Source organism: Belnapia sp. F-4-1 (assembly GCF_000802185.1).
In the GTDB taxonomy this organism is placed as follows: domain Bacteria; phylum Pseudomonadota; class Alphaproteobacteria; order Acetobacterales; family Acetobacteraceae; genus Belnapia.
Genome location: NZ_KN676114.1, coordinates 113,725 through 163,095 on the forward strand (window position 1 = coordinate 113,725; position 49,371 = coordinate 163,095).

The window sequence follows — 49,371 nt, forward strand, 5'->3', positions numbered from 1 at the left end:
CACGAGCGCGATGACGTCGGAAGGATACTGGGCATGGTTCAGCAGGGATCCGGAGCGCTCGTTGAACCCCTTGCCGCACTCGCGGCAGCGGAACCGGCGATAGCCCCGGGCCGTGCGCTCCGGCCGCTCCGTCACCGCGGCGGAGCCGCAACCCACACAGTCCATCCCCAAGTCCCACCCCGCTGGGTCCGGAGCCTATCAGCCCTACCCCGGGCCGCCCAAACGCGCCGCTTGGGCGAGGCCTGACAAAACCGCCGATCGCCGAAGAGGGCCTGCGGCAGATCCAGGCGCTCTACGCCATCGAGGCCGAGCTCCATGGCCTGCCGCCGGAGCGCCGCCATGCAGAGCGCCAGGCCCGCAGCAAGCCGCTGCTCGTGGCGCTGCGGGACTGGATGGAGGCGCAGCGGCGCCGGCCCTCCGGCAAGTCCGACTTGGGCAAGGCGCTGCAATATGCCCTCGGCCGGTGGGACGCACTGATGCGCTACCTGGACGACGGCCAGCTATCGATCGACAACAACCTGGCGGAGCGCCTGCTGCGCGGCATTACCGTGACCAGGAAGAACTTTCTGTTCCTCGGCGGTGACACAGGCGGCGAACGTGCCGCCGTCATCTACACCATCGCCGAGACCGCCAAGCTCAACGGCCACAATCCCGAGGCCTACATCGCCACCGTGCTCGACCGGCTGGCGAAGGGTCACCTCGCCAGCAGGATCAATGACCTGCTGCCGTGGAACCTCAGCCCAGAAGCTCAAGCCGTGGCCGTAGGCTGACGCTTACCGCAGCTCGCGCTCCGCCGCGTTATTTGTGAGGCAGATCCTCCCGTTGTGCAGAAAGCGGCTGAAGGCGTCCCAGCGGGTCAGCATGTAGTCCATGGCCTTGCCGACTTCGGCGTGGTGGGACATGCGGGCGCGCTGCTCACGCATCCAGGTCTCGAGCTCGGCGACGAGCGGGGCGATCTGCTGCCCCCGCACGGCCAGGCGCTGCTCGGCAGGCAGGCCATTGATGGCGCGCGCGGCGGCAAAGATCGCATCGATCCGGCGCACTGCCTCGGCGGCGAGCGGGGCGCGGGCGACCTCGGCGAGCTTGAACAGCTTGCGTCGGCCATGCGTCCAGCATGTGGCCTCGGTGATCGAGCCGGGCTTGCGGTTGGCGGCATAGAGCTCGTTGAACCCGGCATAGGCGTCGGCCTGCAGGATGCCGACATAGCCGGCCAGGTGGCGCCGCGGATGCTCGCCGGTGCGGTCGCGGGAGTAGCGGAACATCGCCGCCGGTGGCGCGGGTCCGGCAAAGGGCCGGTCGTCGCGGACATAGGTCCAGACCCGGCCGGTGATCGTCGGACCCTTGGCCAGCACCGGCACCGTGGTGTCGTCGCCATGCAGCCGCCCGGCGGTCAGCACATGGTGTCGATCAGCGCCGTCAGCGGCGCCAGGGTAGCGGTGCAGGCGCCGACCCAGTCGGCGATGGTCGACACACCGAGCTCTATCCCCTCGCGGGCGTAGGTCTCGCTGAGGCGGTTCAAGGGCAAGTGCTGCCCGAACTTGGCCTCCAGGATCATAGCCAGCAGCTGAGGACCAGCCCTGCCGCGGGCAATCGGGTGAAACGGCGCCGGCGGCTGGGTAATGGTCTCGCACGAGCGACAAGCAAAGCGCTCGCGCACGGTCTGGATGACCTGCCATTGGCGGGGCACGACCTCCAAGGTCTCGGTGACGTCCTCGCCCAGCTTGGAGAGCTTGCCGCCGCAGCAGGGGCAGGCCGACGGCGCTGGCAGCACCACGCGCTCGCGCGGCAGGTGCTCCGGCAGGGGCGCCCGGACAGGTTGGCGACGCGGCGTGGCACTGCCGGACGCCTTATCCTTGCCCGCAGCGGTCTCGGCCCTGGTGGCATCCTCGCAGGCGGCGGCAACCAACTCGCCAAGCTCCAGCTCGAGCTGGTCGATCAGCTTGCGGCTGCGCTCGGAGGAGGCGCCGAACCTGTCATGCTTGAGCTTGGCGATGAGCAGCTTGAGGTGCGCCACCATCGCCTTGGCGCCGGTGGCCCGCGCCTCCGCCTCCTGCCGCGCCAGCTCCGCGGCGGCAAGAGCGGCGCGGAGGGCGACAATGTCGTTGGCAGTGCTGCTCGGCTCGGACATCGCGGTGGAGATCGAATCACACTCCACCCATGGCAGGAAGCCGAAAACTACCGCGGCGGAAGCCTAGCCGGCGACCTCGGGTCGCCATGTCCGTTGCGGGTTCCGCCAGTCGATTCCGTCCAACATATAGGCCAGCTGCGCGCCCGAGATCGCCACACTGCCATCCGCCGGCGACGGCCATATGAAGCAGCCCCGTTCCAACTTCTTGGCGTACAGCGACATGCCAAGCCCTTCGTGCCAGACAATCTTGACCAGGTCGCCGCGGCGGCCCCGGAACACGTAGAGATCACCAGCATAGGGATCGTGCCGGAGCGCCTACTGCACCTGCAGCGCCAGGCCATTCATGCCGCGCCGCATGTCGGTGTGGCCAACCGCCAACCACACCCGGACGCCGGTCGGAACCGGGATCATCCGCGCAGTGCCGACAGCAGGCGACACAAAGCGGGGGCGCCGATCGTCTCGGGAAACCGCTGTGCCGTCCCGTCGGGCAGCACGATCTCGATCTGCAATGCCTCGCGGACAGAGCCAGCCTCGCACAGTGCCGGTGAACGAGCTGAGGCCTCTGACGATGACCCTGACAGGCATTGTCAAGTCGTTGGGCTCTGGGCGGAATGAACTGACTGGGCCAAGCTGGCCGGATGTCGACCGAGCCCACCACCTACCCCGGCTACCGCTTTCCGGCCGAGGTCATCCACCATGCCATCTGGCTCTATCACCTGTTCAGCCTGAGCCTGCGCGACATCGAGCTGATCCTGGCTGAGCGCGGCTTGGTGGTCAGCTACGAGAGTATCCGCCGTTGGTGCCTCAGCTTCGGTACCGAGTTCGCGGCCAAACTGCGCAAGCGCCGGCCGAGGCCGGGTGACACCTGGCACATGGATGAGGTTTATCTGAAGATCAACGGCGAGCTCTTCTACCTCTGGCGCGCGGTCGACCAGCACGGTGTGGTGCTCGACATCCTCGTGCAGGAAAGGCGCAATGCCACAGCCGCCAAACGCTTCTTCAAACGCCTGCTGGCCGGCCTGAAGTACAAGCCCAGCAAGATCGTCACGGATGGGCTCCGCAGCTATGGCGTCGCCCAGCTCGAGGTCCTGCCCGGTGTGAAGCATCGGACCAGCCGCTACCTGAACAATCGTGCCGAGAATTCCCACCGCCCAACACGACGTCGAGAACGCCAGATGCAGCGCTTCAAGTCACCAGAACAAGCTCAGCGGTTCCTCTCGGCGCACGCGATGATCTATGGTCACTTCCATCCGCGGCGGCACCTGATGGCCGCCGAACAGTACCACCGTTCGCGCGACAAGGCATTCCAGATCTGGCGGCAGGAGACGTGTGCCCAGACGGCAGCGTGAGATCACGCAAGCTCCGTTTTGCGGTCAAACGCGCCCGGTCGTCAAACAATGTGACAATGCCTCTCTAGCCCTTCAAAGCTCATCGTCGCCTCCGTGCATGCGTGCAGCATCACCAACAGCCTCTCAAAGGAGGCCCGAGGACACAAGCTATTCGGTGGCTTCCTGCAGCTGAGCCCGGGACAGTCCGCGCTGATGTCACAGGATCAAGACGGCCAAGCTTTCTTACTGGTGCTTTTCTAACGAAGAGTTATCAGTTCCCTGGCCACATCGGACGGGAGGAAGTCCGCGAACCATTTGGCGCAGTGCGGCTCATGGTCGCCGAAGCCAGGAGATCGTCCTCCGTTCCTCAGCGATTCAATTGACAATCGGCTGCTGCGCTTGTCGGCGGCGGACGTCGTCGCGCCGCTCGGCTCGTTGAAGCCTTGGCAACGCACAAGGCAAGACTGCTTTCGGCAGCGGCCGGGCCGTCTCCTCGTGGAATCAAGTAGGTCCAGGCACTCGCCGAGGGTTCGCTGGTCGACGCAGTGCTCCCGCGGCCATCTCGACTGGGTGCTCCGCCGCAACACCCACCGATTCCGGCACCCAGGCGTACCGGCGCGCGGCGACCTCGACGAGCCCGCCGTGGGTCCAGGCCGGGAGCCGGGCTGGGACGCCCCAGCGGATGCGGCCGCGCCCTAGGCGATCCCGTCTTTCGGACCAATGCGCCCTACTCCCCTGGCGCCACCTCCCAGCGCTGGCGAGCGTGACACGGCGGGACCGTTCGGAGCCACGCCGTAACTGATCTTGGGTCGGCGACAGGCACTCAAGACGCGGGCCCATGGCATGCTTCCTCCGGCCGGGCGACCGCTCCTGTCGCAAATGAGAAAACCGACGCAAGTATCGGAATCGTAAGTAAATATCACAAAGCGCTAGGTCGCTTTTTCTTGCTTGCCTGAGGGTTGCTCACTAAACCGTGATCTACCATCAGTGAGGGCCACTTAGCGATGACCGCCATCTCCTAAGCTTACCAGCAGCGCCGCCCTCGCGCCTTTCGTCATATGGCCGCCAGCGCCCGCCTGTCGGACCGGCCGTCAAACATGGCTCGTCGCGTCCCTTAACGGGCCCCCATCCCGTCCCGGCCGTAGGCCAAGGACGAACGGAGACACCTGCATGCACGCCCGCAAAGCCGGGGCCGTGGCGCTCGTCGCCGCGCTCGTCCTCCTGCCATGCCCGGTCCTCGGTCAGTCGGCGGTCCAGCACTCGCTGATCCAGTCAGCGACCTTCTCCGCCGCGGCGCCAACCGTCCAGGCCATCGGTCTGCGCTTCGGCTACGGCGCCATCGATTTCGGCCACAAGCTCCGGGTGTCGGGCGACGAGTACGGCACCAGGGCCGACGTGAAGGCGTTCGGGGCGACGCTGGACTGGTATCCCGCCCGCTCCGCCCCGGCGCGGACCGGTTCGCGCCTCTCGGCCGGAACCCGCGTCGGCGGTGCGCTCGCCCCGCATGTCGGCCTCGGCTACGGCGGCGAGGTCCTCGGCGGGATGCTGCCGATCTCCTTTGACCTCGGCGCCGTCCTAAGGGGCAGGGAGGGCGGGCCCGCCATGGGGCTGGGACACTCGGGTGAACTGCGCGTCTACCCCGTCGTCCAGATCACGGTGGGCCTGCGCTTCTGAGCAAGTCGGCCAGTCCATTCGGGTGTCAAGGAATCGAGGGCCTCGCAGGGGGCGCTCCCCTACGAAGTCTGGCCTCGCCTCCTCCGGCCTCCGCTTGATCTGGCGGGCCCGAGGGTGCCTCATGCCGGACGCAGAGCATGGGGGAAGCGTGGCCGCTAAGACGCTCGACGTGCAGGCCAAGTTGGAGTTTGCCCGCGCTGGCGTAGCGGTGCTGCGCGCGCTGCGGATCACCGACCGGACTATGCAATACGGCGAGTTCGCCCGGGCCGTCGGACTCATCGCGTACGGGGAAGCCTGGCAGCCCTGGCACCGGCAGCAGGTCTCCGAGCTGCTCCGCATCATCGCCGCCGTGGAACGGCAGGCCAGGACGGCCACCGGAAGCGCCCCCCTGGAGTTCGAGCGCATCGTCAACTCCAAGGGGGAACCGGGCGCGGGCGTCGGGGGGACATCAAGGATCGTCACGGACTGAGGCGGCGGCGCTTGGCGGTAGCGGCTGGATCCATGCCGCGAAGCGGCGAGGGCAACCGGCCCGCCGCCCGCGCTTTGGACTTCCGCCATTCCGGCGACGAACTGGGACACCCCATGGCCACGCGGCGCGACCAACCGCCTCTCCCGGAGGTCGTGGTCCTCATCAACCCCTTCAGGGTGCCAGCGGACGAGCGGGAGCACTTCCTCGCCAACTGCGTGGCGACGATGGAGAGGCTGGAGCGGCAGGACGGTTTCCTCGGTGGCGGTCTGCACGAGTTGCTCCAGCCGGTGGGGCCGACGCCTTCGACTTCGTCAACGTCAGTTACTGGGCAAGCGCCGATACCTTCCGCGCAGGTATCGGCGCGACTAACCCCACCGGCATCTTCGGCGACCAGGTGGCGCGGCTAGAGACGCATACCGGCCGGTTGCGCGTCGGCAGTTCTCGAGCGCGGCGGCGTGCCCATGGGTGCACGGCGCAACCTCCTGGACGACATCCTTGAACCTGCCCGGTAAACCGTATTTGCCGAGGGGCTCCCCCTGAACATGATTTCCGTGAGTACCCCTTACAAAAAAGGGTAATACACGTCCCATGCGTATTGCTTATCTCGTCGACAGGTTTCCTTCGTTGTCGGAAACCTTCATCGCCCATGAAGTCATCGACATGATCGATGCGGGCGCGGACATCCGCGTGCTCTCCCTCGGAAGGCCGAAGGACAGCTTCGCTTTGCCAGAGCACGTGAAGGCGCTGGATATCGTGACCTACTTCCCATTTCCCCCGTCCAGTCGTCGCAAGAAACTTCGCGGCATGGCGATGGCAGGGTTGCGCATGATCCGTAGGGGGCAACTCAGGAGCCTGCGCCGATGCCTGTTCGACAGGGATAATGGTGGCTTTTCTCGTCACGAAATGCTGCTGCTCGCAGATGCGGTCAACGACCCTAGGTGGTGGCCCCAAATCATTCACTGCCACTTCGGAACCGTTGGCCGTCTGGCGGCGATGATGAAGCACAAGGGCCTAACGCGGGCAAAGATCACCACGACTCTGCATGGTTATGGCATCTCGAAGTACATGCGCCAGAACCCCGATGGCATCTACGACCTGCTAATCCGCGAGGCGGAGCACATCTTCACGGTCTGCGAGGTGTTCCTGAGCCGAATCCGGGCCCTCGGTGCCCCGAAGGAGAAGACGTCAGTCCTCCATATGGGGGTTGATTACGACGGCCTCATCGCCGGCGCCGCGCCGAGGCGGCGGCATGACTCTCTTCATTGGATCTCAGTCGGACGGATGACGGAGAAGAAGGGGCATGAATACGCGATTCGAGGCTTTGCCCAAGCACTGCGGGCCAACCCCAAGCTTCGGATGACCTTCAGCATTGTTGGAGATGGCCCGCTTTTGCCAAAGATGAAGGCCTTGGTTGAGCAGCTTGGCATGGAGCAGCACATCACGCTGCTGGGCGCGGTGCAACACGATGAAGTCCAGGCACTGCTGGCCCAGGCGGATGGGTTCATCCTGCACAGCGTCACGGCCGACGACGGCGACATGGAGGGCATTCCGGTCGCGCTGATGGAGGCTATGGCGCGGGGGCTTCCGGTGGTCACCACTCGCCACAGCGGCATCCCCGAGTTGGTGGAGCATGAGGTCACCGGCTTCCTAGTCGAGGAGCGGAACGAGGCTGCCTTGGCGAAGATCTTGGGCGATATCGGAACGCAGCGCCTGGATCTGTCGAAACTCGTCGAGGCTGCGTGGATGGCGGTCAAGCGCGACTTCAACCGCACGATACAGACGCAGCGACTCTATAGGTTTTTCGAGACAATTCTTGGGGCTCGTTTAGAAATCAACCAAACGCTTCGACCGAAAAATAGACTAGCTCCATCGAAAAGCGCAGCAGCACCGCTCCCTCAAGCAACGCCAAGGCAGCATTGAACTTTCCAAACCAGCCGTCCGAATAGCTCCAGAACGCGAGAAGGAGCCATGCAAACACGGCCTGATAGACGGAGGGCATTTGACCAAAGGGCGGGATGACGAATAGCCCGACGCCAGCCACTAGTGCAGTGACTCATTCGGATGATGCAGGCAGCCGGTCGAGCTTGGCGAGGATGGTACCGGCGGGCTTGGTCCAAACGAATGGGCTCGACGTGGCGTTGTGCTCGCGGATGTAGTGGGCGATGGCCTGCTCGAGATCGGCGACGGATTGGAACACTCCTCGTCGCAAGCGCCTTCGGCTCAGCGCTGAGAAGAAGCCCTAGACGGCATTGATCCAGGAGGCCGAGGTTGGCGTGAAATGGAACACCCAGCGCGGGTGCCGCTCCAGCCAGGCGCGCACCTTGGGATGCTTGTGGGTGGCGTAGTTGTCGGCGATGGCGTGGATCAGCTTGCCCGCGGGCACGGCGCGCTCCACGGCGTTAAGGAAGCGGACGAACTCCTGGTGCCGGTGCTGCGGCATGCAGCGGCCCAGCACGGTGCCATCCTGGACATTGAGCGCGGCGAACAGGGTGGTGACGCCGTTGCGCTTGTAGTCGTGGGTCATGGTGCCGCACTTGCCTGGCTTGAGCGGCAGGCCAGGCTGGGTGCGATCGAGCGCCTGGATCTGCGACTTCTCGTCGATGGACAGCACCACGGTGTGCATCGGCGGATCCATGTACAGGCCGACGATGTCCTCGACCTTCTCGGCGAAGGCCGGATCGTTGGAGCGCTTGAAGCTGCGCAGGCGGTGCGGCTGCAGCCGGTGGGTATCCCAGATGCGCTGCACTGAGCGCAGGCTGATGCCGCTGGCCTGCGCCATCGCCCGGCCGGTCCAGTGCGTGGCCTGACCCTGCGGCTCGGAGCAGGTGAGCGCCAGCACCTTCGCCACGGTTGCGGTCGGCACCGGCGCCCTGCCAGGTGGGCGGGTCTTGTCGCGCAGCAGGCCGTCCACACCGGCCAACGCGTAGCGCGCCTGCCAGCGCCATACCGCCGGTCGGCTTGCCGCAGCCTGACGGGCAATCTCAGCAACGGAGAGCCGGTCGGCGGACAGCAGGATGATCCGAGCACGTTGGACGTGCTTCTGCGGGCGGTTCCGGTCAGAGGTGATCGCCGCCAGTCGCGCACGATCACCAGCGTCGACAATGACGCATACTTCCTGGGCCATCTGCCCAGCTTGGCATGCCTCAGTAGGCGCGTGAATCGTCCGTCTGTGTCACTGCACTAGGCTGGTACCGTCAACTCGTCGCCTTCAGGCCGAGCGAGCTGGCAAGCTGAGGACGATGCGGGCAGGGACTTTAGGCTGCTACAGCAACCCTGCTGATCTCTGTCCACATCTCGAACGCCCGCACCCTTGCGGCTCGGTGTTCACTGGCGGAGACGTGGTCGCGGCGAAGATGGAAGAGGTTGGCGATCTGATCGTGGGCGGAGAGAAAGCGTTGTGCCTGCCGCGCTGACTTGAAGTGCTTCATCTGCCGCTCTCGTCGTCGCGTCGGCTGGTGTGAATTCTCGGCCCGGTTGTTCAGGCCTTTATGCTGGCGGTGCTCGACACCGGGCATCACCTCCCGCTTAGCCGCCCCATAACTCGGGAGCTTGTCGGTGATCATGACGCGGGGCGCCCGGCATTGCCGCTTCAACAACTTCCGCAGCAGGCGCTTCGCCGCCCTCTTGTCGCGCCGGCTCTGGACCAGCACGTCGAGCACCATCCCGGCCTGATCTACGGCACGCCACAGCCAGTGCTTTACCCCGGCGATCTTGATAGCCACCTCGTCGAGATGCCACTTGTCACCAGCACAGGGGAGTCTCCGCCGGATCTGGTTGGCGAACTCCTGGCTGAACTTGAGCGCCCACTGCCGCACCGTCTCGTGGCTGACCACGATGCCGCGTGCCGCCAGCATCTCCTCCACCATGCGCAGGCTGAGGGGGGGGGGAAGCGAAAATACAACCAAACCGCGTGGCTGATAACCTCAGCGGGAAACCGGAACCCGGCATAGAGGGGGCTGGCGGCTGACAATTTCATTCCGAGTATCTACCGGACCAAGGGCAAGCGGGTAACCCCTGCCAAGTTGACGGTGCCCGCTGATCGACTAGCGGTTCCACAAGCCTACAACGATACGCATTCTGGCGGCTGCGGTCCGCCCAGCGCATCAGCGATGGCGCAGTATCGCAATGGGCGCCGTGCCGTAACCGCATCGGCCAGCATAGTCGCGGCAGCACCGGCCAGGGCGCTGTCGAGACCCGCGATGCAGGGCAGCGCATCACGGCCAAAGGCGGCGCAGTATTGGTCTGTGGCCACCTCCAGCGTGCGATCCTGCATGGGCATGGTGGGGCAGCGCGGCATGGCATCCTCCTGTCTCGAGGCTTCCAGGTGACCGTGTAGCCGTCGCGCCGTTCATCCATTCCATGGATGCATGGCATCCAGGCTTCGTATTGGTGCTGAGCCGATGCGGGGATCATCTTCCGCCTCAAGCAAGGCCGGCTGGGCGTCACGCCCTGAACTGCTGGCCTCCGAGACGGAGAACCAAGCCATGTTCCGCACCACTGTATTTGCTTCGCTGATCGCCCTCGGTGCCGTGGGCGCTGCCCAGGCTCAGGATAGCGGCCCCCGCCTGGTGGGTGGCGGCGCCGATGGTGGCCCCCGCGTTGAGTACGTGACCCCGAGCCAGAATGTGGTCGGTGGCGGCTATGCCCGCATCACCGGCGAGAGCACCAACCGCAGCATCGCCTATTCGAGCCAGGCCACAGCGCAGCAGCAGAGCGGCAGTGTGGCCCAGCTGGTCGGTGGTGGCCGTGAGCAGACGCTGGTGTATGTCCCGGCGCAGGCTGCCAGCCCGACCCTCGCTAGCCAGTTTACCCGCCACGGCGGTTAGCCACACCACAAGCCAAGCTGGTGAGATTGCATGGGGCGCCTTTGGCGCCCTTTTGCATGTCCGGCAGCTTCATCATGTCCCATCTAGCATCGGCTGCGGCGGAGACCGACATCCACGGCATGAGCTTATCCCCTGACCAGATGCCGTCCCCAAAGCCGAAGATCTCGCCCGAAGAGCGCCGGCGCCGAACCGCCGACAGGCTGACCATGATCCGGCTGAAAATGGCTATCGGCCGTGAGCTGGAAGAGCGCGGCATCACCAGGCCCGCCGAGATCGGCGCCGCGCTCGGGATGCCGCCGGCCGAGGCGACCAAGCTGCTGACCCGGCATCAATGGCGCGAAGGCGCTGTCGAACAGCTGGAGGCCGCGGCGGCGCGGCTAGGGGTGCGAGTACCGGAACCAGCAAGTAGCGAGTGGCCAAGCTGACCAGCGCCGCCTAACGGCTCAGCATCGACCCGTGCACCCAGCCGAAGGGTTGGTCCTCACCCACCTGTAGCCAGCCCCCAGGTGCCTCGCCGAAGACCCGCAGCGTCGAGGCGCGCGGAACAATACGTACCACCGCCCCACCACCACCCGGTTGGTTGCGGATATTCACCGGATGGGTCGCAGTAGTAGTCACCATTGGCCCTGCAGCTACAGGGGGTGATGCAGGCCATGGTGACACTGGCACCGGTGAGCCGGCTATGACTGGAGCCGGCGTGTTAATCGGTGACGCTGCACGCTGTTGGGCAAGTGCCGCGTCAAGTGGCAACGGCGGCAAGGCGCGCGCCTGCAGGCGCTCTGTCGGCGGGCCGCCACCCTCAAAGCAGCGGTCAAGCATCTCGACAAAGACGCGACCTGCTTCTGAATTGGACATGCCGATCACCAGGTCCGTTCGCTCAGTCCTTCCCTCCTTTAGGGCGACGACTGCGACAAATGGGATAAAGGGATCGTTGGCCTCGCCGGTCGGATTGACCTGACCGCAAACAGCGATGGTGTTCGACACCTGCTGTTGCCAAACTTGCACCGCGCGCATTTGCATTTCACCCATCATGCGCAACCTGGCCCGTACCTGCGCTTCTGCAGCTTGGCGTGCGGCTGCAAGGACGGGTTCAGGACCAGACGTGTTCTTCGGCGGGTCATCGCAGGCCGTGAGCCCCGCCGCGATCAGTGCGAGGAAAGGCGCAATCAGCTTGCCCATTTGGAGTCCCTATCAGCGGACCAGCCTTCTAAGTCAGACGCGGCCTGGGACCAAAGCAAGCTCTCCTCAATGCGCCTGATCTGAAGCTCGGCCTTGCGGGGGTTAAGGGCCGCATCGGTCTGATCAACCTGATGGGCTGCGTTGTTGCCACTCCCTCGAGCGCTAGGGCCGGCTGCCTCAGACGATGGGCATGGTTATCAGAGAGTAGGCTGGAACCGTTTGAGGCTCCCACCGGTGGCGGGTTTGAGAGCCTTCTTGGGCGCTCCCCAGGTATGGCGTTGGGCGTGAGGTGCTACCCCAGCAACGGCATGTGGCTAACCTGCGGTAAGATACTCCACTGGTAGCTGCAACCAATAATATTGCATGAAACGCAATCTCATATTTATAGTTGTGTGGGGTGATTCTTATACAACCTCACTCCCTAAGGATCCCGCCTTGGCCCGCCCTCACCCGTGTCAGAGGGCGGGCTTCTTTTTAAGCCCACACCGGCCCGCTGGGGTTAGGGCGGGCCGGGGAAGAGGGTCATGCTGCAGCTATGCCATCCGGCTCCCGGTCGAGGCTGCCGCCATCATCTTCGCCAGCCGTGCCGTCGCAGCCTTCGTCTCCTCTTTCACTCTCGCCCCCGCCAACCGCGCCGTTGCGGCCTCGGCGATAGCGCCAAACTGCCCGGTGATCTCGGCCAACGACATGCGGGGATAGGCCTCCTGACAGATGCGCACGTAAGCCCGCATCACGCGCTCCAAGGTGGCTGCCTGCTGCTTCCTGGATAGGCCGGTCAGGGTATTGGTCAGCAAGGTAACGGGATCGACGGGATCAGTGAGCATCGGAGCCACGCCACTGCCGTAACGGTGCCGCCTTCTTGGTCCGCGTGCCGCACAAGACGCGGAGGCATTGCCAAGTTGTTGGGTTGATGGACACGTTTGACCGCGCAGCATGACACCCGTCGTGCTTACGCGGTCATCTGGAAGCACGTCTCCTGCTGCCAGATCCGGAAGGCCTTGGCGCGGACATCACGGTACTCAGCAGCGGTCATCAGATGCCGCCGCGGACGGAAGTGGCCATAGATTATCGCGTGGGATGACAGGAAGCGCTGGGCCTGCTCCGGCGGCTTGAACCGCTGCATCTGGCGCTCTCGACGTCGCGTCGGCCTATGAGAGTTCTCGGCACGGTTGTTCAGGTAGCGACTGGTTTGGTGCTTCACCTCGGGCAGGATATCGCGTTGTGCAACGCCGTAGCTGCGCAGGCCGTCGGTGACGATGCGCCGAGGCTTGTATTTGAGCCCAGCCAACAACCGCTTGAAGAACCGCTTTGCGGCACTGGCATTTCGCCGGTCCTGAACCAGGATGTCGAGCACGACGCCATGCTGATCCACCGCACGCCAAAGGTAGTGCAGTTCGCCATTGATCTTCAGGAACACCTCATCGAGATGCCATGTATCGCCCGGCTTGGGCCGACGGCGGCGGAGCTTGCGGGCGAAATCAGCGCCAAACTTGAGGCACCACTGCCGTATGCTCTCGTGGGTGACCGTGATGCCCCGCTCGGCCAAGAGCAGTTCAACGTCTCGGAAACTCAGGCCGAAGACGTGGTACAGCCAGATCGCGCGGCTGATGATCTCAATCGGGAAGCGGTATCCGGGATAGGTGGCGAACTCGGACGTCATACCGCCAGCATGCCCCAGCCACTTCATTCCGGCCACAGACCACGAAGTTGGCAATGCCCACACAGTTCATCCCCGGCCCCCGTTCCCTCGTCCCGGAAGCCTATCAGCCCTGCTCAAGCCGGCCAAACGGCTCTACTGACGCGAAATCTGACAAAACCGCCTCAGCCCACCCAAAGCCACCCAAGCCGGCGACCGGTGCAACAAGGTCTCCCAGCTACATAACGCTAGAGACGATAGGCGTCGTGAGCAATACTGCCTCTGTCAGCCTGTCCGCTGCCGCTGCTTGGTAGGGCGGCGTCACAATCGACCTTCTGCACGCGGCAAAGGGCTCAACATGGATAATGCCGGACAAGAGGCCGCCTACAGGTGGCATGCAGTTCGGAAATGGGCAGGATTATTGGGATTATCGCTCCTCACTCTCACCTTGAGCTTTTGGCTCACGTGGCGAGCAGCCGAGGAGTACAACGCTGCATTGCGAACCGCGCTTTATATGGCGCACGAGATAGAAGTCACGCAGCGGCAAGCGCTTGAGGCGACGCAGTGGCAAGCCGAAGCGTGGGAGGAGGTAGCGCAACGCGAGGCTATAGCGCAGAGGACTGCAGGATTCGCAGCAGAAATTCGGCGGTCCGCAGCGCGAGCGTTGGAGTTGACGGTGGCAGGACGAGGGAGGAGATCGGAACCAGGGAGGAAGCTGAGGGCGCGGGTAGGAGCAGAGCTGTCCAGAGCATCTAGCCAGGCGGCACATGCGGCCACTCAGCTGGAGACAGCGGCACAAGAAGAACTGAAAGCAGCACGGCGAAAAGCTGAGTTGCGAGAGGCCGTAGCGCGCCGAGAGATAGAGGTGTGGCGAGAGACTGCCTTGAAGCACGCTGAGACGCGGTCACTAGACCCACGCAACGACCGAGGTGAGACTCTTCCGAGCATACTTACTGTGATTGCGGTTTCCGGCGCCCTTGTAAGTTGTACATTTATCGTATTGAACGCCCTCGTCGGGTGGCGTGCAGAGAGGCGGCGAGCTCAGGAGGTCCAGTTTAAAACTCAGCAACTTAACATCAGGTGCAGAAGCTAGAGGGTGTTATGGACCATTGCTGTAGTATTCGTCAGCATGAGGGATGCAGTCTGCCCGCAAGCCATACCCGTCTGATGTCTCCGATGAAGAATGGGCGCTGATCGCGTCCTATTTGGTTCTCTTGCGTGAGGATGCAAGCCAGCGACTGTACTCGCTCCGTGAGCTGTTCAACGGCCTGCGCTACGTCATCCGGAACGGCATTCCTTGGCGCGCCATGCCCAATGACCTGCCGCCCTGGGCGGCGGTCTACCAGCAGGCCCAACGCTGGCTGGCCGCTGGCGTGTTCGAAGCCCTGGCCAGCGACCTCCGCGCCATCCTCCGCCTGGCCGCCGGCCGCAAGGCCGAGCCGAGTGCCGCCATCCTCGACAGCCGCACCCTGCGCTCGACGCCCGAGAGCGGCGAGCGCGCCGGGTATGACGGCGCCAAACGCGAGCGCGGCTCCAAGCTGCACCTCGCCGTCGATACGCTCGGGCATCTGCTGGCCCTGCACGTCACCCCAGCCAACGCCGAGGATCGCGGCCAGGTCGAGCAACTCGCGCAGGCCGTGCAGTCAGAGACCGGCGGCAGCGTCGACCTCGCCTATGTCGATGCGGGCTACACCGGCGAACGCGCCGCTAACGCCGCCCGCCAGCACGGCATCGAACTCGAGGTCGTCAAGCTGCCCGAAGCCAAACGCGGCTTCGTCCTCCTGCCTCGCAGATAGGTGGTCGAGCACTCCTTCGCCTGGACGACGCGCTTCCGCCGCCTCGTCAAAGACTACGAGCGCTACGCCAGCACGCTCGCCGATTTCCACCTCGTCGCCTTCGTCTGCCTCATGCTCAAGCAAGTCGCTCTACCGGCAGCAGGTACCTAACAAGCTCTAGGGGGCCAAACGGGCAGCGTGGCGCGAGGCCCGATAGCACCTCCAGCGGCTGCTTTCCCCCCCTGTACCTTGCGTCAGGGAGGAGGAGGGACGCACCATGGAGCGCAGTTCTTATCGACCCCAGGCCTTGCGCAGCGCCTCAGCGGGGGAAGGCTTGTTGGCCAAGCAAGCTTGGCCCATGGCCAGCGCTGCCTCCCGGGTTGTGGCGATGGCCAAGTGGCCACCGCGGTGGACGAACACCGCCCCCGGAATACCACACGCCTTCTCGAGGGCAGCATCCTGCAGGCCGCGCCAAGCTTCGGGCATGTCGAGGCGGTTCCTGAGACTGCCCTTCTCGGCCGGCATCGCTTGTAGCTTCCAGCGGCCGTCCGGCTCCGGGCTCATCACGTAAAGGATGGGCATGGCCAGTTCGAAGGCCGTTCGCTGCCATGGCATGCCGCGCGGTAACTCCAACAAATCGGGGTGGAGGCCGCTAATCCCTGATCGGCAATCCTCCCAGGCCTGCGCTACGGCCCGGTAGGCAAAGGCGGCGCCGCGTTCCTTCTCGACGTGCTGCTCCAATGCCACGGCGACCATCTGGCTGGCCCGCAGGAACCCGGCAAGTTGCCGCGCCTCGAACGCGGCGGGGTCGGATTGGCTCGGCTCATCCCAGGCGCTGTTGAAAGCATCTACCATCGCGGTGAGGTCGGTGGGAGCGGCGCGCTCGACGCCATTGTCCACAAGATCGACATGGCGCACGAACTTGTAACGGACATTTTCGGCTATGCGGGCCACCACTTCGTCTGCGACCTCCTGGAAACCCGACTTCGCCAGGGTATTGCGCACATAGAGCTGCCCCAGGCTCAGGCCATTGCCCAGGTTGTCGGTGCGCCACACCAAACCTGCCGAGCTCAACGGGTCGCCATTCGGCGCTTTGGGTGCGCCAGGTTGGTGATGGTCAAAGCGCCAGCGGGCCTCGTCGGCAGTGCCGCCGACATCCCAGACGATGTCGGCAGCCTCCAGGGCAGCGCGTTCGCGGGTGCGGACCAGCACGTGCGTGCCATCATCTGCACCGAGCCCCAGGGCGCCGGTCAGGACGACATAGGCGAGGCAGTCATCGGCGTGGAAAGTGCCACTGTGAGTGGCCAGTCGCAGAGGTCGATCAGTGGGAAGCATGGGCCTTATCTACACACATGGGCCCAATGGCAACTGCAGCGGCATGGGAGCTCCGCATAGGACCTGCCGAACCTCTTACCATAGCGCCTGCCGCTGCAATCACCGTCGTCTACCCTGGCTCAAGTACCGGGAGCCAAGGCAAATGCATCACCAGTGATAAGCGGGGAGATTATCGCAGGTGAAACAGCGCTGCCGCAATCGGCCTGCAAGCAAAAAAGGCTGTTCCTGGGAGGGGACGGCGGCCCTAAGTTCAAACTGTATGGAGCATTCAACCTGTAACTCACCCCTTGTGGTTGAGTTTTTGATTATTCCTCAAGAGAAGCGGCCGCTTTATCAACTCGAAGTGGTATACGTTGCGAGGCAAGAGAACGCCCGCCCCTCGATAGCAAGGAGTGGGCGCAAGTTATGGGACTAATCACAGGGTGAGGCCGTCCAGAGCCTCACATCCTACAACTCACGATAACTCATTGCGTTTCATGCACCCGTTTAAGTTGCAATTGGGCGCAATGGTATCGTGTTGAACCTCAGCGGCCGCCGCCGTGGTCAAATCCAACAAGAGCGGTTTGGTCGCGTTTGTTAACGAACATCCAACCTTCTACTGACAAAAAGAAGCCTTATCCTGTCTGCAAACTTACCTCGCCGGCTTCGTCGGCGAGGTCCTTTTGCTGCTTGTGCTCGCGATTACAAAGCGATCAAACTCACAATGAGACACCAACTCATTGGTTATTAGTGCCTCGTTAATACGAGATCGTTATCACAAGTCTGATCAAACTGCGGGCTCACGCCTGCAATGGCAGACGGGATGACAATGACCTTCCTCAGCAAAATGAGTGTCCGCACCAAGCTCATGAGCGCCTTCGGAGCTCTCTTCCTGGTCCTTACAGGCCTAGGTGCGAGTTCTGTGCAGCAGATCTGGCAGATGGATGCCGTCGCCAGCGACATGGTCGATAACTGGATGCCCTCCATCGACTCCCTGGGTCGGGTGACTGCGGCTATTGGCCGCCACCGCTCTGCTGTTGCGAGTATGGTGCTCGCTGAGGATGCTCAGGTGCTTCAGGCTGCCAAGCAGCGTCATGATCGAGCGACAGAAGCGTTCAATACGTCTTGGCGCGTTTATGAGCCGCTGATCACGCCTGGAGAAGAACGGCAGCATGCAGATGCAATGCGATCCGCATGGTTGGAGTACAAAGGCATTGCTGATCAGGTAATCGCCGAAACGATGGCCGGCAATCGTTCGGGCGCCAACTCTCGTTTCATCACCACCATCCCACCTTATACTCGGGCGCTTGAAGCAGCCGACAAAGGCTTGAACTTCAACACGCAGATGGGACAGGTCGCAGCCGTTGCTGCCCACGCGGCATCTGCGCGCGCGGTGTGGGTAATTAGCGTTGTCACCATGTTCGCCGCCGCCATGACGCTGGCCTCGGTGCTTTGGTTGAATGCGAGCATCATCAAGCGCATTGCCCGGCTGGCCGGGGTGATGCGCCAGCTGGCCAAGCGCGATTATGCCTTCGACCTTCCTTGTGTGACGATGCCCGACGAAATTGGCGACATGGCTCGTGCAGTGCAGGAGTGCCGCGCGGGGCTGCAGGAGGCCGACCGGCTGGCGGCGGAGCAGGCGCGGCTGCAAGAGATCGAGACCCGGCGTGCGGCCCATCTGGCGGACCTGACGCGCGGGTTTGAGGGAGCGGTGGGGCAGCTGTCCAGCACCCTGGCCTCGGCGGCGACGGAGCTGCAGGCGACCTCGGCGGTGATGTCGGGCAGTGCCGGCCAGGCCAGCGCCCAGGCGGGGGCGGTGGCGGTGGCCGCCGAGCAGGCCAGCGGCAACGTGCAGACCGTGGCAGCCGCCGCCGAGGAGCTCTCGGCCTCGGTCTCCGAGATCTCCCGCCAGGTGGCGCAGTCGGCCAAGGTGGCCGGCCGTGCGGCGGACGACGCCCGGCGGACGGACGCCACCGTGCGCGAGCTCGCCGACGGCGCCCAGCGGATCGGCGAGGTGGTGCGGCTGATCAGCGACATCGCCAGCCAAACCAACCTGCTGGCGCTGAACGCCACGATCGAGGCGGCGCGCGCCGGCGATGCCGGCAAGGGCTTTGCCGTGGTCGCCTCCGAGGTCAAGGCGCTGGCCGGGCAGACCGCCAAGGCCACCGAGGAGATCTCGGTCCAGGTCGGCCAGATCCAGACCGCCACCCGCGACGCGGTGGCCGCCATCCAGGGCATCGCCAGCACCATCGGCGAGGTCAACCAGATCGCCGGCGCCATCGCCGCCGCCGTCGAGGAGCAGGGCTCGGCCACCCAGGAGATCGCCCGCAACGTCCAGCAGGCCGCCGCCGGCACCCAGGAGGTCACCCGCAACATCGGCGGCGTCAGCCGCGCCTCGGCCGAGACCGGCGAGGCTGCCGGTCACGTCCTCCAGGCCGCCGGGGAGGTGTCCCGCCAGTCCGAGCGCCTCGGCGCCGAGGTCACCACCTTCCTCCAGGGCGTCAAGGCCGCCTAAACACCACCCAGAGCGAAGGTACCCAAAAGTCTGCGCTATGCCTCAGTGTTCAGGAATGAGCAATGAGTTCACGGTAAAGAGAGGTTAGTGTTTCCTCCCTGTTTCAAACTCACCCCGCCGGGTCACTCGGCGGGGTTTCTTTTTTCCATGTTTCTGCAGCACCGCGCCTACGAGAGGTCGCGTCCGACATCTGTAGCCCCAGCCGCATAGCTGCAGCCTTCAGCGGTTCTTTCAGCGCTCGCGCCAACCGGACGACGCGAGATGATGGCTGGTATCGGCTACGCCATTTGCAGAATAGCGAGCGCAGTAGTGGCGCGACGGCGGTGAAGCAGACGACGGCGGTTGGCGGTGACGTGCTGTTTATGGCGGGTCTGGAGGCGGAGGAAGTTGCGGAGCTCCTCATAGCTTCAGCAGAAGCGCTCCGCTGACGCGTAGCCTTTGAAGCCCCGCATACACTGAATGCGGCTTTTCACGCCGCGGTGGTCTTGCTCCAGTCCGTTGTTTTTGAAGGCGCTGGCCCGGTGTACGACACGCCGACCAAGCGTTGATCTAATCGCACGCGGGTAGGGGCCGTGCCCGTCCGTGGTAACCTGGTCAGGGACTTGGCCAGTGACCGACTCTGCCGAGCGGAAAAAGGCCTGGGCCGCTGCCATGTCGCGGTGCTCGTTCAGCATGGTATCGACAAGGTTCCCGTCGCGGTCCCTCTCTGTCAGGGAAGTTGTCCGGCGCTTTGAGATGATCTTTCATTTTCGGAGGGGCGGGACGCAGGGATGATACCAACCTGATTTGGGACTGACTCTCTTGCGTCTTTCGGGCCGTGGATCGGCTGATTCGATGAGCCAAGTAATGGTTCGCTGGGGAGGGCAGTATGGCAACGGCAATGGCGGTGACCCGGGATGAGCTGACGCCGGCGCAGCTGCGGGCGGCAGCCCGTGCGAGTGAGGATCCCGCCCAGGTTCGGCGATTGCTGGCGGTTGCGCTGGTCCTGGAGAATGTGCCGCGGCAGCAGGCGGCGGAGCAGTGCGGCATTGATCGGCAGACCCTGCGGGACTGGGTTCACCGCTACAATGAGGGTGGTGTTGCTGGCTTGCAGTCGCGCCCCATCCCTGGCCGTGCGCCACTGCTGACGCCCGAGCAGAAAGCTGAGCTGAAGGCCCTCGTTGTGGCAGGGCCGGACGCGGAGCGGGACAAGGTGGTGCGGTGGCGTTGCGCCGACCTGCGCGCTGAGGTCGCCCGTCGGTTTGGGGTCGAGGTGCGTGAGGGCACGATAGGCGGATGGCTGCACCAGCTTGGTCTGACGCGGCTGCAGCCACGACCATACCACCCCAAGAAGGACGCTGTGGCGCAGGAGACGTTTAAAAAAACTAGGTCGGCAAAGTTAGCTGGCAGGCGAGTTGTTCGAGAGTGGCCAATTAGGCCTGTGGGTTGCGCCGGAACTGGGTCCGCAGCGTCCGTGCATGGCGGCGTTGTTCAAGACAGTGGCGGAGTGCGCTCCAGTTCTGGGCCGTACGATGCTGCTGAGGGAGCCACCGTATGCCGAGACGCAAACAACCCCACATGTCGGATGAGTTGCTGAACCAGCTCCTGGCCGGGTCTGACGCCCGGGCCGCCCTGGCCGACGGCGGGTTACTGGACGGGCTCAAGAAGGCGCTCGCGGAACGGGCGCTGAACGCCGAGCTGGACCACCACCTCGAGGGTGGCGAGCCGGATGGCCGGGCCAACAGCCGCAACGGCTATGGCAGCAAGACGGTGCTGACCGGCACCGGCCGGCTGGATCTGCAGGTGCCGCGGGACCGGCTGTCGACCTTCGACCCGCAGCTGATTGCCAAGTATCAGCGCCGCTTTCCCGGCTTCGACGACAAGATCGTGTCGATGTATGCCCGGGGCATGAGCACCCGCGAGATCCAGGGCACCTGCGCGAGCTCTACGGCATCGAGGTCTCACCCGACCTGGTCAGCGCGGTCACCGACGCCGTCCTCGATGAAGTGGCCGAATGGCAGGACCGCCCGCTCGAGGCGTTGTACCCGCTGGTGTTCCTCGACGCGCTCCGGGTCAAGGTCCGCGACGAGGGCACCGTTCGGAATAAAGCCGTCTATGTTGCCCTTGGCGTCCGCCCGGACGGCACCAAGGAGGTGCTGGGGCTGTGGATCGAGCAGACCGAGGGTGGCAAGTTCTGGCTGCGCGTCATGAACGAGCTCCGGGACCGCGGCATCGAGGACATCCTCATCGCCGTCGTCGACGGCCTGAAGGGCTTCCCCGAGGCGATCGCCGCCGTGTTCCCGCGGACCCAGGTGCAGGCCTGCATTGTCCACCTGCTGCGCACCTCGCTGGACTACGTCTCCTACAAGGACCGCCGCGCTGTTGCTGCAGCCCTGCGGGAAGTCTACCGGGCGCGCAACGCCGATGCTGGGCAGGCTGCCCTCGAAGCCTTCGACGCAAGGCCAGTGGGGCCGCAAATACCCCGTCATCGGCCAAACCTGGCGACGGCACTGGCCGGAGGTGATCCCGTTCTATGCCTTTCCCGCCGATGTGCGGCGGATCATCTACACAACGAACTCCATAGAAGCCTTGCATGCCAAGCTGCGACGCGCAGTTCGCGCCCGCGGCCACTTCCCGACCGACGAGGCCGCGCTGAAGCTGCTGTGCTTGGTGTTGCGGCTCACTGCCAAGGAATGGAAGATGCCACAGAAAGAGTGGACCGCCGCCAAGGCCCAGTTCGCCATCCTCTTCGAGGACCGCTTTGCCATCACCTGATCATCGCGGCCCTACACAGAATTCCTGACAGTCCCCCAGGCTGTCCGCCACCGCCTTCAGCCGTCGCTTGAGCTTCAGCCCAGGGGCGGCGAGCGGGGTGCGCCCGTCATCCGTGATGGCGCTGCGTACGGCCGCGCAGTAACCCAGCACCAGCTCAGCCTTACCATCCTGGCGTCCCCCCACCGTGCGCTCGATCCGGCGTACCCCACGCACCCCCTTCTTGAGTTCCTTCTTGGCATGCCGGTCCGCCTCGTAGACCGGGTTCGCCGCTTCCCGCAGGAAGTGAAACTGGCAGAGCTGGTGCGGCACGCCGGGCAGAGCCCATTCCACCGGCCGCCGGATCGAGGTCTGCCCGTCGCTAACCACACCCTCCACCGGTACCCCGATCGCTTTCGCCACCTCGGCGAGCAAGGACGCCAGGTCCTCGGCCGTGCCCGACAACAGGCTGCCCGCCAACAGCACCTCGCCCGAGAGGCACTCGCGCACCACCCACAGCACCTCATGGCCGACGTCTAGCTGCATGCCGTCCAGGGCCAGGATGGCCCGCCCTTGCCTGGTCAGAATCCGGCGCAGTCGCCGGGTGTCTGTCAGCGAGGTGGCCAGCAACTCGTCATAACGGTCCAGCAGATTGGTCACGCTCCGCCCGGCAATCTCCACCCCACGCCCCCGCAGGGCGGCATGGATCTCCGGCACGATGCGGTGATCCCGGTGACGCAGCACTCCCACCAGCGCCACCACGTCCAGGCCGAACTCATGCTGGGGGAGTGCCATCGCGCCCTCCGCCTCGGGCCGGTACGCCAGGCGATGACGTGCACAGCCCTCATGCTCGCAGCGGCGGATCTTCAGCCGCCGCCGCACCGACCCAGACAGCGTCACCAGGGTCCCGCGGTTCTCGTAACGCAATCGCATGTGGCCGCCGCAACCGCATGATCCGGAACAGGGGTAGGGCTCAATGCGCCCACTACGCTGACCCGTGCAACAAAGCGACAGCAGATGGCAGGTCGATCCTACGCATACTATGACGATGGTTGCAAGCGCTGAATAATCCCAAACAGTTGAATGTAAGGGAATAGTTTGGCGTTCTTCGCGTCGTCATCTCTCGCTACCGTGTAAGGGTTGGTCAGCAACGGAGGTAACATGTCCAGTTCTCTTGGTGCCGATATACCTGAGAACACACAGGTTTCCGTCACAGGAAGGCACCTCGATGTCGGAGAGACTTTGAAAGGCCACGTCGAGGCAGAGATGCGGGCGCTGGCAGCGAAGTATTTCCAACGTGCCGCGGACGCAATCGTCATCTTCTCTCGTGCAGCCAAAGGCAACGGCTTCTGCTGCAACATCCGTTTCCATGTCGCCGGGGACATAGACTTCGACGGGCGCGGATCCCACAAGGACGCCCACGCCGCGCTCTCGCTGGCGGTCGAGCACGTAGCCAAGCAACTCCGCCGCACCAAACGGGCATGGCGCGAGGACAAGCCCGCCAACTTCGATAAAGACAACCTTTTTAAGATGCATGGCGAGCGGGTCGCGGAGCCTGACGACGCACTCGGCATGCTCGAAGCTGTGGACGACGAGGACTTCGGCAATGTGTTCCTGCCCAAGCCCTCTGCGGTGACGCCTCCAGAGCACGCCGAACTGCCACTCGCGGCGGTGTAACTTTCACTAGCCCGCGGGAATGCCCCGCGGGCGTCCCACCAATCGCGGGGAGCAATATGGGTGGAACGACGGCATCCGAGAGCCCTGACGCCACGGCACCCGCGCCGCATAGGAGGCCCGGGGTGGATCCGGTGCCGGTCTGGGACAGCTTCATGGGCGGTCTGCTAGCCACGGTTGAGGCGGTCATGATCCGCCGGGCGGAGGCGGGCAGGTGCATGCAGGACGCGGACGTGGCCTTAAAGGCACAACGGAAATGCGACGGCGCGTGCTGGACCGACTGCTGTCCTCTGCCGTCGGACTGGCGGTGGTCATGCGTCATCTCGGGGCTGCGGCCGAGAACAAAGAGGAACCATCTTCCTAAAGCAAACTCCAAACGATCAGAGTCATTGGGGATTCCCCTAGACCTCGAAGGCTGATTCATCCTGTTGGCTAGGCACAATGCACCCTGCAATGCACGTCGTTGGCGAAAATCAGGAGTTCCGACAGGTTAGGCCGGGATAATTTGAACGGTAATAGTCGGGGGAATGAACAAATGGCCGAGCGCCTGACCAAGGCGGCGACGCGGAACATCTTTTACGGCGGTCTGGCCTTCTTCCTGGTCACCTTCGTTACGTCGACCATTCACACGCATTTCTGCATAGCAGGCACGAGCGCGCCTGTCTCCGCTGTGTCCGACGGCATCGTGCGTAGCAAGGAGGTCCTGAAACCGTTGGGTGCCCGCTGCAGTATTGGCTCAGTGAAGCTTCGGCTTGGCACGCCAAGTCCGGCGTCGCAATCATGAAACTGGATGGATCTTGAAAGCTACTGATTGGCGGCGCAGCTGCCGAGCGGCATGGGCATGTCGGTCGTGGCTACGCTAGGTGCCGAGCACTCCTTGCTCAAAGGAAGGTCAATGACCGTAGCCGAGCGCAAAACCATGCACCGCCTGACGCTGCGCGCCCGCATGGCGCTCCTCGTCCTAGCCGGAGTGGTTCCGCTCAGCGCTTATGACCTGGGCGTCGTGTACCTGGGCTACGCCCGCGAGCGCGAGCGGGCGAGTTCGCAAGCGCTCGACCTCGCCCGCGCCATCAGCGGCGCAGTTGAGGCGGAATTGCGGGCCAGCACGGCGGCGCTGGGGGTGCTCGCGCTGTCGCGCGCCCTCAGGGCTGGCGACCTTGCAACCTTCCGCGAGCAGGCTGAGGACGTCGTCGCCAGCGAGTTGCCCGGAGCTACCGTGCTCCTGCGGCGCGGGGACGGGCAGCAGCTCATGAACACGGCGCTGCCGCTCGGCGAGGCGCTCCCCCGGCAGGTCTGGGAGACGCCGCAGCACGCCCCCGCCGCGGGTGGACCTTCCGTCTCGGACGTTTACTTCGGGCCGGTGCTCCGTCGCCCCGTCGTCGCCATCAAGGTGCCCGTCAGGCGCATCGGTGGGCAGCCCGACCGGCATTGTCACATTGTTTGACGACCGGGCGCGTTTGACCGCAAAACGGAGCTTGCGTGATCTCACGCTGCCGTCTGGGCACACGTCTCCTGCCGCCAGATCTGGAATGCCTTGTCGCGCGAACGGTGGTACTGTTCGGCGGCCATCAGGTGCCGCCGCGGATGGAAGTGACCATAGATCATCGCGTGCGCCGAGAGGAACCGCTGAGCTTGTTCTGGTGACTTGAAGCGCTGCATCTGGCGTTCTCGACGTCGCGTTGGGCGGTGGGAATTCTCGGCACGATTGTTCAGGTAGCGGCTGGTCCGATGCTTCACACCGGGCAGAACCTCGCGCTGGGCGACCCCATAGCTGCGGAGCCCATCCGTGACGATCTTGCGGGGCTTGTACTTCAGGCCGGCCAGCAGGCGTTTGAAGAAGCGTTTGGCGGCTGTGGCATTGCGCCTTTCCTGCACGAGGATGTCGAGCACCACACCGTGCTGGTCGACCGCGCGCCAGAGGTAGAAGAGCTCGCCGTTGATCTTCAGGTACACCTCATCCATGTGCCAGGTGTCGCCCGGCCTCGGCCGGCGCTTGCGCAGTTTGGCCGCGAACTCGGTACCGAAGCTGAGGCACCAACGGCGGATACTCTCGTAGCTGACCACCAAGCCGCGCTCAGCCAGGATCAGCTCGATGTCGCGCAGGCTCAGGCTGAACAGGTGATAGAGCCAGATGGCATGGTGGATGACCTCGGCCGGAAAGCGGTAGCCGGGGTAGGTGGTGGGCTCGGTCGACATCCGGCCAGCTTGGCCCAGTCAGTTCATTCCGCCCAGAGCCCAACGACTTGACAATGCCCGTCGAGCCCATTCGTCTGGACCAAGCCCGCCGACCGCATCCTCGCCAAGCTCGCGCGGCTGCCTCCACCGTCCGAATGAGTCACCGCACTAGCCAACCGCACCGCCATGGCGACGCTTGCCATCGTGTTTCCCAATACCTGCTGCAAGATCGGCAAGACGACCTCCGTCGCCTCTGTCCGCTGCTGCCTGAACGAGGAGGCAAGGCGCGCAATGCCGCCTACCCGGCTGAGCGGCCGCGGAGCATCTCGTGCTGAGACCGGGCAACGACACCGACTTCCAAGCGATTGAGGACGACATCCTGGGGCTGAACCAGCGCTTTCGGATCGTCAGTGTCGGCTACGGCCCTTGGCAGTCGCCGCAGCTGGCGCAGCGGCTACGGGCACAGGACGTTGAGATGGTGGAGTTCCGCTCGACCACGGCGAACTTCTCGCCGGCGATCATTGAGCTGGGCGCTGCCATGCGCTCCGGTCGGCTTCAGCATGACGGCAACCGGTGCTGGAGTGGTGCATCGGCAACGTGGTCGGCAAGCCCGATCGCCGGGGCAACCTTTACCCGACCAAGGCACGACCGGAGCAGAAGATCGACGCGGCCGTGGCGCTCATTATGGCGGTCGGGCGGTCGATGGTCGAGCCCGAGCAGTTCACCAGCATCTTCGAGCGGGCGGAGTTGTGGCCGGCGTGAGCGAGGCGCAAAGGTCTCGCAACCCTCAACATTCTGCTGCACTCACTTGCAGCAATGTGCTCATGCTCTTCAGCATCAAATATTGATTACTATCCGTTACGAACGAATGCAAGCTGGCGGTGAGAATGCTCATGCGGTCGTTCTGGAAGGTGTCCACAAGTTCCGCCCGTGCTCGAGCGTAAGCCACTTTGCGTAACCAAGTAGAGCAGCTCATTGCTGCCGTCCGTCTAAAGCACTTGTTCAGATTAACGTGAGAGTTACGGGCGGCGCTCTGCGTCAACCCATGCGATAGCATAGAGTATGGGTAGGCTCCGGCAGGTATTGAGTCGCGGTGCCGGGAGGGAACACCATGGCCAACAAAAGCGAGCGAAACGCCTCGACGGCCCACGGACACGCCAAGTCCCACGGCAACGGACATAGCAAAGGGCACGGCAACGGCCATTCGGATGATCACGCACTGCGAGCATCTTTTGTCTTCGCCGCTGACGATGGCAGTCACGGGACCGAGCCTTGGGTGACCAACGGCACTGAGGCTGGGACGCATCTCCTGCTGGACATCAATCCAGGTTTTGACGGTAGCGGCTTCTACTTCGCCAGCCCCTTCATTTCTGGGTCCACCCCCTTCGTACCGACCTCCGGCGGACGGTTCGTGTTCGAAGCCAATGATGGCACGCACGGCAATGAGCTGTGGGTCACCAACGGAACCGCCAACGGAACCCAACTGCTTGCTGACTTGGCGCCTGGTTCGGACAGTTCCTTTCCATTCCTGTTCGCTCCGCTTGGCGACGGGCTTGTGCTGTTCGGGACGACGGGCGGTGGTGACCCTGAGATGGGCACGCGTTACTGGATTACCGATGGCACCGCCGACGGCACGCGGGAGGCGCCGCAGTTCGAATCTGGAACCCGTTTCCTTGGTACCGGCGATTTCACTCCGCTCGGAGACGGGCGGGTGCTGTTCGTCCGCGCATCTGAGCTGCGCATCGCCACGGTGGACGATCCGGGTAGCGATCTCGTCCTCAGTTTTTCCCAGAACCAGTTTAACGCGGCTTTGGGCTATGTGACACCGCTTGACGACGGGCGGGCGCTGTTCCGTGCGGACGACGGCACCCATGGCATCGAGCCATGGATCACTGACGGCACGGTCGACGGTACGTACCAGATCGCTGACATAAACCCGGGCAGCGAGGGAAGCTTTGTCGCGGGCTTCGTTGGAATTGGCGACGGGTTGGCGCTTTTCAGCGCCTTTGACTTTGCGCACGGCCGCGAGTTGTGGATCACCGATGGGACCAAGGCCGGAACGCACCTGGTGACCGATATCAACCCGGGCATCGGCAGCAATTCCTTGCTCGATCTCGTCCCGATCGGTGGTGGGCGCCTGCTTTTCTCCGCCAGTGATGGAGTGCACGGCGATGAGCTGTGGGTGACCGACGGCAGCGAGGCAGGCACCATGATGCTGCGAGACATATACCCCGGCCCGGTCCAGGCCGGCGGCCCAGGAGTCCCTTCGCTTGGCAGCAGCTTCCCAAGCAACATCACGCCGCTCGGAGATGGCCGGGCACTGTTCAGCGCCGTCGATCCGGAGCATGGGCAGGAGCTGTGGGTGAGCGATGGCACCCCCGCCGGGACGCGCATGGTCGCCGATCTCTTCCCTGGCCTGGGCAGCAGCTCGCCCTCGGGGATTGGAGCACTCGGTCGCGGGTTGGCCGCCTTTTCGGCGGATGACGGCACGACCGGGCGCGAGCCGTGGATTACCGACGGTACCGAAGACGGCACGTACAGACTTGCCGATATCAATTCCGGAACGACTGGCAGCGGCGCCTCGGGCTACACGCCGCTGGCCGATCAGGCGCCGATCTGTTGAAGCGCGCCAATCCGGGGGCCCTTCGGGATCGCAGGTGAGGATCGTAGAGGTGCCGAAGTGCGACGCATGCCTCGACAGCGGCTAACTCGCTGCCATGCGTCGCCCGCCAAACGGCCTCGCAAGCGCTCTGCCCAATGGCGTATGCGTCTATGCTCTGCGGCTGCGCGAGATTAGGATGCCAAGCTCAGCCGGCGCTTCTGCGTTGCCAGCGTGGGCTACGACCCTTGGCAGTCGACACAGCTGACCCAGCGGCTCCGGGCGCAGGACGTCGAGATGGTGGAGTTTCGTTCGACTAATACCATGTCCCGTTGATCCCAACCTATCGGCGGCAGAGGACCGTCCCGACGTAGCCCGCTCCGGCCTCGGCGGAGCCGCTTTACTGCATGGGTTCTGATCAGCGGGATTTGGTATAAGGCGACTTCTCGCCGGCGATCATCGAACTCGATGCTGTGATGCGCTCGGGCCGCATCGAGCATGACGGCAACCCGGTGCTGGAGTGGTGCATAGGCAACGTGGTCGGCAAGCCCGATCGCCGGGGCAACCTCTACCCGACCAAGGCGCGGCCGGAGCAGAAAATCGACGCGGCCGTCGCGCTCATCATGGCGGTTGGGCGGTCGATGACTGAGCCGGAGCAGTTCACCAGCATCTTTGAGCGGGCGGAGTTGTGGCCGGGGTGAGCCGCCATGGCCCCAATGCACCCTCATTCCGACTTATTCTTTGCCAGAAAGCAAAAGATTTTATGTGCTGGACCGTTTCAGGGTGTAGCAGTCATGCTCTCTCTACTGAGTGGCTACCGATGTTAGTCGGCGAGGGAGGCACTATGAACCAGAACCCAAAACCCAGCTCCGGTAACGGCAAATCTCTGACGGGAACCGAAGGAGTCGACCACCTCAGAGGGCATGCCGCTGGCGACGTGCTGCGTGGTTTCGGAGGAGACGACAAGCTTTGGGGCTGTGGCGGTGCTGACCAAATCTTCGCAGGCGCCGGCAATGATAAGGTCTGGGGAGGTAAGGGGGCCGACACCATTGATGGTGGTGACGGAAATGATCGGCTTGCGGGCCAGGCTGGCAACGATTTCATTCGGGGTGGTTTTGGGGTTGATGTGTTGTCTGGAGGAAAGGGCGACGACATCTACGCGTTCGGAATCATTGTAAATTTTTCCCCTGGCACGTCAGCGGCTTTCAGTGCGGGTCTCTCAGACACTGGCGTCGGCGATAAGGCCGACGTGATCACCAACTTTGATGGGGCGGGAGAGGCAGGCGGCGATATAATCGATCTTTCGGTCATCAACTACTTTGGGCGGCGAATCGCAAGCAATCCCGAGTTCTCTTTTGTTGGCAATGAGGAGTTCAACGGCAATTTTGCACAACTTCGTTTTGAGGTGCGAGGCGGGTACACGGTCATTCAAATGGATGGGGTGCGCACTCCAGCAGATCCGATACCGTTGTTTGTTGGCGACAAGGTACCGGACGCGGAGATCATAGTTCTGGGCGAACACCAATTCACCGCGAGCGACTTCATTTTGTAAAGCATCGGCTGGCCTGCTGCGCCTTCAGCCAAAGGCTGGTTTGACCCTGCTCGGCGGTCGGGCCTCGGTGGAGCCCGACCGCCAGTCTGGTACTGTCCAGCGGCGCTTGCATCAGCCTGCTTCCGCGATGCGGTACACGGTGTAGCTGCCCTGGGCGCCCTCCTTGCCCGGGCCGACCTGTCGGACGCGCTCTGCGGCCTCGACCGCGATGCCCTGTCGCTTCTTGAGCCCCGCGAGGAAGCCCCGAACGGTATGGACCTGCCAACCGGTGGCCTCGGCGATCTGGGCGACGGTAGCGCCCTTCGGACGGCGCAGCATGGCGAGCACCTGCTGCTGCTTGGTGCCCTCGCGCAGCTTGCGAGGTTGGGCAGGATCGCGCGGCGGCCGGGAAGGCTTGCCGTCGAGCGTGGTGCGCAGCGCGGCGATTGCGTCGGGTAGGCGCGCCTGTCGGGCCTCTGCGTCGTCCCAGGCGGCAAACACGGCCTCCGCCGCGGCGCGCAGCCTCTGCCGGGCCGGTAGCGCGGGCAGGGCCTCGGCGGCGGTCGTGGGCGGCTCCTGGGCGAGCAAGGCGGCCTCGTGAGCCTCAGGCGCGTGTCGGGCTGTCGTAGGGGCCTCTGCCGGAGCGCACCCATCGGTGGTCCCAGCAGCAGCGCGCAGACCCGCCTCGGTCAGGCGGTAGTGTTCCGGGGCGCCGTTCACCGTCCAGGCTGTATTCTCGTCCGGCTGCTCGAGCGCTGCGGGCTCGATCAAGCCCTTGGCGAGAAGGCTCCGGCGAATGGCGTCGCGCGGCGCCGGGGCAAGCCGGGCCGGCGGGGTCACGAGGTGCTGCGGGTGCTCTAGGTCCTGTGGACTCTAGGGATTCCTGGATGGGTTGGGCTGTGATTCAAAGCTGCTTTTTGGAGGCAGCGGATGGCCTTGCGGGACCGGCTGATCCTGAATGACGCCCAGTGGGCGCGGATGGCGCCGCACATCATCGGCGATGAGCGCAGCCGCGGCACCTCGGGCCAGGACAACCGCTTGTTCGTCGAGGCGGTGCTCTGGATCGTCCGCACCGGCGCCCCCTGGCGCGACCTGCCGGACGCCTTCGGCCACTGGAACAGCACCTTCCGCCGCTTCAGTCGCTGGAGTGCCAAGGGCGTCTGGCATCGCATCTTCGCCGCCATGGTCGAGGACCCGGACTTCGAATACCTGATCCTCGACAGCACCATCGTCCGCGCCCACCAGCATGCCGCCGGGGCAAAAAAGGGGCTGGAGATCAAGCCCTCGGCCGCTCGCGCGGCGGCTGGAGCACCAAGATCCACCTCGCCGTCCGCGGCCTCGGCTGCCCTGTCCGGGTCGTCCTGACCGCCGGGCAGCGCGGCGATGCCCCACAGGCCGCCGCCCTGCTCGACAAGGACCGACCAGGCTTCGTCCTGGCCGATACCGCATACGATGCCGACCACTTCCGCGCCGCCGTCGCCGAGGCCGGCGCCATCGCCGTCATCCCCAACAATCCCTCGCCGGCCAGCAAACTCGACTTCAACGAGGCAGTCTACGAGGAACGCCACCTCGTCGAGTGCTGCTTCGGCAAGCTCAAACACTTCCGCCGCGTCGCAACCCGCTACAACAAGACCGCGCAGAACTACCTCGCCATCGTGCTCCTCGCCGCAACCATCCTGTGGCTAAGGTAAATGTCCACAGGACCTAGCCCTATCTACAGGCCGCTCTCAACCGGCTGCGGCACCGACTCTCCAGCCGCAACGTGGAGGTCTGGTGCATCTTCGACAATACGGCCGGGGGGCAGCCACACACGATGCGTTTGTGTTGAAAACCAAAACGGTTTGCCGTGGTGTTGGAGTGTCGCCAGGATTACTCGGACCGGCCGTATGATGGACCGAGCACGAGCGCCGGCATGCAAGACGTCACCGCGGCGCCTTCGCCGCCTTGCGGGCCGTGAACTCAGCGACCAATCGGTCCGTCTCGGCTTGGGTCGGTGGCTTCACCGGCCGCGCCGGTTGCACGGCCGTCGTGCGGCTGGCCGGCCTGGAAACTTTGACTCGTCCTGACACTACGCCGGCCTCGGTCAACGCCTTCGGGATCTCAGCGAGAAAGCGTGATGGCTTGCCGACCCAGTCGCGGCGTTGCCGCACCCAGCTCAGCTGCAGCGAGTGCCGGGCCCGGGTGACGCCGACATAGAAGAGCCGGCGTTCCTCAGCGATCGCGCCCTGCTGCTCCGCCTGCCAATTCGGCCAGACGCCCTCCTCGAGCCCCGCCAGCAGCACATGGTCGAACTCCAGCCCCTTCGCCCGGTGCAGCGTCAGCACTTGCACGGCATCGGCGGGCTCGGCGTCGCCAGGCATGGCACCGAGCGCGGCCCCGTCACAATAGGCCGCCACGTTGCCGGCTTGCTCAGCCGCCCGCAGCGCGGCCGTCCAGGCATGACCAAGCTTGCCGTCCAGGTCTAGCCGCTCTGCGATCTCACTCGCCTCGGCCGCCAGCCGCAGCGCATCAGCCGGGCCAAGCTTCCGCCGGGCCACACCGTCCGCAATCTCGCCGGCGACGCCGAGCACCGCCTCGAGCCCCTGCCGCTCCGCCGGTGTGGCAGGCAGGGTCTCCACGGCCGCGGCTAGGGCGAAACCCCGCTCCGCGGCGTGCTCACGCAACCGCCCGAACAAAGCCCCGCCGATGCCGCGCGCCGGAAAGGCGCAGGCACGGCGGAAGGCATCATCAGCGGCGGGATCCCAAACATCGGCGCCGGGCTTGCCGCCGTGGCTACGGCTCATCGCCAACCGCAGCCAGGCCATCGTGGCTAAGACTGCCTTTGGAGGTTCCGGCTCCCGGTCCGTGACCAGCCGCACCGGCACATCCGCTTGGCGCAGCGCGGCCAGGATTGGTTCCGCCACGAAGCCAGCCCGGACCAGCACCGCGCACTCGCGCCAGAGCAACTCCGGCTGTTTTCGCCGCAGCGCCTGCAGCCAAGCCAAGGCACCGCGGCCCTCATCCTCGGGGGTCAGTGCCTCCCGGATGGTGATCGAGGGTCCGGGCGGCGCCTTCGGGTCAGCCGGGCGCAGGATCTTCGGCAGCGCCTCCGGATCCTCCGCTGCGATGGCGTTGGCGGCGCGCAGGATCGTTGGGCTCGAGCGGTAGTTGGTCTCGAGCTTGAGGGCAGGGGGAGCGGTCCGGTAGTCTTTCCCGAAGCGCCGGATATGGGCGACGTCGGCGCCGCGCCAGCCATAGATCGCCTGGAGGTCGTCGCCCACGGCAAAGACCCGGCCGGGCTTGCCGGCCAGCAGGCGCACCAGCGCATGCTGGGCATGGTTGGTGTCCTGGTACTCGTCGACCAAGATCTCGGCCCAGCGGGAGGACCAATGCGCAGCCAGCGCCGGATCGGCCCGCATGGCCGCGACCGGCAGGGCGATCAGGTCGTCGAAGTCCAACGCCTGCCGTCCCGCCAAGGCCGACCGATAAGCCGGAAGCACGGCCGCCGCCTGGGCCAGCACCTCCGGCTCGAACCGACTCAGCGCCGCGGAGCGGGGCAGCCGGCGGGGATTGGTCACGAGACCGTTCTTCAGCAGCGACACCGCTTCCTGCAGCAAGCCGGCTGCCTTCCGGTCCTGGGTGCCGGCGGCCTGCATCAGCAGCTCCCGGGCGTCGCTCTGGCCCAGGATGGCAAAGCCACGGGGCAGACCGGGGATGCCGGCGCCGTCCTCGATCAGCAGCCGGGCCATGACCGCGTGGAAGGTGCCGACCCAGCGCGGTGTCCGCTCCGGCCCGAGCAGGGCGGCAAGCCGGCTCCGCATCTCGCCGGCGGCTTTGGCGGTAAAGGTGATGCAGAGCAACCGGTCAGGCGGCTCGCCGCCGAGGATGAGGTCCGCCACCCGCCGGATCAGCGTCTCGGTCTTGCCCGAGCCGGCACCGGCCAGCACCAGCACGGGCGCCGGCGCGGTTGCTGCGGCGCGCTGCGCCGGGCTCAGGGGCGCGAGATGCGCAGACATGGGAACATCCCGGTAGGCGTGGCTAGAACAGGGTGGTCTGTGGCCGCTGCGGGTTGCTCGCGGCCGGCTTGCGGCGCGGCAGGGCAGGGGGCAGGGGGGCCGGCCGGTTGGCGGTCTCGTCGGGCCCGGCATAGCCGTCATCGGCGATTAGCCGCAGCTGGATCCCGGTACCGGGTGCTGCTGCCGGCAGCTCCAGTGGTACCGGCCAGAAGCACTCGACCCGGTCCTCGCCGCGCAGCGCCAGGAACACCACCCGGTCGACCCGGCCGGTCCCGTCCGTCTCGACCGCCAGGCGGAAGGCGAGACCCTCGGCTGCCGCTTCGCCCAGCGCCAGGGAGAGCTGCTGGACCTCGACCTCCTGCCGCTTGAGGGTGCGCTCGGTCGGCTCCTCCGCCGCGCCGCGGTAGAAGCGCACCGGCACGCCATTGCCGTTCCCGCCGATGACGAAGACGAAGTGAGCGCTGTCGTCCAGCACCTCGAGCCAGGGGTAGTCGCCCGAGCTGGCGGCCCGCTCCAGCCGGTGCCGGCCGAAGGCAAAAGCGCGGCAGCCGACCGACCAGGGGTCGTCGCCCAACTCGTAGCTGGCCATGGCGAGCGCATCGCGCCGGGCATTGGCCAGCATGCGGGCGCAGATCCGCAGCCGCTCCTCGGTCAGCGCCGGGTGGAAGTCCCAGGGCAGGCGTGAGGGCGGGGGCGGCGAGGGTGGTTCGGGGTGCTCCATGGCGTCACCATACCACGGTGTTGATCGATGACAGCTGTTCGGCGGCAGCGACCTGCTGCACTGGCCTGCCTTGCAAGCTTGTTGGAGCAATTATCGGATAACGACATTGAAAAAGACAAGCACACCCGTACATCCGTTAGGAGAGCTACCCGGGCTGCCGCGGCAAATCGGACGACGTCACAATCCGCGACCGCCACCTCGTAGAGTTTTGAGTATGAAGGTGCGGCAGCCATGTTAACTAAAAATAGACCATGATCGGTTCCGCCTTCTGGAGGCGGCCGTTTTTACAAATGGATACATATGTCAGACGCTAACCGCGTATTTTCGCGCCAACCCAGGCAAGCTACATCTTCCAGCCAAACGCGGCACATTGTCACCGCACCTCGAAAGAACAGCCACGGGACCGTCCGCAGCCGGGTCGTGGAAGTCGTGCATGTTGCGCGGCGTTCGTCAGGTCCGGTCAAGGACCAGCCTTCTTCGACACCATGGCATGCTCATGTGGAAGCTTGGCCCAACGGATTTCGCGCAAAGCCACCGGCGCCAGCGTTGCCGGAGAAGGTGCAACCCACGGCGTCGGAGATCCGGCCTCCTACCGTCCACGTCATGCCGGCGTGGGAGCCATCGGTGCAGCAGCCAGCATCGGCGGATGCTGAGCCCGTCGAAGGGCCGAACAGCACGCAGGCCGTCGAGGGCCTCGACCGATGTGATGCAAAGCCACGTCCGCCGAAGATGACGGTGCGGCGTTTCGCGGACCCCTTTGCCGACGGTGATGACGGTGCCAACTGCATCCGCTGTGGGTATCTTGTCGAGCGGGCCCAGGAAGCGCGTGGCCTGTGGACCTGCTCGAAGTGCAACTGATGCGTCTGCGGTGGCGCGGCCGTAGTGCGCCGATGATCATCACGGCATCACTGTCTTCTCAGTTCTGTTGCATTCTTGCGGCGCCGCCCTGAGCAGGTACAAACCAGGGCATGTCGAGACGGCGGCGAACGGCCTCGGTGAGGCCGGATCAGTCCTTCAAGGGGCGACAGTTCACCGCCGAGGTGATCCTTTGGGCGGTCCGCTGGTACCTGATGTTCCCGGTCAGCTACCGTGACCTCGAACTCATGCTCGCCGACCGCGGCGTCGAGGTGGCGCATACTACGGTGTTCCGCTGGGTGCAGACCTATGCACCGGAGATCGAGAAGCGCATTCGGCCGCACCTGCGCCTGGGCAACGGCTCCTGGAGGGTGGACGAAACCTATGTCCGGGTGAAAGGCCGCTGGATGTACCTGTATCGGGCCGTGGACAGCCGTGGGCAGACCATCGACTTCCTGCTCTCGGCCAAGCGCGACGCGGAGGCTGCGAAGCGCTTCTTCCGCAAGGCACTTAAGCAGCCGCATACGGTGAACCCGCGCACGATCACGGTGGACAAGAACCCAGCTTACCCGTGCGCCGCGGCGGAGATGAAGGCAGACGGCGAGCTATGGCGCTTCTTTCGTCTACGGCAATGTAAGTACCTCAATAACATTGTGGAACAAGACCATCGGCGTTTGAAACGCCTGGTCAGGCCGGGTCTGGGCTTCGGCAGTTTCCACACGGCACGACGAACCCTGGCAGGCTACGAGACGATAGCGATGAGGAGGAAGGGGCAGGTTCGAGGAGTTGGCGGACGCAACATGCGGACCCAAGCTACCTTTGTCGCTGAGCTGTTCCAAGTCGCCGCCTGATCCGAAGCCTGTCGCGGCCAGCTGCGACTTGCCGCAAACTTCGCAACGCAACCAAACTGGATGTGCGGCGCCCACGAACCGGACTCCTGGCCCTTGCACGAATGGTGCAACGAAGGAGACCGCGCCCCACAGCATCACCACCAGCGATCCCTCTGGCAGTGCGACGGGTGTGACCGCCACTGATGCGGCGCCGCGAGGCTCCTGTTCCCAGTGGAAGGGCTGGCGCGGCCATCGCGGGTATGTCGTGGCCAGCGTGCAAAGGAGGAGCAAGGCGCCCACGCATACGACCCCGCCGCACCGCTGGCCCGCAGCCAGTACCGTCCCGGTCCAGGGCAAGGCGAGGAGCATGCGTGCTGTGGCCCAAACCGCAATGCCGAGCAGGACCTCGATGGAGACGGCGTAACGCAGGATTGCGAAGGCGCCGAGCTAGGCGGCGTAAGCGAGGGGGATGAAGGCAAGAACTACTTGGGTGGCTCGAACCGCAGCCTGTTCGGCCGTAGAGCCAATCCTCACCTGGTCGCGGTCGCGCAGGAGGCGCCGCAAGCTGACAGCGCCCAAGGTAAGCAGCGTTCCGGTGATGCCAAGTGCGCAGCGCGGGTCGGCCATTGTCTCCTCGGTTACGACCCCGACGGATGGACGCACCCACAGCAGCGGGTAGGCCAGCGCCTGGGCAATGCTATTCGGAAGGAAACGAGGGTCGCTCTGCCGAATAGGCGGAAACCAAGGTGAGTGAAAAAGGTCATCAAAATACGACCCGAAGGGGTTGCCGAATTGCTCGTAGAGGAACCAATCCCAAGGACCAAATGACACGATGAACCCCAGCGCACCGCCGAGAGCCAACATCGCCACGGTCCGCGCTGGGCTAACGCAGGTGCCGCGCGCAGCAAAAATCGCCGCCCCTGCGAGAGCCGGTGCATAGACAATGGCGGTTAATTTCAGCCCGACCGCAACTCCCACGAGTACCCCTGAGAGGAACCAGAGACGTGCGGCCCGAGGCTTTTGGAGTGCAGCATGCCCTGTTGGGATCCCACAATCCGCAGCTACGAGCAGCGCCAGCAACGCGCCCACAACCAAGCACGCCACCGGGACATCGTTGAACGTGGCGCCGGCCTGCGGCAGCGTTGCCGCGCCGGTCAGACCGAAGGCCGCCGTCAGCATGCTCTCCCAAGTGGCTCGCCGGGCGCTCCCGTGGCAGGCGAGGTTGGCGACGGCTAGCGTCAGGAAGATTAGAAGCCCGAGATAGCCTGCCTGGAGCGTCGAGACGACGCGCAGCCAAGCATTTAAAGGACTCCGCGTCAGCAGGTAGAAGGGAATATCGAGACCCGGGTGCAGGAAGCTGTGTAGGCCTGCCGGCGCGAGGTCTAAGCCCCAGCGCCTCTCCAACAAGGCGTAGGGATTGTAGAGGTGATAGTTCCGTATATCCCAGTTGGCATCGCGGCCGAGCGCGAGTGCGATAGCCGCCGCCACGGCTCAGCAAGTCAAGAACACGCCCCAGCCCATGCGCACGCCGCTCAGGGGCACCGGTGACCAGCCCCCATCGAGTGGTCCGGGCAGATTTTTAGTGGATCACCGCGACCAGCCCTGCTGAGGCTCCACATAGCGCTGGCATAGCCACGGTCTCTGGGGCGGGTGGTCGGTATCCCAGTGACGAGTGCGGCCGAACCCGGTTGTAGTGCTGGCGCCATTCCTCGATGAGCACCTGGGCTTCACGGAGGGTGTTGAACACCTCGCCGTTCAGCAGCTCGTCGCGCAGCTTGCCGTTGAAGGATTCGACGTACCCATTCTCCCACGGGCTCGCCTTCTCGATGTAGGCCGTCTTGGCGCCGACGCCGGCGATCCAGGCCTTCACCACCTCGGCGATGAACTCCGGCCCCTGGTCCGAGCGGATATGCGCCGGCGTCCCGTGCGCCAGAAACAGGTCGGCCAGCACATCGATCACGTCCGCCGAGCTGAGCTTGCGCGCCGCCCGGATCGCCAGCGCCTCGCGGGTGAACTCGTCGACCACGCAGAGCATCCGGAACTTCCGCCCATCGCGGGTGCGGTCCTCGACGAAGTCGTAGGCCCAGACCTGCCGGAGCCGCTCAGGCCGCAGCCGGATGCAGGAGCCATCCGCCAGCCATAGCCTACCGCGCTTCGGCTGCCGCTGCGGCACCCTCAGCCCCTCCTGCCGCCAGATGCGCTCCACCCGCTTGCGGTTCACTGTCCAGCCCGCATCCCGCAGCAGCGCCGTGATCCGCCGATAGCCGTACCGGCCATAGCGCTTGGCCAGCTCGATGATGTCCGCCGTCAGGCGGATCTCGTCCCCCGCCCCACGTGGCGCCTTCCGCTGCGTCGAGCGGTGCTGCCCCAGTACCCTGCAGGCCTGCCGCTCGGACACCCCGAGCTCGCGCACCACATGCTCAACGCAGGTCCGCCGCCGCGCAGGGCTCACCATTTTCCCGTGGCGGCTTCCTTGAGGATGACCTTCTCGAGCGTCAGGTCCGAGACCGCCTTCCGCAGTCGGGCGTTCTCGCGTTCCAGCTCCTTCAGCCGCTTCACCTGGTCGAGCTTCAGGCCGCCGAACTCCGTCCGCCAGCGGTAGTACGTCGGCTCCGTCACCCCGATCGACCGCACAGCCTCGGCAACCGACTTACCCTGGCCCACCAGCACTTCGACCTGCCGCAACTTGGCGACGATCTCTTCAGGCGTGTGCGCCTTACCCCGTGCCATGCCCGCCTCCTAACGCAGCCGCCGGACTACTCTACCGGCGGACCACTCCTAGGGGGTCAGGTCAATCCCGAAGCGCAGCCTCATCTCTGATAAGTCTCCCCCTGCAGCAAGTAAGCGTTTATTAGGAGGGATGTGTTTTGGTCGCGTGCGGCTACAAGCTTGCGCGGTCTGAAGGCAGGCTACATGCCTGCTACGAAGGTGCCCGGTGTGGGAGGCCAGCGGAGATCACCGGACAACAGAGACGAGATCGGCAGGTATGCGCCCAGGCCAGCCATCCCGACGTTGATCGCGCGCCCAAGACTCCTTCATGACCTACTCGCCCAAGGATTCGAACGTTGGACGCAACCGTTGATTGGGCAGTGGCCAAGCACCCTCAAGCCCAGCTTCGCCGGTCTGGGTGGGTCGATCTGCGGGGCCCATGGGGCTTCGCCTTCGACAACGAGGACCGTGGGGTTCAGGAGGGTTGGCCAAGACGCGCCGAGGCCTTCGATCGGGAGATCCTCGTCCCCTTCCCACCCGAGTCCCCAGCGAGCGGCATCCAGGAGCGAGGCTACCATCCGGTCGTTTGGTATCGCCGGGTATTCGAGCTCTCACCAGCCGGGCGAGCGCCTCGACTCCACCTGACATTTGGCGCGGTGGATTACGAAGCTCAGGTCTGGGTCAATGGCCAATTCGCCGGACGTCACGAAGGAGGGCACACACCGTTCACCCTCGACATCACCGCCTGCCTCTCTCCCGAGGCCGAGCAGGTCATCGTCGTGCGCGTCTACGACGACCCGCTGGATCTGACCCAGCCGCGCGGGAAGCAGTACTGGGATCCTGAGCCGGCCAAGATCTGGTATCACCGAACCACGGGTATCTGGCAGCCGGTCTGGCTGGAGCCGTTGGGCGAAGCCTTCGTCGAAGAGGTGCGGTGGACCGCTGATCCGGACCGCTTCGCCGTCCAAATGCGATTGCGGGTGGGTGGGCGCGCAGCCAAGGCGACCCAACTTCGCCTGCGCCTGTCGCTCCGCGGGCGACCGCTGGTAGACGACATCTATGCCCTGGACGGAGCGGTGCTGGACCGCGAAATCGTCTTGCCCCGGCGCATGCATAGGGTCCAAGCGGTTTGCTGGGCACCCCATCATCCCCACCTGATCGGCGCCTCGATCGAGCTGTTGGCGGCCGACGGCTCGGTGCTCGACCTGGTCGAAAGCTACTTCGGCCTACGCCGGATTGAAGCCGTGGACGGCCGGCTGCTGCTAAACGGAGTGCCACTGTTCCTGCGCCTGATCCTGTCCCAGAACTATTGGCCGCAGTCGCATCTGGCGCCACCAAGCGACGAGGCCATCCGGCGGGAGGTCGAACTCGTCAAGGAACTCGGCTTCAATGGCGTGCGCATTCACCAGAAGATTGAGGACCCGCGGTTCCTCTACTGGTGTGACCGCCTAGGCGTGCTTGTCTGGGGCGAGGCAGCCAATGCCTTTCAGTTCGACGAGCGGGCCGCCCAACGGTTGTGCCGTGAGTGGGCGGACGCGGTCCGGCGCGACTACAACCACCCCTGCATCATCACCTGGGTCCCGTTGAACGAGAGCTGGGGCGTGCCGGACCTGGAGCACGATCCGGCTCAGCGTGCGTACGTGAAGGCGCTGTACCATCTGACGAAGACGCTGGACTCTACACGCCCGGTGATCGGCAACGATGGCTGGCAGAACGCCGTCGGCGACATCTTCGGTGTGCATGACTACGCCATGGACGCCGCCAGGCTAACCGAGCGCTACGGCTCCGCCGAGGCGCTCCGGCGCACCTTCGAGGCGATCCGTCCAGCGCATAACCGCCTGCTGGTCGACGGTCAAACCTTCGAGCAGCAGCCAGTCGTGATCAGCGAGTTCGGCGGCCTCAGCATCAAGCCTGGCGAGGGGGAGAACTGGTATGGCTATGCCACGACGAACGATGCGCAGGAGCTGCTGGTGCTCTATGGGGCGCTGGTCGGAGCCTTGCTGGACAGCACGGGGATTGCGGGCTTCTGCTACACCCAGCTCACCGACACCGAGCAGGAGACCAATGGCCTGCTGACTGCCGCCCGCAAGCCCAAGCTGGATATCGCCACCATCCGAGCGATCACCTCCCGCCCGGCTAGGTCCGTCCCAAGCGAGATCCTGGACGCCATCTTCCAGCACGAGGTCGCAAAACGACGTGCGAGCCGGACGGAGGAATAGCCGGGCGGTGACGGCCACTCGGACAATGCTGCGCAGGCGGGAGATTGCGCAGCGCACAGGTCGCCTAGCTGGGAGAGATTGGAGAGCCTCCGACGCGGTAGGGCGCCCATTCAGAAGATGCAGCCTGATGCTCCACAGTCCAGCGCACGACTTTCGGGTCGCGTGGGAGTAGGTAGCGCCAACCCTCGACCAGATCGACCAGCAACTCATCCGCACCGATTTGCTTTTCCTGCAGGTCCGAACCGATGCCGGCGAAGGTCACCATGCGCTGTCCACATTCCTGACTAGTGTCCTGATCGCAAGGTTCCTACGATCACACCGTTGATCGTAGAAGGCTGCGGTGGGCAAGTGGCGTCGCCGCTTTGCCGAGCATCGGCTGGATGGGCTGTTGGACGAACCAAGGCCTGGCACGCCCCGCAGGATCGGCGATGACGCGGTCGCCGATACCATCCGGCGGACGCTGGAGATGCCGCCGGCCGGGGCCACGCATTGGTCGTTGCGCTCCATGGTCCGGGCGGTTGGCTATGCGCCCTCCACCATCCACCGGATCTGGCGGGCGTTTGGGCTGCAGCCGCACCGAAGCGAGACCTTCAAGCTCTCGACTGACCCGCTCTTCGTCGAAAAGGTGCGCGACATAGTCGGGCTGTACATGGCCCCGCCCGAGCGCGCCTTGGTGCTGTGCGTCGACGAGAAATCCCAGATCCAGGCGCTCGACCGCACCCAGCCCCTGTTGCCGATGCGCCCGGGCCAAGCCGAGCGCTGCACGCACGACTACACCCGTCACGGCACCACAAGCCTGTTCGCCGCGCTCGACATCGCCACGGGCGCCGTCATCGGTCGCTGCTACCCGAAGCACCGCTCCAGCGAGTTCCGGAAGTTTCTCGATCAGGTCGAGGCCGCCGTGCCGCCCAGCCTCGACGTCCACCTCATCATGGACAACTACGCCACCCACAAAACCAAGCCGGTCCGTGACTGGCTCGCCAAGCGCCCCCGTTGGCACGTCCACTTCACGCCAACCGGTGCATCCTGGATCAATCAGGTCGAGCGCTTCTTCGCCCTCCCGACCGAGCGCCAGCTCCGACGCGGCGTCCATCGCTCCACCGCCCAACTCGAAGCAGGCATCCGCGCCTTCATCGACGCCCACAACGCCGACCCCAAGCCCTTCCGCTGGACCAAGTCCGCCGACGACATCCTCGCCGCCGTCCAGCGCTTCTGCCTCCGCTCCCAACAGATCGAAGGAACTACGAAATCAGGACACTAGTCGATATTAAGATAACCACTCGCTGCGATTGTATTTGGAAAACACGCTTATGTAATTGCGATATAGATCTGATTTGCCAGCGTATGGGCCGCTGCGGTAGGCTGAGGTGGAGTCGGCACAGGGCCGGACGGTCAGCGAGATCTGCCGCGGCTCGAGGCCACTGAGGCGACCTTCTACTGTTGGCGGACTGAAGGCCAGCCAGGTACGTCGGTTGCAGGAGCTTGAGCGGGAGAATGGTCAGCCAGAGCGGGTGGTGCCGGGGCTGATACTCGACCAGCAGATCCGAAAAGAGGCTGCGAGGGGGCCTTTTAGTCCACTCTTCTGACCGGGTCCGGTCTGGTGGCGTCAGTTGCCGGTGAAGAACCCCGATCCAAGCTGAACCGGCACGGCTGCCATCGGCGGCTCTCAACCTGAGAGCATATTCTCTCTCTACCACATGGGCTTCTACGGCCGGCGTCTGCGTGATGCGCCTGCCGAGCCTCCTCACTCATGGTCGCCATCACGGCGAAAAGCTGCTGTTTCCTGTGGTTTACGGCCATTAGAAGTGGATTGTTTGCGTCTTGCATCGATAAAACCTTAAGGTTCACACATTTTCGCGATTGCAATTAACGGTTGAATTGAAGATACGAAGATCGCGCAGCATGCATCACAATCCTGTGACTGTGCTCGTGAGGATCGGGCCATGGCTATCATCGAAGGTACCTCCGGCAAAGACGTCCTGAAGGGCACCTCGGGCTCCGATGTCATCACGGCCGGCCGTGGCGGCGACACGCTCACCGGCAATGCAGGCGCTGACCGCTTTAGCTTCCTGGCGGGTGACGGCCAGGACGTCATTACCGATTTCAAGCTGGGCGAGGATCAACTGGTGTTCCAGGGCACCTATCGCCCCTGGGTGCTGCACAAGACCATCAACGGCGTCGAAGGCACCCTGGTCCGCTACAGCATGAACACCACCGACACGGTGTTCCTCGCCGGCATCAAGGACGCCAAAATCGAATGGCTGCGGGACCCCGCCCAGGCGCCCAAGCTCTACCAGCCGCTGGTGCAAACCGCCGGCAGTGGTCCCGACACTTTGGTTCTCAAGATCAATCAAGAGGCTTGGCAGGGTAGCGCGCAGTACACCGTGAAAGTGGACGGAGTGCAGATCGGCGGCACCTTCACCGCCTCTGCCCTGCGCGCCTCGGGGAAAACCGACACACTTACCTTGAAAGGTGACTGGGCGGCCGGTGCCCACAAGGTGGAAATCAACTTCCTCAACGATGGCTGGGGCGGCTCGGCTGCCACCGACCGCAACCTCTTCGTCGACAGCGCCAGCTACAACGGCCAAGCGGTGGCGGCATCGAAGCTCAGTCTGACGTCGCAGGGTGCCAAGGCCTTCTCCTTCACCGAGGCAGCAGCCCCGATCGAGAACCGCGTCATCACCGGCACCGGCGGCAACGACACGCTGACTGGTGGCACCGGCCGCGATACCATCTCCGGTGGGTCGGGCCATGACATTATCACCGGCGGTAAAGGCAACGACGTCCTGAAGGGCGATAGCGGCGCCGATCAGTTCAACTTTGCCAATGGCGACGGCGCCGACACCATCTCTGGCTTCACGCTGGGCGAGGACCGTCTCTCCTTCACGGCCCAAACCAGCTACGTGCCTTGGGCGCAGGCAACCACGGTCGGTGGAGTCGAAGGCACGCTGGTCCGCTACAACACCAGCACCGCCGACACGGTCTTCCTCGCCGGGGTAAAGGGCGCTGCCATCGGGGCGCTGCTGAACCCGGCCTGGACAGCGCCCTCAGACACAGCCGAGTTCGGCAGCATCGTCTTCCAGGATGACTTCAACGGCACCTCGCTCGACCGCTCGAAGTGGCCGGTCCTTTACGGCGGCTCAACCTATTGGAACGGCGCCTTCAAGTGGGACAGCTCCGAGGTCGACGTCTCGGGCGGAAACCTACATATCGGCATGACCAAGCAGTCCAGTGGGATCTGGACCACGGGCGGCATCTCCACGAATCCGAACCAGTGGAATCCCGGCTTCTCCTTCATCTATGGCAAGGTCGAAATCATGGCCAAGGTGAGCCAGGAGGTCTGGGGTACCGGGCCGTGCTTCCTTCTCTGGCCGGCGAAGTCCGACACCTGGCCGCCGGAGATCGACATCCTTGAGACCCCGAGGGGCCAGGGCATGTTCACAAACCATTGGCAGGGCCCGGGCGGTAACGGCGATGACCGCTATGCCAGCAAGCTCTTCGACCTCGATCTCGACCAGTGGCATGTCTATGGGCTGGAGTGGACTCCGAACCGCATCACCATGACGGTCGATGGCAAAGTGATGGGCACCTTCACCGGCAACATCCCGAACCAGAAGATGACGGTCGGACTGCAGGGCCACGTCGGTGCCGCAGGCGAGACCTGGTATGGCGGCTCACCTAATGGCACCGGCGTCAACCAGGTCGATATCGCTGTAAACTACGTCAAAGTCTACGACTGGATCGAATGAACCACAAACCAGGCAGAGCGGTGGCAGGTGGCTCCGCCAAAGCTACGCGGGTCTGTCAGCTCTGCCATGAAGAACTCGGTGTCCGGCGCACAAACATACGCCTCAACTGACGCAACATCGGGCGACGCTGGTCGAAAACGCCATACCGGCGGCACATGCGCAAATGCTTCGACCGCGCGCTCTACGACCAGCGTTGGGATGCCAAGAGCGGCTTTAACGCTAAGGATGCTCTGTTGAACCCTTTGTAAGGGTTGCGTTGCGAAGTTTGCGGCAAGTCGCAGCTGGCCGCGACAGGCTTCGGATCAGGCGGCGACTTGGAACAGCTCAGCGACAAAGGTAGCTTGGGTCCGCATGTTGCGTCCGCCAACTCCTCGAACCTGCCCCTTCCTCCTCATCGCTATCGTCTCGTAGCCTGCCAGGGTTCGTCGTGCCGTGTGGAAACTGCCGAAGCCCAGACCCGGCCTGACCAGGCGTTTCAAACGCCGATGGTCTTGTTCCACAATGTTATTGAGGTACTTACATTGCCGTAGACGAAAGAAGCGCCATAGCTCGCCGTCTGCCTTCATCTCCGCCGCGGCGCACGGGTAAGCTGGGTTCTTGTCCACCGTGATCGTGCGCGGGTTCACCGTATGCGGCTGCTTAAGTGCCTTGCGGAAGAAGCGCTTCGCAGCCTCCGCGTCGCGCTTGGCCGAGAGCAGGAAGTCGATGGTCTGCCCACGGCTGTCCACGGCCCGATACAGGTACATCCAGCGGCCTTTCACCCGGACATAGGTTTCGTCCACCCTCCAGGAGCCGTTGCCCAGGCGCAGGTGCGGCCGAATGCGCTTCTCGATCTCCGGTGCATAGGTCTGCACCCAGCGGAACACCGTAGTATGCGCCACCTCGACGCCGCGGTCGGCGAGCATGAGTTCGAGGTCACGGTAGCTGACCGGGAACATCAGGTACCAGCGGACCGCCCAAAGGATCACCTCGGCGGTGAACTGTCGCCCCTTGAAGGACTGATCCGGCCTCACCGAGGCCGTTCGCCGCCGTCTCGACATGCCCTGGTTTGTACCTGCTCAGGGCGGCGCCGCAAGAATGCAACAGAACCGGTGGAACTGGTCGAGCGTCAGGGCTTGGCCGGAGCCAAAGTCCCCAACCAATGCGCGATCAGCGGGTGTCCACATGGCAGCCTCAAGCCGGAAACCGCCTGCAACGCCGCCCAAGGGGATAGGATCAGCTCGTCAAACCAGCTTCGTCACCCCTTCGCAAACATGGGGTAATCGGGGCGTGTCGTCTCCCCGACGCCCCGCTGGCTAGCATCAGCTCCGGGGCCACCATTCCGGGGAGGATCCGCCATGGAGCAGTATGTCGCGCTTGACGTCTCGCTGAAGGAGATCAGCGTCTGCGTGATCGACGGCAAGGGAGCCGTGACGTTCGAGGGCAAGGTCACGGCCGAGCCTGACGCCTTGGTCAGCCTGATCCGCAAGAGGGCGCCGCAGGCTGCACGGGTGGGTCTCGAGACCGGCGCCACCTCGCCCTGGCTGTACCATGCGCTGAAGAAGGCAGACCTGCCCGTGGTGCTGATGGACGCGCGGCACGCCAAGGCGGCGCTCTCGATGCGGCCGACCAAGTCCGACCGCAGCGATGCCCGCGGTCTGGCCGAGATGCTGCGGATGGGATGGTACCGTGCCGTCACCGCCAAGAGCTTCACCGCGCACGAGCGCATGGCGCTGCTCGGGGCCCGGCGCCACCTGGTGGAGATCCGCGTCGAGCTGGACGGGCAGATCCGTGGCCTGCTGAAGACCTTCGGCCTGATCCTCGGCAAGGGGAACACCGATGCCCTGATCCGCCGCGCCGAGACCCTGGCGGAGGGGAATCCGGTCATCAGCAGCCTGGTGGCGAAGCTCGCCGAGGTGCAGCGGCAAGTCGTCGCCCAGATCGCCGCGCTGGACCGCGAGATCCGCCGCCTCATGCGGAGTGAACCCGTCCTCAAACGGCTTATGACGGTGCCCGGCGTCGGGCCGGTCACCGCCCTGGCCTTCCTCTCCACCATCGATGACCCGAAGCGGTTCAAGCATGCCCGCGACGTCGGTCCCTATCTCGGGTTGACACCGACGCGCCACCAATCCGGCGAGGTCGACCGGCACGGGCGCATCTCGAAATGCGACGACGCCTTCACCCGCACCTGCCTGTACGAGGCAGCCAATGTGCTGCTGACGAAGGTGCAGCGGTTCTCGCCCCTCAAGGCCTGGGGCACCCGACTGGTGCAGCGGATCGGCGGCCAAGAAGGCGCGCGTTGCCGTCGCCCGCAAGCTTGCCGTCATCTTGCATTCCATCTGGGTCGACGGCACCGAGTTCTGGTGGACGCGTGAGGAGGCCAGGATGGCCTGAGCTCCGCGCCACCATCCAGGCTCCGCTCCGGCGGAGAGGCTGTCTCTGCCGGGACGGCGGGTGGCGGCGACCGCGCAGAGCCCGTTGGCCGGTCTGGCCTACCCCGCTGGATCAGGCCGTCGCAAACATCGCGGCGCCCCACCCCTGACCCCCATCATGGGGCGGATCACACCAACCCCGGAGAGAACCATGACCCCGGCAGCGGTCAGCCTCCAGCTCGGTGCTTGACCTGAAAGCCCCGATTAGAGAACGGGCTGTGAGTAGCTGCACCAGACGATTAACTGTTAGGTAGCTTTTTTGATGTAAACGTCATTCACCGCTGGCTTGGTCGATATTGGTGTTCCGGGCACTGAATAGAGCGAGAATATTCATATGCAGCCTGTCCTTATTGGAAACTGATTTACGATGATATGCGACCCTATTCGTCAAGCCGGCCTTGATGCCGCAAGAAATGTGGACAGGGGTTCGCCACTCAACGCTGATGCCGCCGTGCCGATTCCTGGGCATGCCACTTTCGATGAGTTCGTACAGGCTCTCAATCCTCTGCACCACATACCGATCGTGGGCCACGTTTACCGAGCGATCACTGGCGAGAAAATTAACCCGGCATTCCAAATTTTGGGTGGTGCTTTGTTCGGCGGCATCAGTGGGGTTATTAGCAGTGCGCTCGTGGTGATGCTCCAGCATACCGACATAGTGGAAGATATGCAGGGTGTTTTGAACGGCGATCATCGCGATCCAACCGAACTCAACTCGCTTCAGCAAGCGCAACTTGCATATGCGACGAATAGCAGCAGTAGCGGATCCTAACAGCCCGTTGACGAAGTCGCCCTAATACCAAATCCCGCTGATCAGAACCCATGCAGTAAAGCGGCTCCGCCGAGGCCGGAGCGGGCTATGTAGGGACGGTCCTCTGCCGCCGATAGGTTGGGATCAACGGGACATGGTATAAGTTGATTCCGTTCGCTCCAGAACCATCTTGTTGCACAAGTCGCCCGTTTTGCCGCGGTGGAGTAGGCTGGCGTAGGGGTGAGCCCTTGAGCATCGAGGGACGCCCTCTGTGCTGTTCAAGGCTAACGCTGACCGCCGGCACCACATCCCCAAGCAGCGCCAGAGGGTAACCAACTGGGCTGAGTACGACGCCAGCTTGCGCGCCCGCGGCAGCCTCACCGTGTGGTTTACGGCCGAGGCGATCGATGGCTGGCGTGCCGAGGCGCGCCCTGGCCGGGGCGGCCAGGCGAAGTACTCGGACTTGGCGATCGCAACCGCCCTGACGCTGCGCGCCGTGTTCCGTCTTGCCCTGCGGCAGACCGAGGGCTTGATCGGCTCCGTCCTGCAGCTGCTTGGCCTTGATCTGGCGGTGCCGGACCACTCCACCCTGAGCCGCCGGGCCGAAACGCTGATGGTGCCGCAGCCGAAGGCGGGCAGCAAGCCGGTGCACCTGCTGGTGGACAGCACCGGTCTTCGGCTGTGCGGTCCCGGCGAGTAGCTAATCGAGAAGCATGGCACCAAGCGTCGTCGAGCCTGGAAGATGCTTCACCTCGCCACCGACACCGACACCGACACGGGCCAGATCGTTGCCTCGGTGCTGGCTGGCAGAGAGGCCGATGACGGCTCGCAGGTCGGTCCCCTGCTTGAGCAGGTCGATGGTTCCGTGGCGTCCTTCACCGGCGACGGTGCCTACGATCGGGACGACGTCTACGCCGAGGTCGCGGCACGCTACCCGGACGCGGCCGTGGTCGTACCACCACGCGCCAGCGCTGTGCCGAGTGAAGCTGCGCGGTCAGCGCCGACGCAGCGGGACGCGCATCTCCGATGTATTGTCGAGCGAGGCCGCATGGGTTGGCAGAGGGCCTTGGGGTACAACTGGCGTGCTCTGGCATTGTCAAGTCGTTGGGCTCTGGGCGGAATGAACTGACTGGGCCAAGCTGGCCGGATGTCGACCGAGCCCACCACCTACCCCGGCTACCGCTTTCCGGCCGAGGTCATCCACCATGCCATCTGGCTCTATCACCTGTTCAGCCTGAGCCTGCGCGACATCGAGCTGATCCTGGCTGAGCGCGGCTTGGTGGTCAGCTACGAGAGTATCCGCCGTTGGTGCCTCAGCTTCGGTACCGAGTTCGCGGCCAAACTGCGCAAGCGCCGGCCGAGGCCGGGTGACACCTGGCACATGGATGAGGTTTATCTGAAGATCAACGGCGAGCTCTTCTACCTCTGGCGCGCGGTCGACCAGCACGGTGTGGTGCTCGACATCCTCGTGCAGGAAAGGCGCAATGCCACAGCCGCCAAACGCTTCTTCAAACGCCTGCTGGCCGGCCTGAAGTACAAGCCCAGCAAGATCGTCACGGATGGGCTCCGCAGCTATGG

General features: G+C 64.5%; 38 protein-coding genes and 9 pseudogenes. 27 read left to right on the forward strand and 20 right to left on the reverse strand.

Features of this window, described 5'->3' with window-relative positions; translation table 11 throughout:
- The first annotated feature begins 257 nt into the window (after window positions 1-257).
- Window positions 258-770, forward strand: a complete 513-nt coding sequence (locus LH62_RS32210; RefSeq protein ID WP_255360035.1) for a transposase — start codon at window positions 258-260, stop codon at window positions 768-770.
- A 6-nt stretch (window positions 771-776) separates the two neighbouring features.
- Here the strand turns inward: LH62_RS32210 and tnpC are convergent.
- Window positions 777-2,128: pseudogene (gene tnpC, locus LH62_RS29655) on the reverse strand (IS66 family transposase); the annotation flags it as partial.
- A 63-nt stretch (window positions 2,129-2,191) separates the two neighbouring features.
- A pseudogene (gene tnpB, locus LH62_RS26090) lies at window positions 2,192-2,428 on the reverse strand (IS66 family insertion sequence element accessory protein TnpB); the annotation flags it as partial.
- 338 nt (window positions 2,429-2,766) lie between these two features.
- Between tnpB and LH62_RS26095 the strand changes: the two are divergent.
- The 4 genes from LH62_RS26095 (at window position 2,767) to LH62_RS28760 (ending at window position 7,519) form a co-directional block, all read left to right on the forward strand.
- Window positions 2,767-3,477 (forward strand): IS6 family transposase, encoded by a 711-nt coding sequence (locus LH62_RS26095; RefSeq protein ID WP_043366720.1) that lies wholly within the window; start codon window positions 2,767-2,769, stop codon window positions 3,475-3,477.
- A 1,149-nt stretch (window positions 3,478-4,626) separates the two neighbouring features.
- Window positions 4,627-5,130: a hypothetical protein gene (locus LH62_RS26100; protein WP_043366721.1), complete on the forward strand. Its 504-nt coding sequence runs from the start codon at window positions 4,627-4,629 to the stop codon at window positions 5,128-5,130.
- Between the two features lie 148 nt (window positions 5,131-5,278).
- Window positions 5,279-5,599, forward strand: a complete 321-nt coding sequence (locus tag LH62_RS26105; protein ID WP_043366722.1) for a hypothetical protein — start codon at window positions 5,279-5,281, stop codon at window positions 5,597-5,599.
- Between the two features lie 588 nt (window positions 5,600-6,187).
- Complete coding sequence (locus tag LH62_RS28760) at window positions 6,188-7,519, forward strand: glycosyltransferase (RefSeq protein WP_052215086.1); 1,332 nt, start codon at window positions 6,188-6,190, stop codon at window positions 7,517-7,519.
- A 133-nt stretch (window positions 7,520-7,652) separates the two neighbouring features.
- On the opposite strand, the pseudogene LH62_RS26115 reads toward LH62_RS28760, so the two are convergent.
- The 3 genes and pseudogenes from LH62_RS26115 to LH62_RS30655 all read right to left on the reverse strand — a co-directional run bounded on the left by LH62_RS26115 (window position 7,653) and on the right by LH62_RS30655 (window position 9,896).
- Window positions 7,653-8,723: pseudogene (locus LH62_RS26115) on the reverse strand (IS630 family transposase).
- A 130-nt stretch (window positions 8,724-8,853) separates the two neighbouring features.
- A pseudogene (locus LH62_RS26120) lies at window positions 8,854-9,575 on the reverse strand (IS6 family transposase).
- Between the two features lie 84 nt (window positions 9,576-9,659).
- A complete protein-coding gene (locus tag LH62_RS30655) occupies window positions 9,660-9,896 on the reverse strand; it encodes a hypothetical protein (RefSeq protein WP_144404709.1) in 237 nt (78 codons plus the stop codon).
- 187 nt (window positions 9,897-10,083) lie between these two features.
- Between LH62_RS30655 and LH62_RS26125 the strand changes: the two genes are divergently transcribed.
- Together LH62_RS26125 and LH62_RS26130 are read left to right on the forward strand one after the other, a co-directional pair.
- Complete coding sequence (locus LH62_RS26125) at window positions 10,084-10,425, forward strand: hypothetical protein (RefSeq protein ID WP_043366723.1); 342 nt, start codon at window positions 10,084-10,086, stop codon at window positions 10,423-10,425.
- Window positions 10,426-10,481: 56 nt separating this feature from the next.
- The gene (locus LH62_RS26130) at window positions 10,482-10,850 is read left to right on the forward strand and encodes a hypothetical protein (protein WP_043366724.1); all 369 of its coding nucleotides are present in this window, start codon (window positions 10,482-10,484) and stop codon (window positions 10,848-10,850) included.
- A gap of 10 nt (window positions 10,851-10,860) precedes the next feature.
- Here LH62_RS26130 and LH62_RS29660 read toward each other — a convergent pair whose 3' ends face one another.
- From LH62_RS29660 to LH62_RS26140, 3 genes are all read right to left on the reverse strand, one after another.
- Window positions 10,861-11,604: an SH3 domain-containing protein gene (locus tag LH62_RS29660; protein ID WP_082012931.1), complete on the reverse strand. Its 744-nt coding sequence runs from the start codon at window positions 11,602-11,604 to the stop codon at window positions 10,861-10,863.
- Window positions 11,605-12,137: 533 nt separating this feature from the next.
- On the reverse strand, window positions 12,138-12,428 hold the full coding sequence (locus LH62_RS26135; RefSeq protein ID WP_043366726.1) for a hypothetical protein: 291 nt from the start codon (window positions 12,426-12,428) through the stop codon (window positions 12,138-12,140).
- A 125-nt stretch (window positions 12,429-12,553) separates the two neighbouring features.
- Window positions 12,554-13,264, reverse strand: coding sequence for an IS6 family transposase (locus LH62_RS26140; protein WP_043366728.1), 711 nt, complete (start codon window positions 13,262-13,264; stop codon window positions 12,554-12,556).
- A gap of 1,112 nt (window positions 13,265-14,376) precedes the next feature.
- On the opposite strand from LH62_RS26140, the pseudogene LH62_RS26145 reads away from it, so the two are divergent.
- Window positions 14,377-15,186, forward strand: a pseudogene (locus LH62_RS26145) (IS5 family transposase).
- Window positions 15,187-15,306: 120 nt separating this feature from the next.
- Here the strand turns inward: LH62_RS26145 and LH62_RS26150 are convergent.
- Window positions 15,307-16,350 carry an MYG1 family protein gene (locus LH62_RS26150; protein ID WP_082012932.1) on the reverse strand — a complete coding sequence of 348 codons (1,044 nt, stop codon included), beginning with the start codon at window positions 16,348-16,350 and terminating at the stop codon, window positions 15,307-15,309.
- 808 nt (window positions 16,351-17,158) lie between these two features.
- Between LH62_RS26150 and LH62_RS29665 the strand changes: the two genes are divergently transcribed.
- On the forward strand, window positions 17,159-18,844 hold the full coding sequence (locus LH62_RS29665; RefSeq protein WP_043366729.1) for a methyl-accepting chemotaxis protein: 1,686 nt from the start codon (window positions 17,159-17,161) through the stop codon (window positions 18,842-18,844).
- A gap of 407 nt (window positions 18,845-19,251) precedes the next feature.
- On the opposite strand, the gene LH62_RS32800 is transcribed toward LH62_RS29665, so the two are convergent.
- Window positions 19,252-19,584: a DDE-type integrase/transposase/recombinase gene (locus tag LH62_RS32800; protein WP_369796840.1), complete on the reverse strand. Its 333-nt coding sequence runs from the start codon at window positions 19,582-19,584 to the stop codon at window positions 19,252-19,254.
- A gap of 140 nt (window positions 19,585-19,724) precedes the next feature.
- On the opposite strand from LH62_RS32800, the gene LH62_RS32805 reads away from it, so the two are divergent.
- Together LH62_RS32805 and LH62_RS26160 are read left to right on the forward strand one after the other, a co-directional pair.
- Window positions 19,725-20,420: an IS630 family transposase gene (locus tag LH62_RS32805; protein WP_369796841.1), complete on the forward strand. Its 696-nt coding sequence runs from the start codon at window positions 19,725-19,727 to the stop codon at window positions 20,418-20,420.
- A pseudogene (locus LH62_RS26160) lies at window positions 20,378-21,598 on the forward strand (IS256 family transposase). The gene LH62_RS32805 and the pseudogene LH62_RS26160 overlap by 43 nt, the downstream one beginning before the upstream one ends.
- Window positions 21,599-21,634: 36 nt before the next feature.
- On the opposite strand, the pseudogene LH62_RS26165 reads toward LH62_RS26160, so the two are convergent.
- Window positions 21,635-22,507, reverse strand: a pseudogene (locus LH62_RS26165) (ISNCY family transposase); the annotation flags it as partial.
- Between the two features lie 228 nt (window positions 22,508-22,735).
- Here LH62_RS26165 and LH62_RS28765 point away from each other — a divergent pair.
- From LH62_RS28765 to LH62_RS26180, 3 genes are all read left to right on the forward strand, one after another.
- Window positions 22,736-23,251 carry an HPF/RaiA family ribosome-associated protein gene (locus LH62_RS28765; RefSeq protein WP_082012935.1) on the forward strand — a complete coding sequence of 172 codons (516 nt, stop codon included), beginning with the start codon at window positions 22,736-22,738 and terminating at the stop codon, window positions 23,249-23,251.
- 532 nt (window positions 23,252-23,783) lie between these two features.
- A complete protein-coding gene (locus tag LH62_RS31670) occupies window positions 23,784-24,032 on the forward strand; it encodes a hypothetical protein (RefSeq protein WP_052215090.1) in 249 nt (82 codons plus the stop codon).
- A gap of 111 nt (window positions 24,033-24,143) precedes the next feature.
- Entirely contained in the window at window positions 24,144-24,692 is a 549-nt protein-coding gene (locus LH62_RS26180; protein ID WP_043366732.1) for a hypothetical protein, read from the forward strand.
- A 41-nt stretch (window positions 24,693-24,733) separates the two neighbouring features.
- On the opposite strand, the gene LH62_RS26185 is transcribed toward LH62_RS26180, so the two are convergent.
- Entirely contained in the window at window positions 24,734-25,444 is a 711-nt protein-coding gene (locus LH62_RS26185; protein WP_043366733.1) for an IS6 family transposase, read from the reverse strand.
- Window positions 25,445-25,996: 552 nt separating this feature from the next.
- Here LH62_RS26185 and LH62_RS26190 point away from each other — a divergent pair.
- The 4 genes from LH62_RS26190 to LH62_RS30665 all read left to right on the forward strand — a co-directional run bounded on the left by LH62_RS26190 (window position 25,997) and on the right by LH62_RS30665 (window position 29,574).
- Window positions 25,997-26,185, forward strand: a complete 189-nt coding sequence (locus tag LH62_RS26190; protein WP_043366734.1) for a terminase TerL endonuclease subunit — start codon at window positions 25,997-25,999, stop codon at window positions 26,183-26,185.
- Between the two features lie 349 nt (window positions 26,186-26,534).
- Window positions 26,535-28,046, forward strand: a complete 1,512-nt coding sequence (locus LH62_RS26195) for an ELWxxDGT repeat protein (RefSeq protein ID WP_082012936.1) — start codon at window positions 26,535-26,537, stop codon at window positions 28,044-28,046.
- 434 nt (window positions 28,047-28,480) lie between these two features.
- Entirely contained in the window at window positions 28,481-28,723 is a 243-nt protein-coding gene (locus LH62_RS26200) for a terminase TerL endonuclease subunit (protein ID WP_255360036.1), read from the forward strand.
- A gap of 143 nt (window positions 28,724-28,866) precedes the next feature.
- A complete protein-coding gene (locus LH62_RS30665) occupies window positions 28,867-29,574 on the forward strand; it encodes a calcium-binding protein (protein WP_160299902.1) in 708 nt (235 codons plus the stop codon).
- A gap of 111 nt (window positions 29,575-29,685) precedes the next feature.
- On the opposite strand, the gene LH62_RS31675 is transcribed toward LH62_RS30665, so the two are convergent.
- A complete protein-coding gene (locus LH62_RS31675; RefSeq protein ID WP_201445663.1) occupies window positions 29,686-30,393 on the reverse strand; it encodes a DUF3489 domain-containing protein in 708 nt (235 codons plus the stop codon).
- 138 nt (window positions 30,394-30,531) lie between these two features.
- On the opposite strand from LH62_RS31675, the pseudogene LH62_RS29690 reads away from it, so the two are divergent.
- A pseudogene (locus tag LH62_RS29690) lies at window positions 30,532-31,181 on the forward strand (IS5 family transposase); the annotation flags it as partial.
- A gap of 294 nt (window positions 31,182-31,475) precedes the next feature.
- Here LH62_RS29690 and LH62_RS26215 read toward each other — a convergent pair.
- Both LH62_RS26215 and LH62_RS30670 read right to left on the reverse strand, forming a co-directional pair.
- Window positions 31,476-33,548 carry an ATP-dependent helicase gene (locus LH62_RS26215; protein ID WP_043366740.1) on the reverse strand — a complete coding sequence of 691 codons (2,073 nt, stop codon included), beginning with the start codon at window positions 33,546-33,548 and terminating at the stop codon, window positions 31,476-31,478.
- Between the two features lie 22 nt (window positions 33,549-33,570).
- Entirely contained in the window at window positions 33,571-34,269 is a 699-nt protein-coding gene (locus LH62_RS30670; protein ID WP_043366742.1) for a hypothetical protein, read from the reverse strand.
- Between the two features lie 995 nt (window positions 34,270-35,264).
- Between LH62_RS30670 and LH62_RS26225 the strand changes: the two genes are divergently transcribed.
- Window positions 35,265-35,975 (forward strand): IS6 family transposase, encoded by a 711-nt coding sequence (locus LH62_RS26225; protein ID WP_043366765.1) that lies wholly within the window; start codon window positions 35,265-35,267, stop codon window positions 35,973-35,975.
- Window positions 35,976-36,401: 426 nt separating this feature from the next.
- Here LH62_RS26225 and LH62_RS26230 read toward each other — a convergent pair whose 3' ends face one another.
- Window positions 36,402-37,442: a glycosyltransferase 87 family protein gene (locus LH62_RS26230; protein ID WP_144404712.1), complete on the reverse strand. Its 1,041-nt coding sequence runs from the start codon at window positions 37,440-37,442 to the stop codon at window positions 36,402-36,404.
- A gap of 91 nt (window positions 37,443-37,533) precedes the next feature.
- Window positions 37,534-38,684, reverse strand: a protein-coding gene (locus tag LH62_RS26235; protein ID WP_144404713.1) for an IS3 family transposase whose coding sequence is annotated in 2 segments (ribosomal slippage) — window positions 37,534-38,417 and window positions 38,417-38,684 — 1,152 coding nt in all. Because the reading frame shifts where the segments join, the coding sequence is not laid out codon by codon here.
- A gap of 335 nt (window positions 38,685-39,019) precedes the next feature.
- Between LH62_RS26235 and LH62_RS26245 the strand changes: the two genes are divergently transcribed.
- The gene (locus LH62_RS26245) at window positions 39,020-40,882 is read left to right on the forward strand and encodes a glycoside hydrolase family 2 protein (protein WP_043366747.1); all 1,863 of its coding nucleotides are present in this window, start codon (window positions 39,020-39,022) and stop codon (window positions 40,880-40,882) included.
- A gap of 64 nt (window positions 40,883-40,946) precedes the next feature.
- Here the strand turns inward: LH62_RS26245 and LH62_RS30675 are convergent, their stop codons facing one another.
- Window positions 40,947-41,147, reverse strand: a complete 201-nt coding sequence (locus tag LH62_RS30675; protein WP_144404714.1) for a hypothetical protein — start codon at window positions 41,145-41,147, stop codon at window positions 40,947-40,949.
- Between the two features lie 75 nt (window positions 41,148-41,222).
- Between LH62_RS30675 and LH62_RS26250 the strand changes: the two are divergent.
- A pseudogene (locus LH62_RS26250) lies at window positions 41,223-42,143 on the forward strand (IS630 family transposase); the annotation flags it as partial.
- Window positions 42,144-42,825: 682 nt separating this feature from the next.
- Window positions 42,826-44,631 carry a family 16 glycosylhydrolase gene (locus tag LH62_RS26255; protein WP_043366748.1) on the forward strand — a complete coding sequence of 602 codons (1,806 nt, stop codon included), beginning with the start codon at window positions 42,826-42,828 and terminating at the stop codon, window positions 44,629-44,631.
- 302 nt (window positions 44,632-44,933) lie between these two features.
- On the opposite strand, the gene LH62_RS26260 is transcribed toward LH62_RS26255, so the two are convergent.
- Entirely contained in the window at window positions 44,934-45,644 is a 711-nt protein-coding gene (locus LH62_RS26260) for an IS6 family transposase (RefSeq protein ID WP_043366765.1), read from the reverse strand.
- A 324-nt stretch (window positions 45,645-45,968) separates the two neighbouring features.
- On the opposite strand from LH62_RS26260, the gene LH62_RS26265 reads away from it, so the two are divergent.
- Window positions 45,969-46,985, forward strand: coding sequence for an IS110 family transposase (locus LH62_RS26265; RefSeq protein ID WP_201445665.1), 1,017 nt, complete (start codon window positions 45,969-45,971; stop codon window positions 46,983-46,985).
- 328 nt (window positions 46,986-47,313) lie between these two features.
- Here LH62_RS26265 and LH62_RS30680 read toward each other — a convergent pair whose 3' ends face one another.
- Window positions 47,314-47,775 (reverse strand): hypothetical protein, encoded by a 462-nt coding sequence (locus LH62_RS30680; RefSeq protein ID WP_144404715.1) that lies wholly within the window; start codon window positions 47,773-47,775, stop codon window positions 47,314-47,316.
- A 289-nt stretch (window positions 47,776-48,064) separates the two neighbouring features.
- On the opposite strand from LH62_RS30680, the gene LH62_RS31680 reads away from it, so the two are divergent.
- The 3 genes from LH62_RS31680 to LH62_RS26275 all read left to right on the forward strand — a co-directional run.
- Window positions 48,065-48,493, forward strand: a complete 429-nt coding sequence (locus LH62_RS31680) for a transposase (protein WP_082012939.1) — start codon at window positions 48,065-48,067, stop codon at window positions 48,491-48,493.
- Window positions 48,494-48,496: 3 nt separating this feature from the next.
- A complete protein-coding gene (locus tag LH62_RS31685) occupies window positions 48,497-48,922 on the forward strand; it encodes a transposase (RefSeq protein ID WP_369796842.1) in 426 nt (141 codons plus the stop codon).
- 18 nt (window positions 48,923-48,940) lie between these two features.
- Window positions 48,941-49,371: IS6 family transposase (locus tag LH62_RS26275; protein WP_043366812.1), on the forward strand; the 431-nt coding region annotated here is incomplete at its 3' end.

Coding starts and splice junctions, on each gene's coding strand:
- LH62_RS26095 (WP_043366720.1), top strand. CDS start 2,767: ATGTCGACCGAGCCCACCACCTACCCCGGCTACCGCTTTCCGGCCGAG.
- LH62_RS26100 (WP_043366721.1), top strand. CDS start 4,627: ATGCACGCCCGCAAAGCCGGGGCCGTGGCGCTCGTCGCCGCGCTCGTC.
- LH62_RS28760 (WP_052215086.1), top strand. CDS start 6,188: ATGCGTATTGCTTATCTCGTCGACAGGTTTCCTTCGTTGTCGGAAACC.
- LH62_RS30655 (WP_144404709.1), bottom strand. CDS start 9,896: ATGCCGCGCTGCCCCACCATGCCCATGCAGGATCGCACGCTGGAGGTG.
- LH62_RS26125 (WP_043366723.1), top strand. CDS start 10,084: ATGTTCCGCACCACTGTATTTGCTTCGCTGATCGCCCTCGGTGCCGTG.
- LH62_RS26130 (WP_043366724.1), top strand. CDS start 10,482: ATGTCCGGCAGCTTCATCATGTCCCATCTAGCATCGGCTGCGGCGGAG.
- LH62_RS29660 (WP_082012931.1), bottom strand. CDS start 11,604: ATGGGCAAGCTGATTGCGCCTTTCCTCGCACTGATCGCGGCGGGGCTC.
- LH62_RS26135 (WP_043366726.1), bottom strand. CDS start 12,428: ATGCTCACTGATCCCGTCGATCCCGTTACCTTGCTGACCAATACCCTG.
- LH62_RS26140 (WP_043366728.1), bottom strand. CDS start 13,264: ATGACGTCCGAGTTCGCCACCTATCCCGGATACCGCTTCCCGATTGAG.
- LH62_RS26150 (WP_082012932.1), bottom strand. CDS start 16,350: ATGCTTCCCACTGATCGACCTCTGCGACTGGCCACTCACAGTGGCACT.
- LH62_RS29665 (WP_043366729.1), top strand. CDS start 17,159: ATGACCTTCCTCAGCAAAATGAGTGTCCGCACCAAGCTCATGAGCGCC.
- LH62_RS32805 (WP_369796841.1), top strand. CDS start 19,725: ATGGCGGTGACCCGGGATGAGCTGACGCCGGCGCAGCTGCGGGCGGCA.
- LH62_RS28765 (WP_082012935.1), top strand. CDS start 22,736: ATGTCCAGTTCTCTTGGTGCCGATATACCTGAGAACACACAGGTTTCC.
- LH62_RS31670 (WP_052215090.1), top strand. CDS start 23,784: ATGGCCGAGCGCCTGACCAAGGCGGCGACGCGGAACATCTTTTACGGC.
- LH62_RS26180 (WP_043366732.1), top strand. CDS start 24,144: ATGACCGTAGCCGAGCGCAAAACCATGCACCGCCTGACGCTGCGCGCC.
- LH62_RS26185 (WP_043366733.1), bottom strand. CDS start 25,444: ATGTCGACCGAGCCCACCACCTACCCCGGCTACCGCTTTCCGGCCGAG.
- LH62_RS26195 (WP_082012936.1), top strand. CDS start 26,535: ATGGCCAACAAAAGCGAGCGAAACGCCTCGACGGCCCACGGACACGCC.
- LH62_RS30665 (WP_160299902.1), top strand. CDS start 28,867: ATGAACCAGAACCCAAAACCCAGCTCCGGTAACGGCAAATCTCTGACG.
- LH62_RS26215 (WP_043366740.1), bottom strand. CDS start 33,548: ATGTCTGCGCATCTCGCGCCCCTGAGCCCGGCGCAGCGCGCCGCAGCA.
- LH62_RS30670 (WP_043366742.1), bottom strand. CDS start 34,269: ATGGAGCACCCCGAACCACCCTCGCCGCCCCCGCCCTCACGCCTGCCC.
- LH62_RS30675 (WP_144404714.1), bottom strand. CDS start 41,147: ATGGTGACCTTCGCCGGCATCGGTTCGGACCTGCAGGAAAAGCAAATC.
- LH62_RS26255 (WP_043366748.1), top strand. CDS start 42,826: ATGGCTATCATCGAAGGTACCTCCGGCAAAGACGTCCTGAAGGGCACC.
- LH62_RS26265 (WP_201445665.1), top strand. CDS start 45,969: ATGGAGCAGTATGTCGCGCTTGACGTCTCGCTGAAGGAGATCAGCGTC.